This is a genomic window from Antarctobacter albus, from assembly GCF_900101505.1.
GTDB classification, from domain to species: Bacteria; Pseudomonadota; Alphaproteobacteria; order Rhodobacterales; family Rhodobacteraceae; genus Antarctobacter; species Antarctobacter albus.
In genome coordinates this window covers 55,595-100,362 of record NZ_FMZI01000018.1, presented here as the reverse complement: position 1 = coordinate 100,362, position 44,768 = coordinate 55,595, and the positions used below count along the sequence as shown (strand labels likewise).

General features: G+C 66.4%; 47 protein-coding genes and 1 tRNA gene (1 of these 48 cut by a window edge). 35 read left to right on the top strand and 13 right to left on the bottom strand.

Annotated features, from left to right (window positions below):
- The coding region (hemA, locus tag BLQ71_RS23025; protein WP_074623396.1) for a 5-aminolevulinate synthase at nt 1–726 on the top strand (726 nt) is incomplete at its 5' end.
- Between the two features lie 87 nt (nt 727–813).
- Here hemA and BLQ71_RS23020 read toward each other — a convergent pair.
- Entirely contained in the window at nt 814–1,992 is a 1,179-nt protein-coding gene (locus BLQ71_RS23020) for an acetyl-CoA C-acyltransferase family protein (protein WP_074623395.1), read from the bottom strand.
- A gap of 132 nt (nt 1,993–2,124) precedes the next feature.
- Here BLQ71_RS23020 and BLQ71_RS23015 point away from each other — a divergent pair, with 132 nt between their 5' ends.
- Entirely contained in the window at nt 2,125–2,433 is a 309-nt protein-coding gene (locus BLQ71_RS23015) for an EthD family reductase (protein ID WP_043143882.1), read from the top strand.
- A gap of 21 nt (nt 2,434–2,454) precedes the next feature.
- Here the strand turns inward: BLQ71_RS23015 and BLQ71_RS23010 are convergent, their stop codons facing one another.
- On the bottom strand, nt 2,455–3,795 hold the full coding sequence (locus BLQ71_RS23010) for a mechanosensitive ion channel family protein (protein ID WP_074623394.1): 1,341 nt from the start codon (nt 3,793–3,795) through the stop codon (nt 2,455–2,457).
- A 112-nt stretch (nt 3,796–3,907) separates the two neighbouring features.
- On the opposite strand from BLQ71_RS23010, the gene BLQ71_RS23005 reads away from it, so the two are divergent.
- Complete coding sequence (locus BLQ71_RS23005) at nt 3,908–4,867, top strand: PLP-dependent cysteine synthase family protein (RefSeq protein WP_074623393.1); 960 nt, start codon at nt 3,908–3,910, stop codon at nt 4,865–4,867.
- Nucleotides 4,868–4,970: 103 nt separating this feature from the next.
- Here the strand turns inward: BLQ71_RS23005 and BLQ71_RS27010 are convergent, their stop codons facing one another.
- Nucleotides 4,971–5,093, bottom strand: a complete 123-nt coding sequence (locus BLQ71_RS27010) for a hypothetical protein (RefSeq protein ID WP_263281699.1) — start codon at nt 5,091–5,093, stop codon at nt 4,971–4,973.
- Nucleotides 5,094–5,388: 295 nt separating this feature from the next.
- On the opposite strand from BLQ71_RS27010, the gene BLQ71_RS23000 reads away from it, so the two are divergent.
- The 5 genes from BLQ71_RS23000 (at nt 5,389) to BLQ71_RS22980 (ending at nt 10,750) form a co-directional block, all read left to right on the top strand.
- Nucleotides 5,389–6,309 (top strand): Hint domain-containing protein, encoded by a 921-nt coding sequence (locus BLQ71_RS23000; RefSeq protein ID WP_074623392.1) that lies wholly within the window; start codon nt 5,389–5,391, stop codon nt 6,307–6,309.
- A 252-nt stretch (nt 6,310–6,561) separates the two neighbouring features.
- Nucleotides 6,562–7,980: a 3-isopropylmalate dehydratase large subunit gene (gene leuC / locus BLQ71_RS22995; protein ID WP_069211258.1), complete on the top strand. Its 1,419-nt coding sequence runs from the start codon at nt 6,562–6,564 to the stop codon at nt 7,978–7,980.
- Between the two features lie 12 nt (nt 7,981–7,992).
- On the top strand, nt 7,993–8,598 hold the full coding sequence (gene leuD / locus BLQ71_RS22990; RefSeq protein WP_043143873.1) for a 3-isopropylmalate dehydratase small subunit: 606 nt from the start codon (nt 7,993–7,995) through the stop codon (nt 8,596–8,598).
- 386 nt (nt 8,599–8,984) lie between these two features.
- Nucleotides 8,985–9,806: a hypothetical protein gene (locus tag BLQ71_RS22985; RefSeq protein WP_074623391.1), complete on the top strand. Its 822-nt coding sequence runs from the start codon at nt 8,985–8,987 to the stop codon at nt 9,804–9,806.
- A 23-nt stretch (nt 9,807–9,829) separates the two neighbouring features.
- Nucleotides 9,830–10,750 (top strand): endonuclease/exonuclease/phosphatase family protein, encoded by a 921-nt coding sequence (locus BLQ71_RS22980; protein ID WP_083342344.1) that lies wholly within the window; start codon nt 9,830–9,832, stop codon nt 10,748–10,750.
- Here the strand turns inward: BLQ71_RS22980 and BLQ71_RS22975 are convergent.
- Nucleotides 10,686–11,609, bottom strand: coding sequence for a Rossmann-fold NAD(P)-binding domain-containing protein (locus tag BLQ71_RS22975; RefSeq protein ID WP_074623390.1), 924 nt, complete (start codon nt 11,607–11,609; stop codon nt 10,686–10,688). The two genes, BLQ71_RS22980 and BLQ71_RS22975, sit on opposite strands and share 65 nt — an antisense overlap.
- A gap of 93 nt (nt 11,610–11,702) precedes the next feature.
- Between BLQ71_RS22975 and BLQ71_RS22970 the strand changes: the two genes are divergently transcribed.
- The 7 genes from BLQ71_RS22970 (at nt 11,703) to arsB (ending at nt 16,964) form a co-directional block, all read left to right on the top strand.
- Nucleotides 11,703–12,614, top strand: a complete 912-nt coding sequence (locus tag BLQ71_RS22970) for a LysR family transcriptional regulator (RefSeq protein WP_074623389.1) — start codon at nt 11,703–11,705, stop codon at nt 12,612–12,614.
- A 60-nt stretch (nt 12,615–12,674) separates the two neighbouring features.
- Entirely contained in the window at nt 12,675–13,778 is a 1,104-nt protein-coding gene (gene leuB / locus BLQ71_RS22965) for a 3-isopropylmalate dehydrogenase (protein WP_043143865.1), read from the top strand.
- 71 nt (nt 13,779–13,849) lie between these two features.
- Nucleotides 13,850–14,233, top strand: coding sequence for a hypothetical protein (locus tag BLQ71_RS22960; protein ID WP_043143862.1), 384 nt, complete (start codon nt 13,850–13,852; stop codon nt 14,231–14,233).
- Nucleotides 14,234–14,332: 99 nt separating this feature from the next.
- Entirely contained in the window at nt 14,333–15,307 is a 975-nt protein-coding gene (locus tag BLQ71_RS22955; RefSeq protein ID WP_074623388.1) for a DMT family transporter, read from the top strand.
- Between the two features lie 44 nt (nt 15,308–15,351).
- Nucleotides 15,352–15,428: transfer RNA gene (locus tag BLQ71_RS22950), tRNA-Pro, on the top strand.
- A 136-nt stretch (nt 15,429–15,564) separates the two neighbouring features.
- Nucleotides 15,565–15,927 (top strand): ArsR/SmtB family transcription factor, encoded by a 363-nt coding sequence (locus BLQ71_RS22945; protein WP_043147011.1) that lies wholly within the window; start codon nt 15,565–15,567, stop codon nt 15,925–15,927.
- A 23-nt stretch (nt 15,928–15,950) separates the two neighbouring features.
- A complete protein-coding gene (gene arsB, locus BLQ71_RS22940) occupies nt 15,951–16,964 on the top strand; it encodes an ACR3 family arsenite efflux transporter (RefSeq protein WP_088702489.1) in 1,014 nt (337 codons plus the stop codon).
- A gap of 2 nt (nt 16,965–16,966) precedes the next feature.
- On the opposite strand, the gene BLQ71_RS22935 is transcribed toward arsB, so the two are convergent.
- On the bottom strand, nt 16,967–17,731 hold the full coding sequence (locus BLQ71_RS22935; protein WP_074623386.1) for an SDR family oxidoreductase: 765 nt from the start codon (nt 17,729–17,731) through the stop codon (nt 16,967–16,969).
- A gap of 146 nt (nt 17,732–17,877) precedes the next feature.
- Here BLQ71_RS22935 and BLQ71_RS22930 point away from each other — a divergent pair, with 146 nt between their 5' ends.
- The 6 genes from BLQ71_RS22930 to BLQ71_RS22905 all read left to right on the top strand — a co-directional run bounded on the left by BLQ71_RS22930 (nt 17,878) and on the right by BLQ71_RS22905 (nt 22,898).
- On the top strand, nt 17,878–18,783 hold the full coding sequence (locus BLQ71_RS22930; protein WP_043147017.1) for a 2-dehydro-3-deoxygalactonokinase: 906 nt from the start codon (nt 17,878–17,880) through the stop codon (nt 18,781–18,783).
- Nucleotides 18,780–19,385, top strand: coding sequence for a 2-dehydro-3-deoxy-6-phosphogalactonate aldolase (locus BLQ71_RS22925; protein WP_074623385.1), 606 nt, complete (start codon nt 18,780–18,782; stop codon nt 19,383–19,385). Before BLQ71_RS22930 ends, BLQ71_RS22925 begins: the two co-directional genes overlap by 4 nt.
- Nucleotides 19,386–19,565: 180 nt before the next feature.
- Complete coding sequence (locus BLQ71_RS22920) at nt 19,566–20,246, top strand: ABC transporter ATP-binding protein (RefSeq protein WP_074623384.1); 681 nt, start codon at nt 19,566–19,568, stop codon at nt 20,244–20,246.
- Complete coding sequence (locus BLQ71_RS22915; RefSeq protein ID WP_074623383.1) at nt 20,243–21,556, top strand: ABC transporter permease; 1,314 nt, start codon at nt 20,243–20,245, stop codon at nt 21,554–21,556. The genes BLQ71_RS22920 and BLQ71_RS22915 overlap by 4 nt, the downstream gene beginning before the upstream one ends.
- Nucleotides 21,553–22,038: a copper chaperone PCu(A)C domain-containing protein gene (locus BLQ71_RS22910; RefSeq protein WP_074623382.1), complete on the top strand. Its 486-nt coding sequence runs from the start codon at nt 21,553–21,555 to the stop codon at nt 22,036–22,038. Before BLQ71_RS22915 ends, BLQ71_RS22910 begins: the two co-directional genes overlap by 4 nt.
- Before the next feature lie 161 nt (nt 22,039–22,199).
- Nucleotides 22,200–22,898: a GntR family transcriptional regulator gene (locus tag BLQ71_RS22905; protein WP_074623381.1), complete on the top strand. Its 699-nt coding sequence runs from the start codon at nt 22,200–22,202 to the stop codon at nt 22,896–22,898.
- Here BLQ71_RS22905 and cueR read toward each other — a convergent pair.
- The 4 genes from cueR to BLQ71_RS22885 all read right to left on the bottom strand — a co-directional run bounded on the left by cueR (nt 22,895) and on the right by BLQ71_RS22885 (nt 27,686).
- Nucleotides 22,895–23,284 (bottom strand): Cu(I)-responsive transcriptional regulator, encoded by a 390-nt coding sequence (gene cueR / locus BLQ71_RS22900; RefSeq protein ID WP_043147027.1) that lies wholly within the window; start codon nt 23,282–23,284, stop codon nt 22,895–22,897. The two genes, BLQ71_RS22905 and cueR, sit on opposite strands and share 4 nt — an antisense overlap.
- On the bottom strand, nt 23,281–25,752 hold the full coding sequence (locus BLQ71_RS22895; protein ID WP_074623380.1) for a heavy metal translocating P-type ATPase: 2,472 nt from the start codon (nt 25,750–25,752) through the stop codon (nt 23,281–23,283). The genes cueR and BLQ71_RS22895 overlap by 4 nt, the downstream gene beginning before the upstream one ends.
- A 78-nt stretch (nt 25,753–25,830) precedes the next feature.
- Nucleotides 25,831–27,015, bottom strand: a complete 1,185-nt coding sequence (gene rlmN, locus BLQ71_RS22890) for a dual-specificity RNA methyltransferase RlmN (RefSeq protein ID WP_074623379.1) — start codon at nt 27,013–27,015, stop codon at nt 25,831–25,833.
- Between the two features lie 143 nt (nt 27,016–27,158).
- Entirely contained in the window at nt 27,159–27,686 is a 528-nt protein-coding gene (locus BLQ71_RS22885) for an invasion associated locus B family protein (protein WP_043147032.1), read from the bottom strand.
- A 168-nt stretch (nt 27,687–27,854) separates the two neighbouring features.
- Here BLQ71_RS22885 and BLQ71_RS22880 point away from each other — a divergent pair, with 168 nt between their 5' ends.
- A complete protein-coding gene (locus tag BLQ71_RS22880; protein ID WP_074623378.1) occupies nt 27,855–28,853 on the top strand; it encodes an asparaginase in 999 nt (332 codons plus the stop codon).
- Here BLQ71_RS22880 and serB read toward each other — a convergent pair.
- Both serB and BLQ71_RS22870 read right to left on the bottom strand, forming a co-directional pair.
- A complete protein-coding gene (gene serB / locus BLQ71_RS22875; RefSeq protein WP_074623377.1) occupies nt 28,843–29,712 on the bottom strand; it encodes a phosphoserine phosphatase SerB in 870 nt (289 codons plus the stop codon). The two genes, BLQ71_RS22880 and serB, sit on opposite strands and share 11 nt — an antisense overlap.
- Nucleotides 29,713–29,850: 138 nt before the next feature.
- A complete protein-coding gene (locus BLQ71_RS22870) occupies nt 29,851–31,506 on the bottom strand; it encodes a Y-family DNA polymerase (RefSeq protein WP_074623376.1) in 1,656 nt (551 codons plus the stop codon).
- A 528-nt stretch (nt 31,507–32,034) separates the two neighbouring features.
- Here BLQ71_RS22870 and BLQ71_RS22865 point away from each other — a divergent pair.
- The 5 genes from BLQ71_RS22865 (at nt 32,035) to BLQ71_RS22845 (ending at nt 35,657) form a co-directional block, all read left to right on the top strand.
- A complete protein-coding gene (locus tag BLQ71_RS22865) occupies nt 32,035–33,147 on the top strand; it encodes an S-(hydroxymethyl)glutathione dehydrogenase/class III alcohol dehydrogenase (protein WP_043146052.1) in 1,113 nt (370 codons plus the stop codon).
- Between the two features lie 193 nt (nt 33,148–33,340).
- Nucleotides 33,341–34,102, top strand: coding sequence for a potassium channel family protein (locus BLQ71_RS22860; RefSeq protein ID WP_069210750.1), 762 nt, complete (start codon nt 33,341–33,343; stop codon nt 34,100–34,102).
- Between the two features lie 44 nt (nt 34,103–34,146).
- Nucleotides 34,147–34,581 carry a GNAT family N-acetyltransferase gene (locus BLQ71_RS22855; RefSeq protein ID WP_198548589.1) on the top strand — a complete coding sequence of 145 codons (435 nt, stop codon included), beginning with the start codon at nt 34,147–34,149 and terminating at the stop codon, nt 34,579–34,581.
- Nucleotides 34,582–34,656: 75 nt separating this feature from the next.
- Nucleotides 34,657–35,364 carry an NYN domain-containing protein gene (locus tag BLQ71_RS22850; RefSeq protein WP_043146049.1) on the top strand — a complete coding sequence of 236 codons (708 nt, stop codon included), beginning with the start codon at nt 34,657–34,659 and terminating at the stop codon, nt 35,362–35,364.
- Between the two features lie 110 nt (nt 35,365–35,474).
- Nucleotides 35,475–35,657, top strand: a complete 183-nt coding sequence (locus tag BLQ71_RS22845; protein WP_043146046.1) for a hypothetical protein — start codon at nt 35,475–35,477, stop codon at nt 35,655–35,657.
- Nucleotides 35,658–35,682: 25 nt separating this feature from the next.
- On the opposite strand, the gene BLQ71_RS22840 is transcribed toward BLQ71_RS22845, so the two are convergent.
- On the bottom strand, nt 35,683–36,618 hold the full coding sequence (locus tag BLQ71_RS22840) for an AEC family transporter (RefSeq protein WP_074623374.1): 936 nt from the start codon (nt 36,616–36,618) through the stop codon (nt 35,683–35,685).
- Between the two features lie 139 nt (nt 36,619–36,757).
- On the opposite strand from BLQ71_RS22840, the gene BLQ71_RS22835 reads away from it, so the two are divergent.
- The 6 genes from BLQ71_RS22835 (at nt 36,758) to BLQ71_RS26715 (ending at nt 42,679) form a co-directional block, all read left to right on the top strand.
- The gene (locus BLQ71_RS22835; RefSeq protein WP_074623401.1) at nt 36,758–37,696 is read left to right on the top strand and encodes a fatty acid desaturase family protein; all 939 of its coding nucleotides are present in this window, start codon (nt 36,758–36,760) and stop codon (nt 37,694–37,696) included.
- 31 nt (nt 37,697–37,727) lie between these two features.
- On the top strand, nt 37,728–38,594 hold the full coding sequence (locus BLQ71_RS22830) for a CPBP family intramembrane glutamic endopeptidase (RefSeq protein ID WP_229754875.1): 867 nt from the start codon (nt 37,728–37,730) through the stop codon (nt 38,592–38,594).
- 137 nt (nt 38,595–38,731) lie between these two features.
- Nucleotides 38,732–39,673 (top strand): acetyl-CoA carboxylase, carboxyltransferase subunit beta, encoded by a 942-nt coding sequence (gene accD / locus BLQ71_RS22825; RefSeq protein WP_043146039.1) that lies wholly within the window; start codon nt 38,732–38,734, stop codon nt 39,671–39,673.
- Between the two features lie 28 nt (nt 39,674–39,701).
- On the top strand, nt 39,702–40,985 hold the full coding sequence (locus BLQ71_RS22820) for a bifunctional folylpolyglutamate synthase/dihydrofolate synthase (RefSeq protein WP_043146035.1): 1,284 nt from the start codon (nt 39,702–39,704) through the stop codon (nt 40,983–40,985).
- A gap of 190 nt (nt 40,986–41,175) precedes the next feature.
- Nucleotides 41,176–41,805 (top strand): rhodanese-like domain-containing protein, encoded by a 630-nt coding sequence (locus BLQ71_RS22815; protein ID WP_043146034.1) that lies wholly within the window; start codon nt 41,176–41,178, stop codon nt 41,803–41,805.
- A gap of 28 nt (nt 41,806–41,833) precedes the next feature.
- Nucleotides 41,834–42,679: a LysM peptidoglycan-binding domain-containing protein gene (locus BLQ71_RS26715; protein WP_074623373.1), complete on the top strand. Its 846-nt coding sequence runs from the start codon at nt 41,834–41,836 to the stop codon at nt 42,677–42,679.
- Between the two features lie 86 nt (nt 42,680–42,765).
- On the opposite strand, the gene zapE is transcribed toward BLQ71_RS26715, so the two are convergent.
- Nucleotides 42,766–43,821, bottom strand: coding sequence for a cell division protein ZapE (gene zapE / locus BLQ71_RS22805; protein ID WP_069210743.1), 1,056 nt, complete (start codon nt 43,819–43,821; stop codon nt 42,766–42,768).
- A gap of 113 nt (nt 43,822–43,934) precedes the next feature.
- Between zapE and BLQ71_RS22800 the strand changes: the two genes are divergently transcribed.
- Nucleotides 43,935–44,651 carry a leucine-rich repeat domain-containing protein gene (locus tag BLQ71_RS22800; protein ID WP_074623372.1) on the top strand — a complete coding sequence of 239 codons (717 nt, stop codon included), beginning with the start codon at nt 43,935–43,937 and terminating at the stop codon, nt 44,649–44,651.
- Nucleotides 44,652–44,741: 90 nt separating this feature from the next.
- A protein-coding gene (locus BLQ71_RS22795; RefSeq protein ID WP_074623371.1) for an MFS transporter crosses the window boundary here: on the top strand, nt 44,742–44,768 show its start. The gene runs 1,215 nt beyond the window's last position; only the first 27 of its 1,242 coding nucleotides appear in the window; the start codon lies at nt 44,742–44,744; the stop codon falls past the right edge of the window.

The window sequence follows — 44,768 nt, the reverse complement described above, 5'->3', positions numbered from 1 at the left end:
GAGGACCTGGACCGCAAGCTGGCGGCGCTGCCCGCCAACGCGCCCAAGATCGTCGCCTTCGAATCCGTCTACTCGATGGATGGCGACATCTGCCCGATGGCCGAGATCGTCGAGGTGGCGGAACGCCACGGCGCCATGACCTATCTCGACGAGGTGCACGCCGTGGGGCTTTACGGTCCGCGCGGCGGCGGCATCGCCGAGGCCCGCGGCCTGGCCGACCGGATCACCCTGATCGAGGGCACGCTGGGCAAGGCCTATGGCTGCATGGGCGGCTATGTCTCGGGCTCGCGGGCGCTCTGCGATTTCATCCGCAGCTTTGCCTCGGGGTTCATATTCACCACCGCGCTGCCGCCGGCGGTGGCGGCCGCGGCCCAGGCCTCGATCGCGCATCTGAAGGTCTCCGACGCCGAGCGCCGGCAGCAACGCCGGCAGGTGGCGCGCCTGCGCGCGTCGCTGGACCGGCGGGGCATCCCGCACCTGGCCAATGACAGCCACATCATCCCGGTGATGATCAAGGACCCGGTGAAATGCCGGATGCTGGCGGACATCCTGATGCGCGACTGGGGGATCTACGTGCAGCCGATCAACTATCCGACCGTACCCAAGGGCACCGAGCGCCTGCGCTTTACCCCGGGACCGCTGCATTCGGACGCCGACATCGACCACCTGGTCGAGGCCCTCACCGTATTGTGGAAACAATGCGCCCTTGCCCACGCGGTGGCCTGAGCGCCGCGCCACCTGCTTCTTTGGTTTGAAAAATACCTCGGGGAGCGCGAGGGGCTGGCCCCTCGCTCTTTTCTCCGTTGGCCGGTGTCAGATCCGCTCTATCGCCAAGGCGATGCCTTGACCGCCGCCGATGCACATAGTGATCAGCGCCTTGGATCCGCCGGTGCGTTCCAGCTCGTAAAGCGCCTTGACCGTGAGGATCGCGCCCGTTGCGCCGACCGGGTGGCCAAGGGCGATGGCGCCGCCGTTTGGGTTCACCTTCGCCGGGTCGAGGCCCAGTTCCTTGTTCACCGCCAGGGCCTGCGCGGCAAAGGCCTCGTTCGATTCGATCACGTCGAAGTCGGCAACGCCCAGGCCCGTACGCTCGAGCAGGGACATCACCGCCGGGACCGGACCGATGCCCATGACCTCGGGGCGCACACCGGCATGGGCATAGCCCAGCACGCGGGCGCGCGGTTTCAGGCCGGCGTTTTCCGCCGCCGAGGCACGCGCCAGCACAAGCGCCGCCGCGCCGTCGTTGATGCCGCTGGCATTGCCTGCCGTCACGCTGCCGTCTTTCTGGAAGACCGCGCGCAGGCCGGAAAGCGCCTCCAGCGTGGTGGCCTTGGGATGTTCATCGGTGTCGAAATCCACCATGTCGCGCTTCTTGCGCACCTGCACCGGCACGATCTGCTCGGCGAATCGTCCTTCGGCGATGGCCTTGGCGGCGCGTTCCTGGCTTTCCAGCGCAAAGGCGTCCTGCGCCTCGCGGGAAATGTCATGCTCCGAGGCAACGTTTTCGGCTGTCACGCCCATGTGGCCGGTGCCGAAGGGGCAGTTCAGCGCGCCCAGCATCATGTCCAGCGTCTTGACGTCGCCCATCTTGGCGCCCCAGCGCTGATCGGTGATCGCGAAGGGAGAGCGCGACATCGCCTCGGCTCCGCCGGCCAGCGCGAAATCCGCATCGCCCAGCAGCAGCGACTGCACCGCAGAGACGATGGCCTGCGCGCCGGACCCGCAGAGCCGGTTGACGTTCATCGCCGGGGTGCTGTCGGGAATGCCCGCCTGCATCGCCGCCACGCGGCTGAGGTACATGTCGCGCGGTTCGGTGTTGATGACATGGCCGAACACGACGTGCCCGATCTGCCCGCCCTCGACGCCCGCGCGTTCCAGCGCGGCCTTTGCCGCCGCTGTCCCGAGGTCAATGGGCGGCGTGCCTGCAAGGCTGCCGCCGAACGTTCCGATGGCGGTGCGCGCACCGCTCAGGATGACGATATCTTCGCTCATGGTCCCCTCCTGGATCTGGGGCGACTATGCGCGCGCGACATGGGTTTGTCAGCCCTCGGGACGGGTTTGCAAATTGAGACGTAACGGCACGCCACCTGTGGTAAACCGGACGGAGAACAGGGAGGAAGTGTTATGTCCAGCAGCGTTCAGGTGCTCTATCCGGCGACGGAAGGCACCCATTTCGACTACGACTACTACGTCAACACGCATCTCAAGATGGTGGCCGAGATCTGGGGTCCTTACATGAAGACCGCCATTGCCACCAAGGGCCTGTCCGGCGGTCCCGATACGCCGCCGGGCTTTCATGCCATCGCGACGCTGGTCTTCAAGGACGGGGCCGCCTTGAAAGAGGGAATGGCCAAGGCGCAGCCGCTGTTGGATGACATCCCGAAATTCACCGATTGCCAGCCGCAGATGCTGATCGGCGAGGTCATCGGCTGAAGCACCCTGTGGCCGCGTCCGTCAGTCCATGACGGGCGCGGCCGGATCTGCATCCTTCAGCACCCGCACCTCGCGTTGCGGGAAGGGGATCGAGATGTCGTTGGCCCGGAAGGCGTCCCAGAGGGCGAGGTACACGTTGCCCCGGATGTTCGTCAGCCCGCCCGTGGGGTCGGTGATCCAGAAGCGCAGGACATAGTCCACCGAGGAATCGCCGAAGCCGATGATGTGGCAGACCGGGGGCTTGTGGCTGAGCACCCGGTTCACGCTTTGCGCGGCGGCGATGGCAATGCGCCGCACCTCGTGCGGATCGTCCTGGTAGGAGGTGCCAAAGTGGATGTCGAGCCGCACGAAGTCGTTGGAATGCGACCAGTTCACCACTTGCCCGGTGATCAGATCCTCGTTCGGGATCAGATATTCCCGGCCATCGCGTGTGACCACGCTGACATAGCGCGCGCCCAGGGACTCGATCCAGCCAAAGGTCTCGCCCAGGCTGATAACGTCGCCGGGCTTGATCGACTTGTCGAGCAGGATGATGATGCCGGAGACGAGGTTCGACACAACCTTTTGCAGGCCAAAGCCGAGGCCCACGCCGATGGCGCCCGACAGCACCGCCAGGCCGGTCAGATCCACCCCCACCGATTTCAGCGCGATGAAGAAGGCCGAGCCGAACAGGATCACCTGCAGGACCTTGACCGCCAGCACCTGCATCGATGGGCTGATCGCCGTGTTGCGCCGGATCGAGGCTGCCGAGGCGCCTGCCATCAGCCGGGCCATCGCCAAGAGCACCGCCATGATCACCACGGCCTTGATGATCAGCCACATCGACAGCCGCGTCTCCCCCATCGTGATCGCGATGGATTCCAGCGTGTTTTCCGCCTCGTCGGTCCAGCCGAGGATCGACAGCGTGGCCCATGTCCAGGCGCCGTAGCGCACCACGACGCCAAGCGCAGGGTTCGCGATCAGCCGGGTCGCGAAGGCGATGAACAGCCAGGCGGTCGACAGGTTCGCCACCACCCGCAACAAGAGCGAACGGTAGGACCAGGTCAGTTCCTTCATCACCAGGTAGGCGGCCCAGATCATCGCCACGAACAGGATCATCCGCATCCGCCGCTGCACGATCAGCCCGATCCGCAACCGCCATTTCGGCCAGTTCTCGCGGCTGCGAAGCCAGTCGGAATAGCGCGGCCGGATCAGGGCGCGCAGTCCCCATGCGAATAGAAAGACGGCGAGGATGATGCCGATCTGGTAGGTGGTCCAGGGCCGCATGGCCTGTCGCCACAGCAACTCGCCTTCGGCCAGCAGGAATTCCCAGAGGCCGATCAGCGCCTCGGGGTCCAGCGGCAGCGTCTCCTGTGGGTCCATGTCACCTTCCGTCGGCGCGGGTCTCGGGGACTTCAAAGAGTATTGCAAAGCGGGAACCGCGCAACCCTCTGGATTGCTTGACTTGCCGAGGAGGGCGGCGCAGCTTCCGGCCATGATCCTCAGTTCTGCCATTGACGCCATCGGGAACACGCCGCTGATCGACCTCACCCGTGCCTGCGCGGCGCTGGGGGTCGAGGGGCGTATCCTGGCCAAGCCCGATTTCCTGTTGCCGGGGTTTTCCAAGAAGGACCGGGCGGCCCGCGCCATCATTCAGGCGGCCCGAGAAAGCGGCGCGTTGCAACCCGGGCAGCCGGTGGTCGAGCTGACCTCGGGCAACATGGGCACCGGGCTGGCCATCGTCTGCGGCATCCTCGAGCATCCGTTCATCGCGGTGATGAGCCGGGGCAATTCGGTCGAACGGGCGCGCATGATGGCGGCGTTGGGCGCCGAGGTGGTGCTGGTCGACCAGGCGCCGGGGGGTGTTCCGGGGCAGGTGTCCGGTGCGGACCTGGCGCTGGTCGAAGAGGCAACTCAGCGCATCACGCGAGACCGCGACGCCTTTCGGGCTGACCAGTTCGGCCATCCGGGCAATCCGGCGGCGCATGAAACCGGCACCGGTCCGGAGTTCTGGGACCAGTCGGGCGGCACGATCGAGGTCTTTGCGGATTTCGTGGGGTCCGGCGGGACGCTGGCGGGCACGGCACGGTTTCTCGCCCCCAAGGGCGTGCGCTGTTACGCTGTCGAACCCCGGGGCGCCGAGGCCATCGGCGGCGGGGATACCAGGCATCCGGACCACCCGATACAGGGCGGCGGCTATGGCATGGCGGACCTGGTGCATCTGCGTGACGCGCCGCTGTCGGGAACCCTGACCGTCAGCGGCGAGCAGGCGCGGGACCACGCCCGCCTGCTGGCGCGGACAGAGGGGCTGTTCGCCGGCTATTCGTCGGGCGCGAACCTTGCAGCGGCGGCAGACCTTTTGCGCGGGCCGGAAAGGGGCCGCACGGTCGGGATCGTGCTGTGCGACAGTGGTCTGAAATACCTTTCGACCGACCTCTGGGCGGACGCGACCTGATCGCCTGTCAATGTCTGCTAACGAATGACGCCGCCCCTCGGGGCGGCGCGGCTTTGGCACCCGTTAGGCCGGTCCGCCCGACAGGGCGACCGGTGTCCCGGCATCATTCCACCAGCACGGTCAGCGGGGTGATCCCGCTTGATTCCACGCGGGCCTGCACGCTGAACGCGGCCACGATCAGCACGGCGATCAAGCCAAGGTTGACGATGTTCAATGCACTGCGCATCGGATGCCTCATTTCCTCATGTAGCGGGTACGCATTGCCCCGTCACTCGGATCAAGATTTTCGGAAGTCTTGCGCGGATTTCCCCGCGAACCGCCGGAAAATGGGCCAGATCCGGAGATGCCACAAGGGGGCCGCGTCAGTTTGTCCACGGCCCGGGACGGTCATGGGTCCGTGCCCGGCAAATCCTCGCCGTTGGTGCTTTTCATTGCCAGTTTGCGGATAAGCTGACAGGGTCGGTCAAACCCGGGAGAGCCGTGTTTCACGGCGGGTCATTGATTGGAGAGGAAGAGTATTCATGGGTCAGTTCACCGTTCTGTCCGCCACCTACTACAGCCAGTTTACCATCGGCGGCGTGCCGTCTGGCTGGAACAAGCAGGGCGACACGATCAACAACCCGGTCTACGGCTCTTCGATCTACGAGGAGCAGGGCGGCCCGATCGACGAGGAAGTCGAGCAGGGAGAGGTCATCAACCCCGACTACTCCGCCAGTGACGCAACCTACCTGGGCAAGGTGACCTTTGGCGGGCGCGACTTCTACTTTATCCAGGACCAGTTCGGCTACCTGCTCGGCTCGACCGAGGCGAACGTACCCTATTCCGAATTCCCGAACTCCATCGATCCCAGCGACGTGCTGAACGAAAACATGCCCGCCTGTTTCCTGACAGGTACGGGGATTTCGACGCCCACGGGCCGCGTGGCGGTCGAGGACCTGCACATCGGATCAGAGATCCTCTCGCACAGCGGCGAGGTGGTGCGGGTGAAATGGATCGGCGTCCAGCGGGTCTCGACCCGCTTCGGCCCGGCCGAGCGACTGATGCCCGTGCGTGTCCGTGCCGGGGCGCTGGGCGGCGGCTGTCCGGAACGGGATCTGGTGCTGACGGCCGATCATGCCCTGCTGATCGACGGCATGCTGATCGACGCGGGCGCACTGGTGAATGGCGCCGGTATCACTTGGGTGCCGCTGTCGGACCTGGGCGAGGGCTATACGCTCTACCATGTCGAGACCGAGGAACACGCGGTCATCCTGGCCGAAGGCGCCCCGGCAGAGACCTTTATCGACTACATCGGCCGTCGCGCCTTTGCGAACCACGCCGAGTACACCGCGCTTTACGGCGAGGACCGTGCCATCCCGGAAATGTCCTTGCCGCGCATCTCCTCGGCCAGGCAGGTGCCCGAGGCGCTGCGGCGCCGTCTGGCGCCCGGCCAGGTGGCCTGAGGGCGCACCTGCTCTGCCCATTGAGAGCGGTCCCGACGAGCGTCGGCGCTCTCTTGCGGGAATCTTTGCGAGGCTGTATCAGGCGGGGTCATGAAACCCCATGTCGACAGGACAGACCGCGCGCGCCTGCGCGAACGTTTCTACGGCGCCACGCATACCGTGCTGGCCCGGCTACAGGCGCGCGCCTGATCCCCGGCGCGTGCCCGCGCCACCCTTCCGACACGCCATTCGCCAATCAACGGGAGAGGACCAATGTCCCCCAAGACGCTTTATGACAAGATCTGGGATGCCCATCTCGTCCACGAGGACGCAGACGGCACCAGCCTCATCTACATCGACCGCCACCTCGTCCACGAGGTGACCAGCCCGCAGGCCTTCGAAGGGCTGCGCATGGCGGGCCGCACCGTGCGCGCGCCGGACAAGACCATCGCCGTCCCGGATCACAACGTGCCCACCACCGAGGGCCGCGACAACCCCGACCAGATGCCCGAGGACAGCCGCATCCAGGTGGCCGCGCTGGACACCAACGCCAAGGAGTTCGGCATTCACTATTACCCGGTGTCGGACATCCGCCAGGGCATTGTGCACATCGTCGGCCCCGAACAGGGCTGGACCCTGCCGGGCATGACCGTCGTTTGCGGCGACAGCCACACCGCCACGCATGGCGCATTCGGCGCGCTGGCGCATGGTATCGGCACCTCCGAGGTCGAACACGTCCTCGCCACCCAGACGCTGATCCAGTCCAAGTCCAAGAACATGAAGGTCGAGATCACCGGCAAGCTGGCGCCGGGCGTGACCGCCAAGGATATCGTGCTGCGCATCATCGCCGAAACCGGCACCGCCGGCGGCACTGGCTATGTCATCGAGTATTGCGGCGAAGCGATCCGCAACCTCTCGATGGAAGGCCGGATGACGATCTGCAACATGGCCATCGAGGGAGGTGCCCGCGCCGGCCTGATCGCGCCGGACGAGACCACCTTTGACTACGTCAAGGGCCGCCCCCACGCGCCGAAAGGCGCCCAGTGGGAGGCCGCGCTCAACTGGTGGAAGACGCTCTATTCGGACGATGACGCGCATTGGGACAAGGTGCTGACCATCCCGGGCGAGTCGATCGAACCCACCGTGACCTGGGGCACCTCGCCCGAGGACGCGCTGCCGATCTCGGCGGTCGTGCCCGCGCCCGACAGCTTCAAGGGCGGCAAGGTCGCCGCGGCTCAGCGGTCGCTCGACTACATGGGCCTCCAGCCCGGCACGCCGCTGACCGACATCCAGATCGACACCGTGTTCATCGGTTCCTGCACCAATGGCCGGATCGAGGACCTGCGCGCCGTCGCCGAGGTCGTGAAAGGCAAAAAGGTCAAGGACGGCATGCGCGCCATGATCGTTCCCGGGTCCGGCCTTGTCCGCGCCCAGGCCGAGGAAGAAGGCCTGGCCGATATCTTCAAGGAGGCCGGTTTCGAATGGCGCCTTGCGGGCTGTTCCATGTGCCTTGCCATGAACCCCGACCAGCTGTCCGAGGGTGAGCGCTGTGCCTCCACCTCGAACCGCAACTTCGAGGGCCGCCAGGGTTACAAGGGGCGGACGCACCTCGTGTCGCCCGCGATGGCCGCTGCTGCCGCGCTGACCGGTCACTTGACCGACGTACGCGCGCTGATGACCGAAAACGCCTGAGGAGTCTGACCGATGGACAAGTTCGAAAAACTCACCGGGATCGCGGCGCCCATGCCGCTGGTCAACATCGACACCGACATGATCATCCCCAAGGTCTTTCTGAAGACCATCAAGCGGTCCGGCCTGGGCGTGAACCTCTTCGACGAGATGCGCTATGACCGGCAGGGCAACGAGATTTCCGATTTCGTGCTGAACCAGCCGCAGTACCGCGAGACCGAGATCCTGGTGGCGGGCGACAACTTCGGTTGCGGATCGTCGCGGGAACACGCGCCCTGGGCGCTGAAAGATTTCGGTATCAAGGCGATCATCTCGACCTCCTTTGCCGACATCTTCTACAACAACTGCTTCAAGAACGGGCTGCTGCCGATCAAGCTGCCGCAAGAGGCGGTGGACGTGCTGATGAAGGACGCCGAAAAAGGCTCCAACGCGCGGATGATCGTCGACCTCGAGGCGCAGACCGTCACCACCTCGGACGGCGAGAGCTTCAGCTTCGAAATCGACCCGTTCAAGAAGCACTGCCTGCTCGAAGGCCTCGATGACATCGGCCTGTCGATGGAAAAGGCGCCGGCCATTGATGCCTTCGAGGCGCAGGCCGCTCAGGCGCGCCCCTGGGTCTGATCCAATGAGACTCGCCCCTGCCGCAGCCCGCGGCGGGGGCGTTTCCGGCGCCGCCAGGGGTCGTGATCGCCACACTCGCTAATGCCGGGTTAACGGATGGCCCGATTTTCGGGCAGTCCTCTTGTGGCGGATTTTTCTTTTCCCCCAAGATATTGCGGCGCGTTCTTCACGCGCCTTTTTCGTGCCTTGGAATTGATGCAATCCCGCACCAGTACCTCCCCGAAAGGGCCATGAATCTGAGCAAGCCTCCCTTGAATGCTTGAGCGATCTGGGCAAAAGGGGCAAAACTTGGGCAAGATTGAGGCAACCCGCCGTAAAGTGCGGGCTCGGGATGGAACAAGGGCGCGGCATCGTATCGCTCCCGTCCGGAACGAAAGGGCAGAACTGTGATCACGCGAATGGTGGCCGCCGGGGCGCGGGCATTCCTTGTTGCATTGCTTGTGGCGACTCCTGCGCTGCTGATGCCGGGAACCCGTGCCGAGACCACCCAGATGATCGCCCTGATCGGCCTCGTTGCCGCCATCCTGACCCTTGTCGAATACCTTGCCGACGCGCCCTCGCTGATCGAGTTCCGTTCGGCCCCGCCGTTCAACCGCATCCGTTTCTTCTCGCTTGCGCTGACAGTGATCCTGTTGACGCTGATCTGCCGGGGCGCGGTGCTGTCGACCCCCCTGACGGACGGTCTGATCGGTTTTGGCCGCATGATCGGTGAGGCGATGGATTTCTCCTTTTCGCCCGTGCACCTGATGCTGCTGGCCGTACCCGGAGAGGCGATGGTCGAAGAGATCCGTCCGCTGGCAGGCCTGGCCTATGTCATTTCCCTTGTCACGATCCTGTTGTTCGTGGCGCTGGTGCGGATCCTGGATTGGCCGCTGGGGCGGGGTGCCTTCAATTTCTGGATCAACCTGCCGCTCTACGACCCTACCGCAGGTGGTGACATCCTGCGGCGCCTGCGCCGGGACAGCCACGTTAACGTAGCCTTAGGGTTCCTGCTGCCATTCTTGATTCCGGCGCTGCTGAAGGCCGCCGGGGTTCATGCGACGTCCTTGTCCTGGGCCGAACCGCAAACACTGATCTGGACGATGAGCGCATGGGCCTTTCTGCCGGCAAGCTTGATCATGAGGGGGGTGGCGCTGATGCGCATTGCCGACCTGATCGAGGAAAAGCGCCGCCGCGCCTACGCGCAGGCGGACCTGCAGGCGGTCTGATCCTCTTTCTCAGCTACGTTCTCGTGGCCTGGGCGGCCTGTGCCGACCCGGTGCGCCTGGCCACCTGGCACGGTGATTTCAGCCGCAAGGGGCCGGGGCTGATGCTGGCCGACCTGGAAAAGGCGCCGCCGGACCTCGGGCCGATCATCTCGGTCGGGCCTGACGTCCTGCTGTTGACCGACATCGACTATGACGCCGGTCTGGTCGCGTTGGGAAAGCTGAACAGCCATCTGGCTGACCAGGGCCTGCACTATCCGTATCTCTTTGCCTTGCGGCCCAATACCGGAATGGCGACCGGGCTGGACATCGACGGGGACGGCTATCGTGGCGGTCCGCGCGATGCGCAGGGCTTTGGCTGGTTCGCGGGGCAGGGCGGTATGGCACTTCTGTCGCGCTATCCGGTGGACCTGTGGGTCGATCACTCCGCGCTGTTGTGGAAGGACGTTCCGGACAGCGCGATTGCCTCTGACGACCCGGCACACGATGTGCAGCGCCTTTCCAGTTCCGCGCATTGGGCATTGCGCGTGGCAACGCCGGGCGGGGGGCTGACGCTGCTGACGCTTGCGGCCACACCGCCGGTTTTCGACGGCCCCGAGGATCGCAACGGGCGCCGCAACCGGGATGAGGTTCTGCTTTGGACCCATGTCCTTGATGAAAAGATCGGTACTTCGCCCGATACGCCCGTCGTCGTGATCGGCAATCTCAACCTTGATCCCGCTCGCGGCAACGGGCTGCATGACGCCGCGCGCCGAGTGCTGGAACATGGGCGTCTGCAGGATCCGATGCCGGGTGCGGAGACCGTGACCTGGGACAGCACCGGGCCGATGCGGGTGAGTTATGTCCTGCCAGACCGGGCGCTGTCTGTCGGCGACAGCGGAGTCACGCCGCCGTCGCCGGATCTTGGGCCGCATGGTCTCGTCTGGGTCGATCTGACCCTGCCTTGAGCACTGGCGCCACGGCGGCGGCCAGTGCCTCGTCCACCGGGGTTTCCCGAAAACCCGGCAGGAGCGCGTCGAAACTTTCATGTGTCAGGCGGTGCGGCTTGTCCCAGAGGTAGCGCATCTCGACCAGTTTCGCCCCCAAGGGCCAGACCGGCGCGGCCAGGCGGAGGGGCCACCAGGCCATGCGCTTGACCCTCACCCCGCGTCCCAGGATCTCGCCGATCTGCCTGGCCATGTCCTGCCCGGTCAGCGTGTAGCCGGGAAAGTTCACCTCCGTGAATCGCGGCAGTATCTCGCGCCGTTCCGCCAGGGCCACTGCGGCGCGCGCCATGTCGGGCAGGAAGGCCCAGGCATGCGGCACATCCGGGTCGCCGGGATAGGTCAGCACGCCCTTCTTAAGCGAGGGCGCCATCTGCAGGTCGAACCAGTTGCCGGAGGCCGCGGTATCCAGGAAGTCCCCGGCTCGCAAAAGGATCACGGGGATACCCGCATCGCGGTAGGTCTGCTCCATCTCGATCCGCACGCGGCCAAGGGGGTTCCGGGCCGCGTGGGCGACTTCGGGCCCAAACCCCTCCGGCGCCTCCTTGCCGAAGACATAGACGTTGCCGGGCAGGATAACCGTCGCGCCAGAAGTGCGCGCCGCCGCGATTACCTGTTCGGTCAGGCGTGGTATCTGCGTGGCCCAGTCCGTGTAGGCCGGGTTCCAGCCGTTCACGATAATATCCATCCCCTGTGCCGCTTGCGCCAGGTCGTCCTGTTCGCGGTCGAACAGCACAACCCGCCAACCCGCGTTCCAGAAGGCCTCTGCCGCGTTGCGTCCGAACCGCCCGCTGCCGCCCAGGATCAGCACATTGCCCGTCATCTGACCATCCTCCATCTCACTTGCCCCCAAGTGTGCCCCATTCATCAGATTCGAGGAATTGCCAGAATGCGCAGCTCATGTATTCATGAATGAATGGATACAATCGTCACCAAGCTTGACTGGTCGCTGGTCCAGACCTTCCTGACCGTGGCCGAAACCGGATCACTGTCAGAGGCGGCGCGGCGTCTGGGAATCTCGCAACCGACCGCCGGACGGCAGGTCCGCCAGATCGAGACCACACTGGGGTTGGAGCTGTTCCGCCGCCAGCCGCGCGGACTGGCGCTCAGCGAGGCGGGCGCCGACCTGCTGCCCCATGCGCAGCGCATGGCCGAGGGCATGCGGGGGCTGAGCCTGGCCGCTGCGGGCCGGGCAGAGACGCTCTCAGGCCCCGTGCGCGTCACAGCCAGCGTCTTTACCGCGCAATACCACCTGCCGCCGATCCTTGCGAAACTGCGCGAGGAAGAGCCGGAGATCAGTATCGACCTGGTGCCCACGGACCGGTCCGAGAACCTTTTGTACCGCGAGGCCGATATCGCCGTGCGGATGTATCGCAGCGAACAGCTGGACATCGTCACGCGTCACCTGGGCGAACTGGAATTGGGGCTCTACGGGGCGAAATCCTACATCGCGCGCCGGGGGCGGCCGGAGACTTTCGAGGCGTTCCTGAACCATGATCTGGTCGGGTATGACCGCTCTGACCTGATCCTGCGCGGCATGCGCGAGATGGGCGTGGAGGCACAGCGGGACTGGTTCGCCACCCGCACCGATCATCACCCCGTCTACTGGGAGTTGATAAAGGCGGGCTGCGGCATCGGCTTTGCCCAGCGCAACATTGGCGATGCCGAACGGCTGGTGGAGCGGGTGCTGCCACAGATCCCGCTGCCGACGCTGCCGCTCTGGCTGGCGGCGCATGAGGCGGTTCGGCACACGCCGCGCATCCGCCGGGTCTGGGACGCGCTGGCCGAAGGGCTGTCGGCCCATGTGGGGCCGCAACAGGCGGGGTGATATTGACCAGACTGCCCCCGCGCGCTAGGGGCCTGACGTCACGAATAGGAGAGCCCGACCATGTCCAACCCTTCGCTTCTCATCCTGCCGGGCGACGGCATCGGCCCCGAGGTCATGGCCGAGGTCCGCAAGGTCATCGACTGGTACGGCGCAAAGCGCGACCTGGCCTTTGATGTGTCCGAGGACCTGGTGGGCGGCGCGGCCTACGACGCGCACGGCACACCGCTGCACGATGACACGATGGCCAAGGCACAAGAAGTGGACGCGGTCCTTCTGGGCGCCGTCGGCGGCCCGAAATACGACGTGCTGGATTTCAGCGTGAAGCCCGAGCGTGGCCTTTTGCGCCTGCGCAAGGAAATGGACCTCTATGCCAACCTGCGCCCGGCCCAGTGCTTTGACGCGTTGGCGGATTTCTCGTCGCTGAAAAAGGATGTGGTCGCCGGCCTGGACATCATGATCGTGCGCGAGCTGACCTCGGGCATCTATTTCGGCGAGCCGCGCGGCATCATCGAAGAAGGCAACGAGCGTGTGGGCATCAACACCCAACGCTACACCGAGTCGGAGATCGACCGCGTGGCGCGCTCTGCGTTCGAACTGGCCATGAAGCGCGACAAGAAGCTGTGCTCGATGGAAAAGGCCAACGTCATGGAATCCGGCGTGCTCTGGCGCGAGGTGGTGACCGAGGTCGGCAAGGATTACCCCGAGGTCGAGTTGAGCCACATGTACGCCGATGCGGGCGCCATGCAGCTGTGCCGCTGGCCCAAGCAGTTCGACGTCATCGTGACCGACAACCTGTTCGGCGACTTGCTGTCCGATGCCGCTGCCATGCTGACCGGCAGCCTTGGCATGTTGCCCTCGGCCAGCCTTGGCGCGCCGATGGCGAATGGCCGTCCCAAGGCGCTGTACGAGCCGGTGCACGGCTCGGCGCCCGACATTGCGGGCCAGGGCAAGGCGAACCCGATTGCCTGCATCCTGTCGTTCGCGATGGCGCTGCGCTACAGCTTTGACCTTGGCGACGAGGCCACCCGCCTGGAACAGGCCGTGGAAAAAGTGCTGGCCGACGGTGCGCGCACCGCGGACCTGCTGGGCGAAGAAGGCGTCGATCCGGTTTCGACCAGCCAGATGGGTGACGCCATCGTTGCCGCGCTGGACGCCTCGCTGTAAGAAAATCCCGTCTCGACAGGGATGCCCGGGCCGGACAGGATCACCCTGTCCGGCCCGAAAGGTTTCTGCCCATGTTGCGTCCCGCCCTGATCACCTGCCTCCTTGCGTCGCCCCTCGTCGCCGAGGAGGTCCAGATCCTGCCCGGCTATTCCGATTTCCGTGTGCCATCGGCGCAGGTGACGGACATGCCGATGTCCCTTGTCCAGGACCTGGTCCTTGGGTTTCCGGGTGAAGGCGAGGGCCTGCCCCGGTTGGACCTGACCGCAGGGATCACGGACGGGCGGCTGGTTATCGAGGTCACGGAGGACGGTCTGGCCGACGATTCGACCCGTGCCCTTCAACGCCGGTTCGAGTTCCTCCGCGCTGATGGAGGCTGGCAGCTTGTTGCCTTTGGTCATCGTCAACGCTGTTGGCGGGGCAACACCGATGACTGGACGGACCAGCCCTGCCCCTGACCGGGCAAAGTTGCGCCCATCCCCCTTGCGTTCCAGCCACAATCATCCTGTGATAGCGTTAACAAGCGGCGCCAACCGACTCAGCTTTATGGATTCCGGATGTCTCACAACGCCAAAGGCGCCCTTTTGGCGCTGCTCGCTTTCGGGGTGTTCTCGCTTCACGACGTGATCGTGAAGTGGCTGGGGGCCAGTTACAGCCCGGTGCAGATCGTCTTTTTCAGCGGGTTGTTTTCCTTTCCGCTGCTGACGCTGATCCTGATCCGCGAATCGCAGCCCGGCACTTTGCGGCCGGTGCATCCCTGGTGGCTGATGGTGCGGACTCTGTCTGCTGTCATCACGGGTCTGTCGGCCTTTTATGCCTTTTCCGTTCTGCCGTTGGCACAGGTCTATGCGATTCTCTTTGCCGCCCCCCTGCTGATCACCCTGCTGGCGATTCCCATCCTGGGCGAACAGGTGGGTCTGCGTCGCGGTATTGCGGTGGTCGTCGGTCTCTGCGGCGTTCTGGTGGTGCTGCGCCCCGGCGGAACAGAGCTGAGCTTGGGGCACCTGGCGGCGCTGGTTGCCGCCTTTGCCAGCTCCCTGGCCTCGATCATCGTGCGCAAGATCGGCCAAGACGAACGCAGCGTCGTCATGCTGCTTTATCCGATCCTGACGAATTTCATCGTCATGGGCGCGGCGCTGCCCTTTGTCTACAAGCCGATGCCGGCGCTCGAACTGGGCGGGCTGGCGTTGATGTCCGTCATGGCGTTTGCAGCCTCGGCGCTGGTCATCATGGCCTACAAGACGGGCGAGGCCGTGGTCGTCGCCCCGATGCAGTATTCGCAGATCCTCTGGGCGGTTTTCACAGGGGCGGTCTTCTTCAACGAATACCCCGACACCTGGACGGCAGCGGGCGCGGGAATCATCATCGCCAGCGGCACCTACATCGTGCTGCGCGAAGGCGGAAAATCCTCGACCAACCGTCCGGTGCTGCGGTCCCGGACTCGGTTCGAGACCGGGATCGTGCCCCGTGTGCGGTTTTTCAGGAAAGACCGGACGCCGCGCGCGAAAGACCCGCGGCAAGCGCACGATTGAGCCTTGCCAAAGCCCCGGCGCTGGGCTATCCCGCCCGCCACGGTCGGAGTGTAGCTCAGCCTGGTAGAGCACTGTCTTCGGGAGGCAGGGGCCGGAGGTTCGAATCCTCTCACTCCGACCAATATGACCATCCAGTTTATCGGGGCCCTCGTGGGCCCCTTTTCGTTTCGGGCGAGCGCGACGCGGCATCCCGCCGCCAGGCGGCAGGCCCGCTGGCGACCCCTTGCGATCACCATTAATTCGAATATACATGAAATATGGAAAAGATGGATGCAATTGCGACGCTGTCCGCCCTGGCGCATGACGCGCGGATCGACGTGTTCCGCCTGCTGGTCAACGCCGGGCCTGATGGCGTGACCGCGGGCCAGATCGCGGACCGGTTGAACATCCGACCCAACACCCTGTCCAACAATCTCAACATCCTGTCCGGGGCGGGGCTTGTGCGGTCCCTGCGCGAGGGGCGGTCGGTGCGCTATTTCGCGAATTTCGATGCGATGCGCGGTCTGTTGTCCTTCCTGATGCAGGACTGCTGCGGCGGTCGGCCCGACCTCTGCCAACCGATCCTGGACCGGATCACCTGTGCGCCGACGGCGCCAGCCGACATGGAGCCTGACCAATGACCGAAACAACCGCGGATCCCGCGATGGGCACCTTTGAACGCTATCTCAGCCTCTGGGTGTCGCTGGCCATGCTGGTGGGCCTGGGCATCGGCGTGATGGCGCCCGGTCTGGTGCAGGCCATCGCGGCGGCCGAGGTCGCAAGCATCAACCTGGTTGTGGCGGTGCTGATCTGGGCAATGGTCTACCCGATGATGGTCGGCGTGGACTTCGGCGCAATTTCCGGCGTGGCGCGACAACCAAAGGGGCTGATCGTGACGCTGGCGGTCAACTGGCTGATCAAGCCCTTCACGATGGCGCTGATGGCGGTTCTGTTCTTCGACCATGTCTTTGCCCCTTGGATCGCGCCCGAGGATGCCGCGCAATACACCGCCGGTCTGATCCTGCTGGGGGCGGCGCCCTGTACCGCGATGGTCTTTGTCTGGTCGCAGCTGACCCGGGGCGATGCGACCTACACGCTGGTGCAGGTGTCGGTGAACGACATCATCATGGTCTTTGCCTTTGCGCCTATCGTCGCCTTCCTGCTGGGCGTGACAGAGATTTCCGTGCCCTGGGAAACGCTGGTTCTGGCAACGGTGCTTTACGTGGTCTTGCCGCTGATCGCGGGCCTGCTGACCCGGCGGGCATTGGGCAGCCAGAAAGCGGTCGAGAGGTTCACCGCAAGGGTCAAACCCTGGTCGGTCGTTGGGCTGATCGCCACGGTCGCCATTCTCTTTGGCCTGCAAGGAGAGGTGATCCTGGCCCGGCCGCTGGTCATCGTCCTGATTGCCGTGCCGATCCTTGTGCAGAGCTATGGCATCTTCGCGCTGGCCTATGGCGCGGCCTATGCGCTGAAAGTGCCGCACCGGATTGCGGCACCCTGCGCGATGATCGGTACGTCGAACTTCTTCGAACTCGCCGTGGCCGTCGCCATCAGCCTCTTTGGCCTCAATTCGGGCGCTGCGCTGGCGACGGTCGTCGGCGTGCTGGTCGAGGTGCCGGTGATGTTGTCTCTGGTGGCCTTTGCCAACCGCACGCGCGCGCGGTTCCCCGCAGCCTGAACCTAGATCGAGGCGGTGATGCCGCCATCGACATACAGCGTGTGCCCGTTGACAAAGCTGGAGGCATCCGAGGACAGGAAGACACAGGCGCCCACCAGTTCCTCGACCTTGCCCCAGCGGCCCGCGGGGGTGCGTTTTTCCAGCCAGGCGGAGAACTCGGGATCGTTGACCAGCGCCTCGTTCAGCGGCGTGTCGAAATAACCCGGCGCGATGGCGTTGCATTGCAGCCCGTGGCGGGCCCAGTCGGTCGCCATGCCCTTGGTAAGGTTGCCGACGGCGCCCTTGGTCGTGGTGTAGGGCGCGATGCCCGGGCGGGCCAGCGCGGTCTGGACCGAGGCGATGTTGATGATCTTGCCACGTCCGCGCCCGATCATGTGGCGCGCGCAGGCCTGGCCGACGTGAAAGACGCTGGCGACATTGGTCTGCAGCAGCTTTTCGAACATCTCGGCCGGGAAGTCCTCCAGCGGGGTGCGGTACTGCATGCCCGCATTGTTCACCAGGATGTCGATGGCGCCATGCGCGGCCTCAAACCCGTCGATGGCCTTGCGCACGGCATCATGATCTGTGGCATCGAAGGCAAGTTCATGGACCGTTGCGCCGGTGCCGCGCAGGCTCTCGGCGGCCTTGGCCAGCTTGCCCGCGTCGCGCCCGTTCAGGACGATCTTGGCCCCGGCCTCGGCCAGGCCGCGCGCAAGGGCATATCCGATCCCCTGCGAAGATCCGGTGACAAGCGCGCGTCGGTCGGCAAGCGAGAAAAGCTGGGACATTGGGTCTCCTCCGGTCGTGTTTCGGGCGATAGCGCGCGGTTCGGGCCGTGTTGTCAACCCGCGCGGGGCTTGCATCCTTGGTCAGGGCAGGGTCATTGAAGGGGCCGGACCATGTCCGGTGCCGGGATCGGAAGGGAGCAGGGACCATGCCGACAGATGCACTCTCGTGGATTGCCGTGGACTGGGGGACCTCGCGGTTGCGGGTCTGGCCGATGGACGCCGATGATCGCCCGCTGGAACTGATCGAATCGGACAAGGGCATGTCGCGCCTGACGCCCGACGCTTTCGAGCCGACACTGCTGGACCTCCTGGGGAACCGTTTGCCCGATACGACGGTGCCGGTGATGATCTGCGGCATGGCGGGCGCCAGGCAGGGCTGGGCCGAGGCGCCCTATGCTGCTGTTCCCTGCGAGCCGCCGGTTCGGGGTATCCGCCCGCCTGTGCAGGATGCGCGCCTGTCGGTGCAGATCCTGCCCGGTGTCCAGCAGGACCGCCCGGCCGACGTGATGCGCGGAGAGGAAACCCAGATCGCCGGGTTCCTGGTGCAGGAACCGCGCTTTGACGGTGTTCTGTGCCTGCCGGGAACGCATACGAAATGGGCTCACATCAGCGCCCGAGAGATCGTGTCCTTTCGGACCTTCATGACCGGCGAGCTTTTTGCCCTGCTGAGCAGCCAGTCGGTCCTGCGCCACACGATGACCGAAGACGGCTGGGATGCAGAGGTCTTTGCCAGCGCGGTGAGCGATTCGCTGTCCCGGCCCGCGGGTCTTGCCGCCTCGCTGTTCACCCTGCGCGCCGACGCGCTGTTGCACGGGACCGGATCGGCGGCGTCCCGCGCGCGCCTGTCGGGCCTTCTGATCGGGGCCGAACTGGCCGCCGCGCGGCCCTACTGGCTGGGGCAGGAGGTGGTGATCCTGGGCGAGGACGCGCTTGCCACGGCCTATGCCACGGCGCTTGAACCGCAGGGCGTGCAGCCTCGTCTGCTGCCCGCCGGTGACATCACGCTGGCCGGTTTGACCGCCGCCTATCACCAGATGAAAGACCCGACATGACCAGAGAGCTTATCGCCATCCTGCGCGGCCTGACCCCCGACGAGGCCGCCCCCGTTACCGAGGCGCTGATAACCGCAGGGATCACCAAGATCGAGGTGCCGCTGAATTCGCCTGACCCGTTCGACAGCATCCGGCGGATGATCACCCATGCCGGCGACACTGCGCTGATCGGTGCCGGCACGGTGCTGGACCCGGTCGAGGTCGGTCAACTGGCCGCACTGGGGGCGGGCATGGTGGTCTCGCCCGATTGCAATCCTCGCGTGATCGTGGCGGCCAAGTCGGCGGGGCTGTTGTCCTATCCGGGCGTCTTCACTGCGACAGAGGCTTTCACCGCGCTGCGCAACGGCGCCGACGGGCTGAAGTTCTTTCCCGCGTTCAAGCTGGGTCTCGACGGGTTCTCGGCGCTCAAGGCGGTGCTGCCGGCAGAGGCTGCGACCTATGCCGTGGGCGGCGTCGGCCCAGAGGATTTCGCCGACTGGCAAAAGGCCGGGATCACCGGTTTCGGCATCGGATCGAGCCTGTACAAGCCAGGGCGCACTGCCGGCGACGTCAAGGCGCGTGCAGAGGAACTGGTGGCTGCCTACGATGCCGCCTTTGGCTGAGGCTTGACAGCCGCGGCGCGGAATGTACGTTATAACATAACGAAACGGGTGGAGCGTCTTCGCCCTAATTGGAATGCCGTACCGCCTGATGCCGTCCTTGTCCCCCGAACCCGTGAATGCAAGCGCCCGGCCTGAACATGGGGTCAACCGGTCAGGCGGCGCGCATGGCGTGGCGGACTGATGGCGTTGCCCCTGGAAATCAAGGACCTCGAGGTGCGGGCGGGCACCCGGACCCTGCTGAAAGTTGGGGATCTTTCCGCCCCTGCCGGCGCACTGATCGGCATACGGGGGCCTTCCGGCGCGGGGAAATCGACGTTCCTGCACGCGCTCAGCGGGTTGATCGAGGTACGCGGACGCCTGTGCTGGGGAGAGGTGGACCTGGCCCGCCTGCGGCCCGAACGACGAACCGCCTTTCGCGCGCACAACATGGGTCTGATCTTTCAGGACTTCCTGTTGTTCGAGGAACTGTCGCCGCAGGCCAACGCGGGGCTTTCCGGGCTTTTCAGGACGCGCCATGACAGAGCGCCAATCGCCACCCGTGCCGCCGAGGGGCTGGCCCGTCTGGGAGTGCCGCAGGGAAATCGCACGGTTGGGTCCTTTTCCGGAGGTGAGCGGCAAAGGGTGGCCATCGCCCGCGCCCTGGCGACCGATCCGGGCTTGTTGCTGGCCGATGAACCGACCGCGAGCCTGGACCGGCGGGCCGCCGATGCCTTGATCGAAGATCTGACCGGCCTGTTGCGTGCCGGCGGCAAGACCCTGATCGCGGTGAGCCACGATGCCCATCTGCTCGAACGGTTGGACCGTGTGCTGACCATCGAGGACGGGAAAGTCACGGACGATACCGGGGTGCAGGCCGCATGAGGGACAGTTGGGACAGCCTGCCGGTCCTCGCGCAAGACCTGATCATCGCCGGGGCGCTCTTGCTGCCCTTGCTGGTGATCGGGGGCATCCTGCTGCGCGGGTTCCGGCCCCTGCCGCTGGTCCGCGCGCTGATGTGGCGGTTTCGCTGGGCCAACCTGCTGTTCGTCCTGCTGATCGCGGTGTCGACCGGCATGGGTATCGGGCTGATCGCGCAGGAGCGTGGTCTGCGCACCGGCAGCGCCCAGGCGGCAGAGAAATTCGATCTGGTGGTGACGGCGCCGGGATCGGAACTGACCATGATGCTGGCGGCGGTCTTTCTGCAGCCCAGTGCCGTGCCGCTGCTGGACGGGGCGGCCTATGACCGGATCGCCAACCACCCGCAGGTGCAGATCGCGGCGCCCATCGCCTTTGGGGACAGCCACGATGGCGCACCGGTCGTCGGCACCATCGCGGAGTTTGTCACCTACCTCAGTGACGGCCAGATCGAGGGGCGGATATTCGCCCGGTCCGGAGAGGCCGTGGTGGGGGCGGCCATCGACCTGCGGATCGGTGACCGCTTCACGCCGGCCCACGGTCGGGGCAGCGGCGCCGATGCCGAGGCCCATGACGGCGTCGGGATCGAGGTTGTCGGACGCATGGCGCGCAGCGGCTCTCCCTGGGATCGTGCCATCCTGATCCCAGTCGAAACCGTCTGGGAGGTTCACGGCCTGGCCAATGGCCACCCTTTCGAAGACGGTGACAGGATCGGCCCGCCCTTCACCCCCGAGTTGTTCCCCGGCACCCCGGCGGTGATCGTCCATGCCGGCGAGCTCTGGGCCAACTATGCGCTGCGCTCGGAATTCACCGTGGCGGGTGAGACGATGGCCTTTTTTCCCGGCACCGTGCTGGCCGATCTTTATCGGGTCATGGGGGATGTGCGGCAGGCCATGTCTGTCATGTCCATCGTGACCCAGGTGCTTGTGGCGGCCTCTGTCCTGTTGGGGTTGTTCATCCTCACGCGTCTTTTCCAGCGGCAGCTGGCCATGCTGCGGGCGCTGGGGGCGCCGCGCCGTTTTGTCATGGCGGTGGTCTGGGGCTATGGCGTCACGCTGCTGGTGGCGGGAACGATGCTTGGGCTGGCGTTCGGCTATGCCGCGGCTCTGGTCCTGTCGCGGATCGTGACGCACAGGACCGATGTCCTGGTGACGGCCACGATCACCTGGGCCGAGGTGAACCTGGCGCTGGGCTTTCTGTCGGCCATGTCCGTCTTGTCTCTTGTTCCGGCGCTTGTCGTTCTGACGCGCCCTGTTGTGGAGAACCTACGCCAATGAAACATCTGCTTGCCGCGCTCATGCTGATGACCACCCCGGTTCTGGCCGAAGAGGGGCATGATCACGACCAACCGGCCCATGCCTTCGAGATTGGGGGACTGGAAATCCTGCATCCCTGGACCAATGCCACCGATCAAGATCATGCGCTGCTGTTCATGGACCTGCACAATGCGGGCACGGCCCGGGTCGAGATCCTGGGCGCCCGGCTGGACAGCGGGCTGGAAGGGCGCTTGGTGGGCTTTCGCATGAAGGACGGCGAGATGGGATTCGAGTCCCTGCCGCCGATCCCGGTGGCCCCGGGCCGGCAGCTGGCGCTGGAGCCGGACGGACTGGCGATCCGCTTTGACGGGCTGCAAGCGGTGCTGGAAGAAGGTCACCACTGGGAGGTGATCCTGCTGACCTCGGCCGGAGAGCTGGAGATCGACGTCGTGATCGAGGCCCAAGACGCGCGCCAGCACGGCCACGCGGGGCATTCGCACTAGGGTTTCCCGTAGGGCCAGCGCACAGGCCCGGTGCTGCGCGCCTTGAGGACCGTTCAGGGAATTTTCCAGAGCAAAGCCGGGGATTGCGTGACCTTGGGCCGATACGCGCTGTATACTTTAGGTATGCAAGCCGTGTTGAAGGACCCTGGAGAGGAAACGCGATGACCGCCAGTCCAAAGGAAATCTGCCGCGAGGCGCTGCGAGAGGGGATCCTGTTGCAGGACCTTGCCCCGGGCACAGAGCTGGACGAGGGCCGGATTGCCGGTAGCTACGGCCTGTCCCGTACCCCGCTGCGCGAGATTTTCCAGGTGCTGGCGGGTGAGGGATACCTGCGATTGGAGGCGAACCGCGGCGCGCGGGTGGTCTCGCTGGAGATTGCCACGGTGCGCGCGTTCCTGCAGACCGCACCGCTGATCCTGGCCACCGCTGCGCGGCTGGCGGCGGAGGTCCGTGGCGGCGCGGGGCTGGAGCCGCTGAAGGCGGCGCAACTGCGGTTCCAACAGGCACTGGAGGGCGGGGACGACGGGGCGGCGGCTCTTGCGGATCATGGGTTTCACACGCAGCTCGGCGAGATGGCGGCAAACCCCTACATGCTGCCCGCGCTGAACCGGGTGCTGATCGACCAGACGCGCCTGAGCCGGGGGGTCTTTAGCCCCGGCTCCAAGAAGGAACGCAAGCTGGTCAAGAAGGCCGTGCAGCAGCACGAGGCCCTGATCGCCGCAATCGAAAGCGGCGCGGCGGACCAAGCCGCCGACCTGGCCCTGCAACATTGGGAGCTGTCGCGTGGCCATATGGAGGGTTTCCTGCGCCCCGACCCGCTGCCGATGGTGCCGGTGGCGCAGGCAGAGAGCACGGCCTAGCTGCCCTCGGCCAGGTCCTTGAGGATCGGGCAATCGGGCCGGTTGTCGCCGTGGCACGCGTTGACCAGCGTCGCCAGCGTGTCGCGCATCCCCTGCAGCTGGGCGATCTTTTCGTCGATGCGGGTCAGGTGTTCCTCGGCCACGCGTTTGACGTCGGCGCTGGCGCGGTGATCGTCCTGGTAGAGGCCGACCAGTACGCGGCAATCCTCGATCGAGAATCCCAGCGCGCGGGCGCGCGCTAGGAAGGCCAGCTTGTGCAGGTCGCTTTCGCGGAAGGCGCGGTAGCCGTTGGCATCGCGCGGCGGTTTGACCAGGCCGATGTCCTCGTAATAGCGGATCGTCTTGGCCGGGAGTCCGGCGCGTTCCGCGACCTCTCCGATGTTCATGCCGTCACCTCGCGGGTACGGGGTGCCGGAGCGGTGGCAGGGGCGTCGCTTAGCGCCCCTTTCAGACCGCGCAGACGCAGCGCGTTGGTCAGGACAAAGACCGAGGAGAGCGCCATCGCACCTGCCGCCAGCATGGGCGACAGCATCATGCCAGTGAGCGGGTAGAGCAGACCCGCCGCCACCGGGATCAGCGCCACGTTATAGCCGAAGGCCCAGACCAGGTTCTGCCGGATGTTGCGCATCACCGCGCGGCTGACATGAACCGCGTTGACGGCCCCTGCGACGGCGCCGGAGGACAGCACCACGTCGGCGCTTTCTATGGCGACATCGGTGCCGGTGCCGATGGCGAGGCCGACATCGGCCTCGGCCAGCGCGGGCGCGTCGTTGATGCCGTCCCCGACAAAGACCACCGGGCCAAAACGTTCGCGCAGGGCGCGCACGGCGTCCAGCTTGCCCTCGGGCAGGACTTCGGCCTCGATCTGGTCGATGCCCAGGTCCGCGCCGATGGCCTCGGCCACGGGCCGCGCATCGCCCGAGATCATGGCGACGCGCAAGCCCGTCTGTTTCAGGGCGTCCACCGCGGCGCGCGCGCCCGGCTTGATCCGGTCGGCCACCGCGAAGGCGCCCGCCAGGGTGCCGTCCAAGGCAACCAGCACCGGGGTCTGTGCGGCACGTTCCATCTGGTGCAGCGTGTCGGACAGTGCGGTCACGTCGATGTTTTCGCGTGCCATCAGCCGGGCGTTGCCGACCAGGACGCTCTGCCCCTCGACCCGGGCGCGCAACCCGTGGCCGGGGATGGCCTCGACCTCTTCGGGGGCCGGGACGGCGCCTGCGGCCTGTTCCAGCGCGCGTGCGATGGGATGCTCCGATCCCTGCTCGGCACTGGCGGCCAGGCGCAGGACTGTTTCCGCGTCAAAGCTCGGTGCGGTCTCTCGCCGGACCAGTGCCGGGCGGCCCTCTGTCAGGGTGCCTGTCTTGTCAAAGGCGATCACCTTGGCGCCGTCCAGCCGTTGCAGCGCCTCGCCCTTGCGAAACAGGATGCCCAGTTCGGCAGCGCGGCCGGTGCCCACCATGATCGAGACCGGCGTGGCAAGACCCATCGCGCAGGGGCAGGCGATGATGAGGACAGAAACGGCTGCGACCAGCGCAAAGGTCAGGCCGGGACCGAAGACCAGCCAGGCCAGAACCGTCACGGCGGCGATGACCAGAACGGCAGGCACGAACCACAGCACCACCTTGTCGGCCAGCGCCTGGATCGGCAGCCGGGCGCCCTGGGCCTGTTCCACCATCGAGACGATGCGCGACAGGACTGTGTCGGCGCCCACCGCCTCGGCCCGCACGCGCAGGGCGCCGGCGCCGTTGACCGTACCGCCGATGACCTGCGCGCCTTCTGATTTCTCGACCGGGGCGGGTTCTCCCGTGACCATGCTTTCCTCGACAAAGGAGCGGCCAGAGATCACGATACCATCCGTGGCGATGCGCTCGCCGGGGCGCACCTGCAGGACGTCGCCCTTCTGCAGTTCGGAAAACGGGATTTCCTCGGTCCCGTCCGCGCGTTCGACGCGGGCCATGTCGGGCCGCAGGTCCAGCAGGTGGCGGATGGCGGCGCCGGTGCGGCCCTTGGCGCGCGCCTCCAGCCAGCGCCCCATGAGGATCAGCGTGACGATCACCGCCGCCGCCTCGAAATAGACGGCGCGGGCGGTTTCCGGCAACACCGCCGGGGCAAAGAGCGCCACCGAGGAATAGCCCCAGGCGGCCAGAGTCCCCAGCGCCACCAGAGAATTCATGTCCGGCGCCCCCTTGGCCAGCAGCGGCAGCCCGATCCGGTAGAACCGGCGGCCCGGCCCGACCAGAACCAGCGTCGTCAGCACGAACTGCACCGTCCACCACAGGGTTTGCCCCAGTGTGGCGTCGATCCAGTGATGCAGCGCCGGGATCATGTGCCCGCCCATGACGCCCAGGAAGACCGGCAGGGTCAGCGCGCCCGCGATCAGGGTCTGACGTTTCAACGCCGCGGCCTCCTCGGCCTGTCGGGCGGTGGCGTCCGGGGTTTCGTCGCCGTCCATCGACGTGGCCGGATAGCCCGCGGCTGTCACGGCCTCGGCCAGGGTCTGGGGATCGACGCTGCCCGCCAGAACCAGCGCTTCGGCGGTCTGGGCGGTCAGGTTCACGCGCGCCTCCAGTACGCCCGGCAAAGCGGAGAGCGCCTTTTCCACGCGGCCCACGCAGGAGGCACAGCTCATGCCTTCGATGGCCAGGCGGATGCGCTGTTCTGCTGCGGGATAGCCGGCTGTCTTCAGCGCGTCGCGCAGATCCCGGGCCTCTGTGTTGGTTTGAACCGTGGCCATACGGTTGGCGAGATTGACGTTTGCCTCGGTCACGCCCTCGACGCCTTCCAGCGCCCGCGTGGCCCGCCCGGCACATCCGCCGCAGGTCATTCCGGTTACTTCGAATCGCAATTGTGTCATGGCTCGTGCCTCCTGCGACCGGATATGGGGGTTCCAGTCATGGGAAGGTAAAGACCCGATGCGAAATTTTTTCCGGGCTCAGCCCAGGCCGGTTTCCTGCGCGATCTGCGCGCGCGACTTGCGCGCCCGTTCGGTGGCGGATTTCAACTGTCCGCAGGCCGCCATGATGTCCTCGCCTCGCGGCGTGCGGATCGGAGAGGCATAACCGGCCTTGTAGATGATATCGGCGAATTTCTCGATCCGGGACCAGTCGCTGCGCTGGTAGGGCGAGCCGGGCCATTCGTTGAAGGGGATCAGGTTGATCTTGGCCGGGATGCCCTTGATCAGCTTCACCAGCCGGCGCGCGTCTTCGTCGGTGTCGTTCACGTCCTTCAGCATCACGTATTCAAAGGTGATGCGTTCCGAGTTCGACAGGCGCGGGTATTCGCGCAGCGCGGTCAGCAGCGTCTCGATGTTCCAGCGCTTGTTGATCGGCACCAGCTTGTCGCGCACCTCATCCGTGGTGGCGTGAAAACTGACCGCCAGCTGACAGCCGATTTCCTCGGCGGCGCGGGCGATCTCGGGCACGACGCCGGATGTAGACAGGGTTATGCGGCGGCGGGACAGGGCAATGCCTTCGCCGTCCATCGCGATCTTCATCGCGTCGCGCACGCCCTCGAAATTATACAGCGGCTCACCCATGCCCATCAGGACAATGTTCGACAACAGGCGCGGGCCGCTGTCGCCGGTGCCGGTGCCGGGTTCGGGCCATTCGTCCAGGTCATCGCGCGCCAGCATGATCTGGCCGACGATTTCACCCGCCGTCAGGTTGCGAACCAGCTTTTGCGTGCCGGTATGGCAAAAGGAACAGGTCAGCGTGCAGCCCACCTGCGAGGAAATGCACAGCGTGCCGCGATCTTCCTCGGGGATATAGACGACCTCGACCTCGTGCCCGCCGGCGATGCGGACAAGGTACTTGCGCGTGCCATCCGCCGAAACCTGGCGCGAGACCATCTCGGGCAGCGAGATCACGAAATTCTCGGCCAGCAGAGCGCGATAGGGTTTGGCCAGGTTGGTCATGGCGTCGAAATCGCGCACGCCCCAGTGGTACAGCCACTGCCAGACCTGATTCACCCGCATCTTGACCTGCTTTTCCGGCGTACCGGCGGCCAGCAGCGCCTCGCGCAGTTGCGGGCGGGTCAATCCGATGATGTTCATCGGTCCCTCCGGCAGCTTGCGGGGGATGGTCAAGAGATCCTGGGTGATGGGCGTCGTCGCAGTCATGCGAAAAGGCTCCTGTCTGGCGCGAAGCCCGCCGTATACAGGATTCGCGGGCAAAGCCAAAGGGCCGAATGACATCCGTCACGCGGCCCCTGTTTCTTCTTGGTCCAAATACCCGGGAACGGCCCTGTGCCGTTCGGCCCCGATCAGGAGCAGCGCGCCTCGGCGTCCTCGAAGGCGGCGGTGAACCCAAGCAGCGAGAAGGTGTCCTTGGTTGCGGTCCCGCGCGAAGAGACCGCGGACACGACGGCGTCGGCGCCCCGTTTCATCGCGGTGATGATGCGGGTGTCGTCCTGCGGCGTGGCCGGCCAGGCCCATTCGCCCTCGGTGTAAAGCTCGAACTCGCTGTCGCCGATCACCACGTTGACGGTCGACCCGTCCGCGAAGGGATAGCCGCCGGTAAAGGCGACCTGGCCGCTGACCCCCGCCTCGGGGCGGAAGAAGACCATCAACAGGATCTCGCCCCGCGTGACGGCGACCACGCGACCGTCCTTGGTGTTGACGCTTTCCTTGTAGGTGGTCACGGCCCAGCATTCGCGGGGCGTTTCCTCTTCGAACACCGACCAGTCGGTCATCGCGTCCACGCGCGCCGTACTGCTATCCTGCGCGCCTGCTGCCGTCGCGCTCAGCACAAGGGCGAGCGCGCCCAATCCCCGACCCAGACCTGACATCATTCCTGCAGCCTCCAGCTGTCTCTACCTCGACTTACGTACAGGGCCTTGAATGTCCCGGATGGCCCGCGCACGAAAGGGTTTTTATCTCGACGGCGGGACAATAGCCTGAAAGAAGTCGGGCGTAAAAGCCCCGGTGGCAGATTATCGCTCAACTGTTGGAGGTCATTCATGACAGCGGTTCCCCTGGTCGAGGTTCATCGCGGCCCCGTGATCGAAAGCTGGCATTCCGGGCACGCCGTGGTCTGTGACACCACGGGCGGAATTGTCGATGCCTGGGGTGATCCCGAAGCGGTGATCCTGCCGCGCAGTTCGGCCAAGATGCTGCAGGCGCTGCCCTTGGTCTCTTCGGGCGCGGCACAGGCTGCCGGATTGGGGAGCGAGCGGCTGGCGCTGGCCTGTGCCTCGCACAACGGGGCGCCGCTACATGCGCGGCTGGTGGGCGACTGGCTGGCCGAACGGGGCCTGACCGAGGATGACCTGCTGTGCGGGCCACAGCCCTCGCGGGACAAGGAGTTGCGGTTCTCGATGATCCGCGACGGGGAAAAGCCGGGGCGCGTGCTGAACAACTGTTCCGGCAAGCACACCGGCTTTTTGACGCTGACGCAGCACCTGAAGGCGGGGCCGGATTACGTCGATCCCGCGCACCCGGTGCAGATGGCCTGCCGCGAAGCCTTTGAGGAGGTGACGGGCGAGACCAGCCCTGGGTTCGGCATCGACGGCTGTTCGGCCCCGAACTTCGCCACCACGATGACGGGGATGGCGCGCGCTATGGCGTTTTTTGCGGGCGCCGCGGCGCGCGGCGATGCCCAGTCGCGGGCGGCGGCGGACCTGGTCGAGGCGATGATCGCCCATCCGGTGCTGGTCGCCGGTGAGGGGCGCGCCTGTACCCTGCTGATGCAGGCCGCGAAAGAGCCGGTGGCGCTGAAGACAGGGGCAGAGGGCTATTTCATCGCCATCCTGCCCGCGCGCGGCCTAGGCGTGGCGGTCAAGATCGCGGATGGGGCGACACGCGCCTCGGAATGCGTGATCGCGGCGCTGATGGTGCGGCTGGGGGTGCTGGACGCGGACCACCCGGATGTAGCGCGCTTCCTGAATCCGCCGATTCGCAACTGGGACGGGTTGGTGACCGGCGAAATCCGCCCCGTGGCGGGGCTGGTCAGGCAGTGACGAATTCGCCCCTGGCATAGCCCTGCAGGTAGAGCAGCGCGGTCAGGTCGCCGTGGTTGACCCTCAGGTCGCTCTGCGCCTGGACCGAGGGTTTCGCGTGCAGCGCCACGCCCAGCCCGGCGCGGGTCAGCATGCCCAGGTCATTGGCGCCGTCACCCACGGCGATCACGTCACAGGCGGAAATCTCCAACCGGGCGGTGATCTCGTCCAGTGCCTGTACCTTGGCCTCACGGCCCAGGATCGGGCGGCCGACCTCTCCGGTCAGTTCACCGTTCTCGATCAACAGCGTGTTGGCGCGATTCTCGTCAAAGCCCAGCAGCGACGAAACCCGTGTGGTGAAGGCGGTGAACCCGCCCGAGACCAGCACGCAATGCCCGCCCGCCGCGTGCATCGTTGCCAGCAGGGTCTTGCCGCCGGGCATCAGCGTGATGCGGCTCTCGACCACCTTGTCGATGACGCTTTCCGGCAGACCCTTCAGCAGGGCGACCCGTTCGATCAGTGCGCCCTCGAAATCCAGTTCGCCGTTCATGGCGCGGGCGGTGATCTTTTTTACATGGGCGCCGACGCCAGCCTCTTCGGCCAGTTCGTCGATACATTCCTGCTGGATCATGGTGCTGTCCATGTCGGCCAGCAGCATCCGCTTGCGCCGGTTCGCCTCGGTCAGGACGTTCAGGTCGGCCATCTCCGCGATGGAGGCGCGGATCTCGTCGAGGTTGCCGGGCGTTGTCTCCAACGGGAATTCGGCGGCCTCGTCCGGGGAAAGCCAGCTCACCGTGCCGCCCCCCAGCGCGTTGCGCAGGCTGTCGACCAGCGCCGGGTCGAGCTGGCCGGGTTTGGCGATGAGAGAGGCGATCTGCATGGGGCTTTGTCCTTTGCTGCGCGGTGTGCTTTTGGCATGGCGCTGCGCGGTTGGCCAGTGGGGGCAGGGGGCGCTGCCCCCGTCTCCCTGCGGTCGACTCCCCCGGGAGTATTTTTGCAAAGAAGAAGCCGGGGGCGCTCAGGCAAAGCTGCCCTGGCAGAACCAGCCCGAGGAGGTGGCGCCGCCATGCGCGTAGAAGAGCCAGAGCCTTTCGCCCCGGTCCGTGTCTACCCGCCAGTAGTCGCGGGGCCCCGATCGCCAGTCGGGATCGTCGAGCCACCATTCCGGCGCGATCCGTTCCGGCCCGGTCTGCGCGCTTGCCTGCCAGTCGCGCCCGCGCCAGCGGAAGGTTCGCGGCGGACGCGGCGTGTCGGGGGCGGTCACCGGCTCGGGGCGCCAGAGCAGCAGAGGGCGGGGCACGGCGGGCGCGGGCCAGTCGCGCGCGGGCCGTGACCAGGCGGCGGCCAGGATTTGTGACGCCTTTTCAGGGATATGACTGTCGGCAGGGGCGCGGCGGGTGATCGTCTCCATCCCCAGCCGGGCGCCGAGCCGGCTGACCAGGTCATCGAGCGCGGCGCCGCCCTGGACGCGGCGGGTGCCCTGTTCCGCGGCCTCCAGGTGGCCGGTGCGGGTGCGGGCGTGCAGCGGTTCGTGCACCACCGCCTCGAGCCGCAGCATGTCGATGCCGGGGCCGGCCTCCAGCCCGGAGATCTTGAGCCTTATCAGGGGCATGAGCCGGTGCGGCTGGTCGCTGGCCACGGCGCTGGTGACGGTCTGCCAGTGCATCTGGTGGTCGCAGCGGTGCGCCTCGATCCGCAGTGATCGGGCGCCGCGCCCGCTGGCCCTGAGCGTGGTGCAGAGCCGTTCCGTCATGCGCGAGAGGGCCTCGGCCACGTCCTCTTCCAGCCCGATGGGATCGGGAAAGGACATGCGCAGGGCAAAGCGATCCGGCGGCGCGCTGGGCGAGACCGGCTCGGGCGCGGCGCCGGTGGCCTGGTCGAGCCGGTCGACCAGGCCGCGCCCGAACCGGCGTGCCAGCGGCGCGCGGGGCTGGCCCAGGAGATCCCCCACGCGGCGCAGGCCGAGGCGGGAAAGCTGTTCGATAACATGGGGTTCCAGCCGCAGGGCGGCGATGGGCAGGGGCGAGAGCGCGCGCCAGCCCTGGCCGGGGGGCGCGATGCGCGTGCCCAGGCCCTGCGCGGCGGGGCGTGGTGGGGCGGTGCCGCCGCGGGTCCAGTGGCGGCGCTTGCCGGCGCGGGCGCGGGTGGCGGGGGCCTCCTGGTCGATGGCGTCGCCGGTGCGGGCGGGGGCGGCCTGTTGCTGCGAGAAACGCGCCAGCGCCCAGGCCGCGCCCAGCGTGTCGGCGATGCCGAAATGCACCGTCAGGCCAAGGTCGGCACAGTCCTGCGTGGCCTGTTGTGCCAGCTGTTCCTCGCCGCCGAAGAGATGCGCGCAGCCGGTCAGGTCGATCACCAGCGCGTCGGGCGGTTCCACCGCGACCCAGGGCGAGAACTTGCCCGCCCAGCGGTGCAGTGCGCCAAGAAAGTCTTTCTCCTGAATGGGTTGCGCCGGGCGGGTGAGCAGGCCTGCGCACATGGCATGGGCGTCGCGCAGTGGCTGGCCGGGGCGCAGCCCGGCCTGCGAGGCGGCCAGGGACAGCGACCCCAGCACCTGTGCGGAGCCCTCTTGCGCGACGGTGGCAAAGGGCACCTCGGCCAGGTGGGGCTGGGCGCGGATCAGGCGTTCGGCGCCAAGGCGGGGAAACCAGAGCGAGAGGATGCGGCGGTTGGGCATGGGGAATCGCGGGCAGCGTGTTCTTGTTATGTTCTAGCTTTCGCGAGGCGCGGAGTCGAGTCCGGGAGGCGGGGTTTCGAGAGCGCGCGGTGGGGTAACGGCGCGTACGCCGCAAGCGCAACACAAGACCTTGGGGGTGAAATGTCGGCGAACCACAAGGCAGATGACAGGTGCCAGCCCCGCCTCGCCGCTGCGAATCGTACAAAACGTACAAAAGGTACGGCGATTCCAGCATTTTGTACAAAACGCGGCGCGATCTCTGACGGACTGGGGCCGCGCGGGGCGGAAATCCGGTTAACGGGCGCAAAGGCCGCAGGCGGGACAGGGCGGGACCGGGGGAAGGGAGCGGCGGCCCGCATGTCGCATTTGCCCGGCCTCCGGTCGCCCCCTGACCTTTGGGAAACCAGCGGTTGTATCGGGTGTCCGGCGCCGGGCGACGCGCCTCAAAAAAGGCCCGGCGCGCGCTTGCGACGGCCCCCGCTTTGCATCAGAGTCCGCGCAATTTCAAATCCACGGGAAGGATCGACAATGCGCACAAGAGCCGCAGTAGCCCTGGAAGCGGGCAAGCCGCTTGAGGTCATGGAAGTGAACCTGGAAGGCCCCAAGGCCGGCGAGGTCCTGGTGGAAATCAAGGCGACGGGGATCTGCCACACCGACGAGTTCACCCTGTCGGGCGCCGACCCCGAGGGGCTGTTCCCGGCGATCCTGGGCCACGAGGGCGCGGGCGTGGTGCTGGAGGTCGGCCCCGGCGTGACCTCGCTGAAGCCGGGCGACCATGTCATCCCGCTTTACACCGCCGAATGCCGCCAGTGCGAATACTGCCTCAACCCCAAGACCAACCTCTGCCAGAGCGTGCGCGCGACACAGGGTCAGGGCCTGATGCCAGACGGCACCTCGCGGTTTTCCATGCTCGATGGCACGCCGATCCTGCACTACATGGGCTGTTCGACCTTCTCGAACCACACGGTTCTGCCCGAGGTCAGCCTGGCCAAGATCAACCCCGACGCGCCTTTCGACAAGGTCTGCTACATCGGGTGCGGCGTCACCACCGGCATCGGCGCGGTGATCTATACCGCCAAGGTCGAGATCGGGTCGCGCGCGATCGTGTTCGGCCTGGGCGGCATCGGCCTGAACGTGATCCAGGGCCTGCGGCTGGCAGGGGCGGATCAGATCGTCGGCGTCGACCTGAACCCCGACAAGAAGGCGATGGCCGAGAAGTTCGGCATGACCGATTTCGTCAACCCCAGCGAGGTCGAGGGCGATCTTGTCCCCTACCTGGTCGACCTGACCAAGGGTGGCGCGGATTACACCTTTGACGCGACGGGCAATGTGAACGTCATGCGCACGGCGCTGGAAGCGGCGCACAAGGGCTGGGGCGAGTCGATCATCATCGGCGTGGCGCCCGCCGGGGCCGAGATTTCCACCCGTCCGTTCCAGCTGGTCACGGGCCGCACCTGGCGCGGCACCGCCTTTGGCGGCGCGCGCGGCCGGACCGATGTGCCGAAGATCGTCGACTGGTACATGGACGGCAAGATCGAGATCGACCCGATGATCACGCACACGCTGACGCTGGACGAGATCAACAAGGGGTTCGACCTGATGCACGCAGGTGAATCGATCCGGTCGGTCGTCGTCTACTGATCGGGGCGGCGGGGTGAACCCCGCCCTGCGATTCCGGAAGCGCCGGTCCTTGAGGGGCCGGCGTTTTCGTTTGGGGGGACCTCCTGCGCGGCGGCTCGGGAACGTATCGCGACGCTCTGCTCCATTTGGTCCGCCATCTTTCCCTTCCCGGAAAACCGTCCTACCCTGCCCCGAGACCAGCAAAGGACGGCCCATGCGCAACAAGATCCGCGAGCTCTATGTCGGTGAGAGCGACCGGGCGCACAGGTTCCGCTACGCGCTGTTGTTCTTTGACATCGGCACCATCCTCTTCGTGATTGCCACCTCGTTCACCCAGCACGGCCCCTTCGTCGAGGCGGTGGACGCGGTGTTCGGCGTCATCATCCTGGCGGAGTTCAGCGCGCGGTTCTGGATCTCGACCAACCGGGTGCGGCTGATGACGCGGCTGGTGACGATTGCCGATCTCATCGCCATCGTCTCTTTCCTGGCGCCGCTGGCGGGTGAGGGGCTGGGATTCCTGCGGGTGATGCGGACGCTGCGACTGTTGCACACCTACCACCTGTCGGCCCAGCTGAAGCGCGACTTTGCCTATTTCCGCCGCAACGAGGACGTGGTGCTGGCGGTGCTGAACCTGGGCGTCTTCATCTTCATCATGACGGGGCTGGTCTATGCCACGCAGTATACCTTCAACCCGCAGATCCAGAATTATGCCGACGCGCTCTATTTCACCGTCACGGCGCTGACGACCACCGGGTTCGGGGATATCACGTTGCAGGGTCAGGTGGGGCGGCTGATCTCGGTCGTCGTGATGATCTTTGGCGTCACCCTGTTCCTGCGGCTGGTGCAGGTCCTGATCCGCCCCAACAAGGTGCGCGAGGAATGCGAACAGTGTGGGCTGGTGCTGCATGACGCGGACGCGGTGCATTGCAAGCACTGCGGCGCGGTGATCCATATCAGGACGGAGGGGCAGGCGTGATCATACGCGAGGCCGTCGAGGCGGACCGCGCGGCGGTCTGGACCATGCTGGAGCCGGTGTTCCGCGCCGGCGACACCTATGCCATCGACCCCGACATCCCGCGCGACGCGGCGCTGGACTACTGGTTCGGGCCGGAACGGCATGTCTTTGTCGCCGAAGATGCGGGCGAGCTGCTGGGCACCTATTACATGGTGCGCAACCAGAAGGGCGGCGGCAGCCATGTCTGCAACTGCGGCTACGTCACCGCCGCGGCGGCGCAGGGGCGCGGCGTGGCGCGGGCGATGCTGGCGCATTCGCTGGACATGGCGCCGCGGCTGGGGTTCCGCGCGATGCAGTACAACTTTGTCGTCTCGACGAACACGCGCGCGGTGGCGACCTGGCAGCGCGCGGGGTTCGAGGTGGTGGGGCGCCTGCCGGGCGCCTTCCTGCATCCCGATCAGGGATATGTGGACGCGCTGGTGATGTACCGGATGTTGTGAGGGCCGGGTGGCTGCGGCGCGCGATTGCTATCACACTGCACCCGGATGGCCCTACCGGGGCGAAAAGGAGGCTCAATGGCCGACAATACACTTTTGGCGGTGCTGATCGACGCCGACAACACTTCGCCGAAATACACCAAGGCGATCTTTGACGAGATCGCGATCCTGGGCGAGGCCAGCGTGCGGCGGTGCTACGGCGATTTCTCCAGCCAGCAGATGGCGGGCTGGAACAAGGTGCAGGCGGATTTCGGCATCGTGCCGCATCACTCGCCCGCCAATACCGTGGGCAAGAACGCCAGCGACATCGCACTGGTGATCGACGCGATGGACCTGATGCACACGGGCCGTTTCGACGGGTTCGTGCTGGTCAGTTCGGACAGCGATTTCACGCGGCTGGCCAGCCGTATCCGCGAACAGGGGCTGGATGTCTACGGCATGGGGATGCAGAAGACGCCGGACGCCTTCCGCAAGGCCTGCAAGCGCTTCATCTTTCTCGAGAACCTGGATTCGGCGCCCGAGAAGGCCTCGGGCGGGAAGCCCAAGGCCAAGACCGACCTGACGCAGGCGCGTGACCTGATCTTCAAGGCGATGGAATCCATCGACCAGGACGACGAGTGGTATCGCCTGGGGGACATTGGCCAGGTCATCACCGCCGCCAACCCGGATTTCGACACCCGCAGTTACGGCAAGCGCAAGCTGTCGGACCTGGTCGCGGAGCTGAAGGTTTTCGAGACCAAGCGCAGCACCAGCGGCAACCAGCTTTTGCTGCGCCGGGTCGACTGAGCGGGACCGCAGGGAACCCCAAGCCCGCCTCGTGCGTTGATCCTGACGCCGCCCCGGAGGAGGTCCGGGCGGCGTGTCTTATCGTCAGGACATCAGAGGAGGATGGACTCATGGATGCGATCAAGGCGACGGAAATCGCACATGCCCTGTACCGGGCGCATGGCGGCAAGGCCGAGGCGGAAGCCGCACAGCGGGAACGGCAGTCCCGCGATGACGGCAACGAGCGCGAGGCCGAGAACTGGCGCGCGATCCGGGGCAGCATCCGCCAGATGCGCGGCGCCAACCAGAGCTGACCGGCGGATGCCTCTCAGCGCCCTGTCAGGGCCACCAGCTGGTGACCGTGGCGATAATCGCGCTGACCGTGACGATGCTGGCGGTGGTGGAAATCAGGATCGAGGCCGAGACGCGCTGCGGCGCGATGCCGTAGTGCTGTGCCAGGATAAAGACGTTGCCCGCCACCGGCAGCGCGGCGGCAGAGACCGCCACCGAGGCGCGGTAGGCGTCGACCGGGAAGAAGACATAGACCCCCAGCCCCACGAAGAGCGGATGCAGCACCAGCTTGGCAAAGCTCAGCCAGGCGGCGATCTGGATACGCTCGGCGGATTTCGACGCCAGAGAGGCGCCGATGGCAAAGAGCGCGCCGGGCGTGGCGGCATTGCCCAGGGTGGTCAGGAAACTGTTGGCCGCCTCGGGCACCGGCAAACCGCTGGCCGAGACCATCAGGCCCAGCCCGATGGAGACGATCATCGGGTTTTTCAGCAGGCCCAGAAGCAGTTTCCACAGGATGCCCAGCCCCATGTGGCCCTCGCGCGCGCCGGTCACAAGGAGCGTCAGCAACGAGGAAAAGACAATCAGGTCGATGGAGAGGATCAGGATGATCGGGCCCACGGCCTCTTGCCCCAAAAGCAGCGCCAGCATCGGCACGCCCAGGAAGCCGGTGTTGCCGATGGCCGCGCATTGCGCCTCGATCGAGGCGGTGGGCACGTCCAGCCCGCGCAGGAAGGCCACCGCCATGCCCAGCCCCCAGGTGACGGCGGTGCCCCAGAGATAGGCGCTGGCCAGGCGCGGCTCGAAGATCTCTTCGAAGCGCAGGTTGGCCGAGAACCGGAACAGCATCGCCGAGAGGGCGAAGAAGAAGACGAACTTGGTCAGCGCGGCGCTGGCCTCTTCCGAGAAGAACCGCGATTTCGCGGCGCCATAGCCCAGCCCGATCAGGCCGAAGAAGGGCAGTGTCTTGAGGAAGATGTCCAGCATGTCGTTGCTGTAGCACGGGGGGCGGCGGGGTCAACGGCGATGGGACTGCCCCAGCATTCGTGGCGGGGCCACCGTGCTGCCGCCGCGTCAGGGGCGCGCGCCGTTGACAGCCATGCCCCTCGCCCCGGATCATGAGGACATGACACCGGGGAAGGCCTTTTTGACGACAGAGGAGATTCGCAGCCTCTCGGCCCGTTCCGACCTTTGGGGCGCGGCGCTGCTGTTGCATTGCTGGGCGCTGATCCTTGGCGCGCTGGCGGTGTTCCTGTGGTGGCCCAATGCGCTGACCTTCGTGCTCGCGGTCATGGTGATCGGGTCGCGGCAGCTGGGGTTGGCGATCCTGATGCACGAGGCGGCGCATAATGCGCTGTTCAAGTCGCGGAAACTGAACGAGTTTGCCGGTGTCTGGCTTTGCGGGGCGCCGATCCTGGCGGACCTGGCCAGCTACCGGCACTATCACCTTATGCACCATCGCCACACGCAGACCGAGCAGGACCCGGACCTGCGCCTGTCGAAACCCTTTCCGACCACCCGCGCCTCGCTGCGGCGCAAGCTGATCCGGGACATCACCGGGCAGACGGGGATCAAGCAGCGGGCGGCACAGGTGATGTTCGCGCTGCGGCTGGTGGGCGAGACCGAGGGCGTCAGCAGCCAGGACCTGGCGCAGGCTTTTCACGGGCCGGTGCTGACCCGGGCGCTGGTGGCGAACGGGGTGCTGTTCGCGGTGTTCTGGGCGCTGGGCGGCTGGTGGCTGTGGGTCGCGCTGTGGCTCTTGCCGCTGCTCACGTGGTTCCAGATGGTGCTGCGTATTCGCAATATTGCCGAACATGGCGCGGTCGAGTTCTCGGAGGATCCGCTACGCAACACGCGCACCACCCTGGCCGGCCCGCTGGAGCGGCTGTTCCTGGCGCCCTACTGGGTGAATTACCATCTCGAACACCACCTGGTGATGCATGTGCCCGCGCATAATCTGCCGCGCCTGCACGCGATGCTGCGGGACAAGGGGGTGACGGGACGGATGATGCTGGCGGAGGGTTATGCGCAGGTGCTGCGCGCGGCCTCGGCCCGGACGGCCTGACCGGGGCATGGGCTACAGGCGGCACCAGTTCATGACCCTGCCGGCCGAGGGCCGCGCCGAGCTGTGGCGGCTGGCTGTCGGGCTGGTGCTGATCGTGGTGATCTGGTTCGCCCTTGCGCGCGGTGTGATCGCGGTGCTGGGCAGCCTGATGGCGGATGACGCCTACCTGACCTTGCTGGACAACCTGCAGAGTGGTGACACCCCCGGCAGCCTGACCCTTGTGCTGTTGCTGAGCGGGGCGCTGTGGATCGCCGCGATGGCGGTGGCCGAAATCCTGCACAAGCGGCCGGGGCGCAGCCTGCTGGGCCCCTGGCCGCTGTTCTGGCGCGATTTCCTGCGGGTGACATGGGCGGTGGCGCTGCTGAACGCCGCGCTGTTGCTGTTGCCGCCCTGGGACTTCCACGCATCGACGGTGCCGGGCCTGCCCGCGAACACCTGGATGCTGTTCCTGCCGACGACCCTGGTGGCCGTGCTGGTCCAGACCGGCGCCGAAGAGGTCTTTTTCCGCGGTTATTTCCAGTCGCAGTTGGCGGCGCGTGTCCGGCATCCGTTGATCTGGCTGGGCTTGCCCTCTGTGGTTTTCGGCTTTGGCCATTACCTGCCGGGGGTCTATGGTGGCAATGCGGCGCTGATCGCGGCCTGGAGCGCGCTGTTCGGGCTGGCGGCGGCGGACCTGACGGCGCGGGCAGGCAACCTTGGTCCGGCGATCGGGCTGCATTTCGTCAACAACTTCATGGCCTTCGCGGTGACCTCGATGCAGGGGGACATGTCGGGCCTGGCGCTGCGGCAGATGCCCTTTGGTCCCGGCGACGAGGCGGCGGTGGCGGCGGTCTTGCCGCTGGACCTGGCGCTGATCGGGGTCAGCTGGCTGGCGGCACGGGTGGCGCTGCGGCTGTAGCGGGCGGCGGGGTGAACCCCGCCCTACGCCCGTGGCAGGGGTTTGACCCTGCGGGCGAGGCCGCTGGCTTTGGCTGATTGCAATTCCGGGGCGGCTTGCCTATTTCTCGCCCATCCTGGAACCGGCGCGAGCACTTCATGAACTGGATCACCAATTACGTCCGCCCCCGGATCAACTCGATCTTTTCGCGCCGCGAGGTGCCGGAGAACCTGTGGTCCAAGTGTGACGGCTGTGGCACGATGCTGTTCCACCGCGAGATCAGCGACAACCTGAACGTCTGCACCAACTGCGGACATCACATGCACATCACGCCGCGCGACCGATTCCTGGCTCTGTTCGACGGCGGCGTGTTCACCGAGGTCGCGGTGCCGGAACCGCTGGCCGACCCGCTGCATTTCCGCGACCAGAAACGATACCCTGACCGGATGAAGGCCGCCCAGAAGGCCACCGGCGAAAGGGAGGCCATGCTGGTGGCCGCCGGAGAGATCGGCCGCACGCCCATCGTGGCCGCCGCGCAGGACTTCAGCTTCATGGCGGGGTCGATGGGGATGTATGTCGGCAACGCCATCATCGCCGCCGCGCAGGAGGCGGTAAAGCTGGGCCGCCCGCTGGTGCTGTTTTCCGCCGCCGGGGGCGCGCGGATGCAGGAAGGCATCCTGAGCCTGATGCAGATGCCGCGCACCACGGTCGCGGTGCAGATGCTGCGCGAGGCGGGGCTGCCCTACATCGTCGTGCTGACCCATCCGACGACCGGCGGCGTGACCGCATCCTATGCGATGCTGGGTGACGTGCAGATCGCCGAGCCGAACGCGCTGATCTGTTTTGCCGGGCCGCGGGTGATTGAACAGACGATCCGCGAAAAGCTGCCCGAGGGGTTCCAGCGCGCGGAATACCTGCTGGAACACGGGATGCTGGACCGGGTGACGGACCGCCGCAAGATGCGCGAAGAGCTGATCGTCATCACCCGCATGCTGATGAAGATGCCGCCGGCGACCTGGGGCGACCTGCCCGCGCCCGGCCCGGACGATCTGAAGCCCGCCGCCGAGCCGAACGCGGCACTGGACGATTCCGCGGAGTGATCTCCGCCTTTCGATAGGTTCTCCCAAGATGACCGTAGCCGCGCCTGGGTCCGACCAGTTGCTGCAGCGCATGATGACGCTGCATCCCAAGATCATCGACCTGACGCTTGACCGGGTCTGGCAGCTGCTGGAGGCCCTGGGCCACCCGGAGGAAAAACTGCCGCCGGTGATCCACCTGGCGGGCACCAATGGCAAGGGATCGACCCAGGCCATGATCCGCGCCGGGATCGAGGCGGCGGGGCAGACCTGCCACGCCTATACCTCGCCGCATTTGGCGCGGTTCCACGAACGCATCCGCCTGCGCGGCGAGCTGATTTCCGAACAGGCCCTGACCGAGGTTCTGGATGAATGCGTGAGTGCCAATGGCGGCGCGTCGATCACCTATTTCGAGATCACGACCTGCGCCGCCATCCTGGCGATGAGCCGGGTTCCGGCGGATTACGTTCTGCTGGAAACCGGGCTGGGCGGGCGCCTGGACGCAACCAACGTGGTGGCGCGTCCGGCGGCGACGGTGATCACGCCGATCTCGATGGACCATGAACAGTACCTGGGCGACACGCTGGCGCGGATCGCCGGGGAAAAGGCCGGGATCATCAAGCGCGGCGTGCCCTGCGTGGTCGGCCCGCAACCGGACGAGGCGCTGGAGGTGATCGAGGCGCGGGCCGAGGCGCTGGGCGCGCCCTTGCTGGCGCAGGGGCAGCACTGGCACGCCTGGGAAGAGCGCGGACGGCTGGTGTTCCAGGACGAGAACGGCCTGCTGGACCTGCCAATGCCGGCTCTGCCGGGCGCCCACCAGATCGAGAATGCGGGCGCGGCGCTGGCGGTGCTGCGGCACTTGGGGCTGGGCGAGGCGGCTTTTGAAGGCGCCATGACCCAGGCGACCTGGCCCGCGCGGATGCAACGGCTGCGGCAGGGGCCGCTGGCCGAGATGGCGCCCGAGGCGGAGTTGTGGCTGGACGGCGGGCACAACCCGGCGGCAGGCAAGGCGCTGGCCGCGCACCTGGGCGGCTTGCCAGAACGTCCGACCCACCTGATCTGCGGGATGCTGAACACCAAGGATGCGCGCGGCTTCCTGACCCCGCTGGCGGCGGTGGCGGACAGCCTGACGGCGGTGAACATCCCCGGCGAGGCCAACACCCTGTCCGCCGAGGACACCGCCCGCATGGCTGCGGACTCGGGCCACCGGGCCTTGATGGCCGAGGACGTGGGCGCGGCCCTGCGGGCCATCGTGGCAGAGACGCCAGAGGCAAGGGTGCTGATCTGCGGATCGCTGTACCTGGCCGGCTCCGTCCTGCGCGACGGGATGAGCTGACACGGCGGCATGTGCCGCCACGGATCACGCCGAATCAGGTTCTTGATTCGGCTTGATTTCCCCAGAAAGTTGTAGACCGCGAATCACTTTGTCTTGACTGATTCGCAGCGCTTTGCCTATATTTGCCCAAGCTGCCACGCCGAAACACACGGGGATGACGTGTTTCGCCGTATCTTGGGGACAATTCGAAATGCTGCACAAAATGCGCCGCGCATTTGCGCTCGGACTCTGTCTGCTTGCCGCGCCCGCCCTTGCCCAGGACGTCAAGATCACGCCGGACGCGGCCTATCGGTCGATCTGGGTCAACGGCGAGAACATCGTGATCGAGCGCATCCAGGATACCTCACACCGGCTGGAAACCGAATTCACCAAGACCTCGCGGCCCTGTCCCCCGTTCTGCATCCACCCGATTTCCGCCGGCAAGGGCGTGACCACCGTGGGCGAGATCGAGGTGATGGATTTCCTGGAAACCAAGGTGTCCAAGGGGTCGGGCCTGCTGATCGACAGCCGGCTGCCGGAATGGTTCGCCAAGGGCACGATCCCGGGGGCGGTCAATGTGCCCTTTTCGACGCTGGAGCCGGAAAACCCCTACCGTGACCAGATCCTGGAGGCGCTGGGCGCCCGCAGGCTGGGCAGTCGCTGGGATTTCTCGGATGCGCTGGACCTGCTGATGTTCTGCAACGGGCCGTGGTGCGACCAGAGCCCGCGCGCGATCCGCAACCTGACCGACGCGGGCTATCCGCCCGAGAAGATCCAGTACTATCGCGGCGGGATGCAGCTGTGGCTGCTCCTGGGCCTGACCGTCAAGGTTCCGGCCTGATGGCCGTGCAAGGGGGAGGGGGCGCCAGATGATCCGGATCATCCTGTTCAGCATCGCGTTCGTGGCCGTGACCGCCGCCCTGATCGTGTTCCAGCCGGGGGCCGCGCATATCCGTGACCGGATGGCGGCAGAGCCGGACATGGTGACACGCGCCGCGACGGCGCCGGATCCGTTGCCGCGCGCTCTGGCCCGGTCGGTCGAGGCGCCGCAGGCGGCGGGCACGGCCCCGGCTCCGACACCGCAAGTGAACCCGGCGCTGGCGATTGCGGCGGCGGTCAAGGCCTCGCAGGCGCCGGCGGGTGATCCGGCGTTCACGACCGCGCTCTTGTCCGAACTGGGCAAGGCCCCGGCGGCGGGTGCCGAGGGGGATGCGCTGATGGCCATGACGCAGGACGTGTTGGCCAACCTGACCGGCGGTGCCAAGGGCGCCGGTGCGCCGGACTCCGGCGATCTGCAGACGCTGGTGGTGCAAGCCCTGCGGCAGGGGCAATCAGATGCCTACCTGGACGCGCTGCTGAACGAGGCGCGCGACAGCGGCCGGATCGCGGTGCCCGAGGCGCTGATCACCTCGGACGGCAAGGTGGACACGACGACCCTGCTGGCGACCCTGGTGCAACGCTCGGTGGGGGCGACCAAGGTTCCGGCGGACAGCGGGCTGGTGGGGGCCGAGCCGGAGGTGACGCGGCCCCGTGCCCGTTCCCTTGCCCGGGCCGAGGTCTATACGGTGCAGCCGGGCGACAGCCTGGCGGCGATTTCCTACCGCTTTTACGGCGACACGATGCAGTACACGGTGATCTACGATGCCAACCGCGACAAGATCACCACTCCGGACAAGATCCGGGTGGGCCAGCAACTGACCATCCCGGTTTTGTGACCAAGAAGACTACAGGCAAGCAACGAGCATAAGACTGGGGCCGGTTCTGCCGGCCCCATTTTTTTGCGCCCTTGGGGGGACCTCTGTCAGGTGGACCATTCGGCGGCCTGCATCTCGCGCAGGCGGCTGGCGGTGCGTTCGAACTCGAAACTGCCCTCGCCTTCGACGTAGAGCATTTCTGGCTGCGCGGCGGCAGAGGCGATCAGCTTGACCCGCGCCTCGTAGAGCGTGTCGATCAAGGTGACGAAACGCTTGGCCTCGTTGAAGTTGCGTCGCGACAGTTGCGGGATGTTCTCGATGATCAGGACCCGCACGCTTTCGGCCAGCTTGAGATAGTCGGCGGGGCCCAGCATCCGGCCGCAGAGGTCAAAGAAGGAGGCCCGCGCGACACCGTTGTGATAGCGCGGCAGTTCCACCTCGCGGCCCTTGACGTGCAGGGTCAGGGTTTCCTCAAGTCCGTGAGTCAGCTCTTCCCACAGGGCGTCGATCTGGCTGCGGGCCTCGGCATTGGCGGGGGTGAAAAAGACCTGCGCGCCGGCCAGCCGGTCTTGCCGGTGGTCGCGGTCCGAGGCCAGCTCGCGCACCACCATGCGCTCCTTGAGGAAGGCGATGAAGGGCAGGAACAACTGCCGGTTCAGGCCATCCTTGTAGAGATCGTCCGGCAAGCGGTTCGAGGTGGTGACGACGGTGGTGCCGCCGTCGAACAGCGCCTCGAACAGGCGGCCCACGATCATCGCGTCGGCGATGTCGGTGATCTGCATCTCGTCAAAGGCCAGCACGCGCACCTTGTCGCTGATGTCCTTGGCGACGGGCTTGATCGGGTCCTCGGCGCCCTGGCTGCGCAGGGCGTGAATCGCGGCCTGGACCTCTTGCATGAAGGCGTGGAAATGCACCCGGCGCGCGGGCACGTCCAGCGTGTCGACAAAGAGATCCATCAGCATGGACTTGCCCCGGCCGACGCCGCCCCAGAGGTACAGGCCCTGCGGCGCCTCGATGGTCTTGCGGAAAAAGCCGCGCTTGACCGGCTGCGCCAGATCGGTGCGCAGCCGTTCCAGTTCGGGCAGGACGGCGGTCTGCGCCTCGTCCGGCTTGATCTTTCCCGACGCGACGCGGGATTGGTAGACGTCTGTGACAGTGGCCATGCCCTCGCATAGCCAATGCGCGGGGCCTTGTGTAGAGGCGCCGTGCAGCTTGCGGGGGGACAGGGCGGCGTGGCAGGGTCGCTCGGTGGCGGTGACAGGCAGGGGGGACGCGGATGGAGGACGAGGAACGGCTGGCGGATGAGCTGCGCGAGGTGCTGCAGCACGTCAAGATGAACCGCCGCGACGGCCTGTCCTTTCTCAACCTCTCGAACCCCTGGTTCCTGGCAGAGCTGCCCGACTGGCTGGGTCGGCTGGACTGGATCACCTGGCTGGACCTGGAAGGCACGCGGATCACCGACCTGGCGCCGCTGGCCCGCCTGACCCGGATGGAGAAGCTGGACCTGCGGGGCACGCCGGTCACGGACCTGTCGCCGCTGTCGGGCATGACCCACCTGCGCAACCTGTTCCTGGAGGGAACGGAGGTCGTGGAGCTGTCGCCCCTGGCGGGCCTAGGGCGGTTGCAAGAGCTGTGGCTGGACGGCACCGCCGTCACCGACCTGTCACCCCTTGCGCGGTGCCGGGGGCTGCGCCAGCTGTCGATCCGGCGCACCGGGGTGACGGACCTGTCGCCGCTGAAGGGGCTGCCGGAGCTGGCGGTGCTGGATCTCACCGGATCGCAGGTGCAGGATCTGCGCCCGGTCCTGGGCCTGCCGGCGCTCTGCGAAGGCGAGGGCGAGGTGGGCATTTCCTTCGAGGAGACGCCTGCCGCCCTGCGTGACCGGGCACTGGCACGGATCGCGGAGACCGAGGACCCGGAGGTGCGGGCCAGCGATCTTGTCGATCACCTGACCGGCGGCGCGCGGCTGACCGGCTGGCGCGGCGACGCATAAGGAATTCTGAACCGAACCATCACGCATTCGAGTTTGACGCCGGGCGTCGAACGGGCGACTTCTCGGCGCCCGTGTTCCGGAGTTTTTATCATGTCGTCCCGTGCCCCGCTTTTCACC

Excerpts from the sequence above, each read along its gene's own strand:
- BLQ71_RS23020 (WP_074623395.1), bottom strand. The coding sequence starts at position 1,992 with ATGAGCGAAGATATCGTCATCCTGAGCGGTGCGCGCACCGCCATCGGA.
- BLQ71_RS23015 (WP_043143882.1), top strand. The coding sequence starts at position 2,125 with ATGTCCAGCAGCGTTCAGGTGCTCTATCCGGCGACGGAAGGCACCCAT.
- BLQ71_RS23010 (WP_074623394.1), bottom strand. The coding sequence starts at position 3,795 with ATGGACCCACAGGAGACGCTGCCGCTGGACCCCGAGGCGCTGATCGGC.
- BLQ71_RS23005 (WP_074623393.1), top strand. The coding sequence starts at position 3,908 with ATGATCCTCAGTTCTGCCATTGACGCCATCGGGAACACGCCGCTGATC.
- BLQ71_RS27010 (WP_263281699.1), bottom strand. The coding sequence starts at position 5,093 with ATGCGCAGTGCATTGAACATCGTCAACCTTGGCTTGATCGCCGTGCTG.
- BLQ71_RS23000 (WP_074623392.1), top strand. The coding sequence starts at position 5,389 with ATGGGTCAGTTCACCGTTCTGTCCGCCACCTACTACAGCCAGTTTACC.
- leuC (WP_069211258.1), top strand. The coding sequence starts at position 6,562 with ATGTCCCCCAAGACGCTTTATGACAAGATCTGGGATGCCCATCTCGTC.
- leuD (WP_043143873.1), top strand. The coding sequence starts at position 7,993 with ATGGACAAGTTCGAAAAACTCACCGGGATCGCGGCGCCCATGCCGCTG.
- BLQ71_RS22975 (WP_074623390.1), bottom strand. The coding sequence starts at position 11,609 with ATGACGGGCAATGTGCTGATCCTGGGCGGCAGCGGGCGGTTCGGACGC.
- BLQ71_RS22970 (WP_074623389.1), top strand. The coding sequence starts at position 11,703 with ATGGATACAATCGTCACCAAGCTTGACTGGTCGCTGGTCCAGACCTTC.
- leuB (WP_043143865.1), top strand. The coding sequence starts at position 12,675 with ATGTCCAACCCTTCGCTTCTCATCCTGCCGGGCGACGGCATCGGCCCC.
- BLQ71_RS22960 (WP_043143862.1), top strand. The coding sequence starts at position 13,850 with ATGTTGCGTCCCGCCCTGATCACCTGCCTCCTTGCGTCGCCCCTCGTC.
- BLQ71_RS22955 (WP_074623388.1), top strand. The coding sequence starts at position 14,333 with ATGTCTCACAACGCCAAAGGCGCCCTTTTGGCGCTGCTCGCTTTCGGG.
- BLQ71_RS22945 (WP_043147011.1), top strand. The coding sequence starts at position 15,565 with ATGGAAAAGATGGATGCAATTGCGACGCTGTCCGCCCTGGCGCATGAC.
- arsB (WP_088702489.1), top strand. The coding sequence starts at position 15,951 with ATGGGCACCTTTGAACGCTATCTCAGCCTCTGGGTGTCGCTGGCCATG.
- BLQ71_RS22935 (WP_074623386.1), bottom strand. The coding sequence starts at position 17,731 with ATGTCCCAGCTTTTCTCGCTTGCCGACCGACGCGCGCTTGTCACCGGA.
- BLQ71_RS22930 (WP_043147017.1), top strand. The coding sequence starts at position 17,878 with ATGCCGACAGATGCACTCTCGTGGATTGCCGTGGACTGGGGGACCTCG.
- BLQ71_RS22925 (WP_074623385.1), top strand. The coding sequence starts at position 18,780 with ATGACCAGAGAGCTTATCGCCATCCTGCGCGGCCTGACCCCCGACGAG.
- BLQ71_RS22920 (WP_074623384.1), top strand. The coding sequence starts at position 19,566 with ATGGCGTTGCCCCTGGAAATCAAGGACCTCGAGGTGCGGGCGGGCACC.
- BLQ71_RS22915 (WP_074623383.1), top strand. The coding sequence starts at position 20,243 with ATGAGGGACAGTTGGGACAGCCTGCCGGTCCTCGCGCAAGACCTGATC.
- BLQ71_RS22910 (WP_074623382.1), top strand. The coding sequence starts at position 21,553 with ATGAAACATCTGCTTGCCGCGCTCATGCTGATGACCACCCCGGTTCTG.
- BLQ71_RS22905 (WP_074623381.1), top strand. The coding sequence starts at position 22,200 with ATGACCGCCAGTCCAAAGGAAATCTGCCGCGAGGCGCTGCGAGAGGGG.
- cueR (WP_043147027.1), bottom strand. The coding sequence starts at position 23,284 with ATGAACATCGGAGAGGTCGCGGAACGCGCCGGACTCCCGGCCAAGACG.
- BLQ71_RS22895 (WP_074623380.1), bottom strand. The coding sequence starts at position 25,752 with ATGACACAATTGCGATTCGAAGTAACCGGAATGACCTGCGGCGGATGT.
- rlmN (WP_074623379.1), bottom strand. The coding sequence starts at position 27,015 with ATGACTGCGACGACGCCCATCACCCAGGATCTCTTGACCATCCCCCGC.
- BLQ71_RS22885 (WP_043147032.1), bottom strand. The coding sequence starts at position 27,686 with ATGATGTCAGGTCTGGGTCGGGGATTGGGCGCGCTCGCCCTTGTGCTG.
- BLQ71_RS22880 (WP_074623378.1), top strand. The coding sequence starts at position 27,855 with ATGACAGCGGTTCCCCTGGTCGAGGTTCATCGCGGCCCCGTGATCGAA.
- serB (WP_074623377.1), bottom strand. The coding sequence starts at position 29,712 with ATGCAGATCGCCTCTCTCATCGCCAAACCCGGCCAGCTCGACCCGGCG.
- BLQ71_RS22870 (WP_074623376.1), bottom strand. The coding sequence starts at position 31,506 with ATGCCCAACCGCCGCATCCTCTCGCTCTGGTTTCCCCGCCTTGGCGCC.
- BLQ71_RS22865 (WP_043146052.1), top strand. The coding sequence starts at position 32,035 with ATGCGCACAAGAGCCGCAGTAGCCCTGGAAGCGGGCAAGCCGCTTGAG.
- BLQ71_RS22860 (WP_069210750.1), top strand. The coding sequence starts at position 33,341 with ATGCGCAACAAGATCCGCGAGCTCTATGTCGGTGAGAGCGACCGGGCG.
- BLQ71_RS22855 (WP_198548589.1), top strand. The coding sequence starts at position 34,147 with ATGCTGGAGCCGGTGTTCCGCGCCGGCGACACCTATGCCATCGACCCC.
- BLQ71_RS22850 (WP_043146049.1), top strand. The coding sequence starts at position 34,657 with ATGGCCGACAATACACTTTTGGCGGTGCTGATCGACGCCGACAACACT.
- BLQ71_RS22845 (WP_043146046.1), top strand. The coding sequence starts at position 35,475 with ATGGATGCGATCAAGGCGACGGAAATCGCACATGCCCTGTACCGGGCG.
- BLQ71_RS22840 (WP_074623374.1), bottom strand. The coding sequence starts at position 36,618 with ATGCTGGACATCTTCCTCAAGACACTGCCCTTCTTCGGCCTGATCGGG.
- BLQ71_RS22835 (WP_074623401.1), top strand. The coding sequence starts at position 36,758 with ATGACACCGGGGAAGGCCTTTTTGACGACAGAGGAGATTCGCAGCCTC.
- BLQ71_RS22830 (WP_229754875.1), top strand. The coding sequence starts at position 37,728 with ATGACCCTGCCGGCCGAGGGCCGCGCCGAGCTGTGGCGGCTGGCTGTC.
- accD (WP_043146039.1), top strand. The coding sequence starts at position 38,732 with ATGAACTGGATCACCAATTACGTCCGCCCCCGGATCAACTCGATCTTT.
- BLQ71_RS22820 (WP_043146035.1), top strand. The coding sequence starts at position 39,702 with ATGACCGTAGCCGCGCCTGGGTCCGACCAGTTGCTGCAGCGCATGATG.
- BLQ71_RS22815 (WP_043146034.1), top strand. The coding sequence starts at position 41,176 with ATGCTGCACAAAATGCGCCGCGCATTTGCGCTCGGACTCTGTCTGCTT.
- BLQ71_RS26715 (WP_074623373.1), top strand. The coding sequence starts at position 41,834 with ATGATCCGGATCATCCTGTTCAGCATCGCGTTCGTGGCCGTGACCGCC.
- zapE (WP_069210743.1), bottom strand. The coding sequence starts at position 43,821 with ATGGCCACTGTCACAGACGTCTACCAATCCCGCGTCGCGTCGGGAAAG.
- BLQ71_RS22800 (WP_074623372.1), top strand. The coding sequence starts at position 43,935 with ATGGAGGACGAGGAACGGCTGGCGGATGAGCTGCGCGAGGTGCTGCAG.